Here is a 53,129-nt window from a genome sequence, read left to right on the forward strand (position 1 = left end):
GCCAACACCGTCCTCAAGCGCGACACGCCATGGCAACCAAACCCGCCGTCCTGAGACGGTTGCTTGATTCCGCGCGGGGGGATAAACTGCGAATGTCCCCTCCAGGTCAGAACCGTCCCCAGTGCAGCATCGGGCACGTTTAATCAAATATCGATCATCAGCCGTTCTCGAAACTCACCGGCATATCCATGCCATGCTCGCGCAAGAGCGCGTGGCGCCGTGCGGTGCGCAGGTCTTCGGCGACCATCTCGGCGCACATTTCCTGCGCGGTGATCTCGGGCTCCCAGCCGAGCCGCGCCTTGGCCTTGGACGGATCGCCGAGCAGTGTTTCTACCTCGGCGGGGCGGAAATAGCGCGGGTCGATGCGCAGCACCACGTCGCCGGGCCGGACCGCCGGGGCGCGATCCCCCTCGATCCCGGCGACACGGGCCACCTCGTTCACGCCCTCGCCGGAAAATTCCAGCGTGATGCCAAGCTCCGCCGCCGTCCAGCGGATGAAGTCGCGCACCGAATATTGCTTGCCGGTGGCGATCACGAAATCCTCGGGCGCGTCCTGTTGCAGCATCATCCACTGCATCCGCACGTAATCGCGGGCATGGCCCCAGTCGCGCAGGCTGTCGATATTGCCCATGTAGAGGCAGTCCTCCAGCCCCTGCGCGATATTGGCCAGACCGCGGGTGATCTTGCGGGTGACAAAGGTCTCGCCCCGACGCGGGCTCTCATGGTTGAAAAGGATGCCGTTGCAGGCATAGATACCATAGGCCTCGCGGTAATTGACGCAGATCCAGTAGGCGTAGAGCTTGGCCACGCCATAGGGCGAGCGCGGGTGAAACGGCGTCGTCTCGGTCTGCGGGGTTTCCTGCACCTGCCCGAAAAGCTCGGATGTCGAGGCCTGGTAGAAGCGAGTGGTCTTTTCCAGCCCGAGAAACCGGATCGCCTCCAAAAGGCGCAGCGTGCCGATGGCGTCCACGTCGGCGGTGTATTCCGGGGCCTCGAAGCTGACCGCGACATGGCTTTGCGCGCCGAGGTTATACACCTCGTCAGGCCGCACCTCCGAGAGGATGCGGGTGAGATTGGAGCTGTCGGTCAGATCGCCGTAATGCAGCCGGAGCCGCTGATGGTTGGAATGCGGATCCTGATAGATGTGGTCGATCCGACCGGTGTTGAAGAGCGAGGCACGCCGCTTGATGCCATGCACCTCATAGCCCTTTTCCAGCAGGAACTCCGCCAGATACGATCCGTCCTGCCCGGTGATCCCGGTAATCAGAGCCTTTTTCATGCCGCCGTCTTTTTCGCTGCCGCCATCCCCTTCGCGGGTTAAGCCAGTGCGCCACGATCCGCAAGCGTGGAGGCAAGGCGACCTTTCTTGAAAGGGCTGAGATTTCCGCGTCACTTCATGACACTCTCACGCCGTGGCACAAGGCACATGCAGGCAGAGGCAAGGAGGCCGAAAATGCCCGATCCGGCGATCATCTGGGACGCGCTGGGATTCGCGGTGCGGTGGCTTCATGTTGTCACCGCCATCGCGTGGATCGGCGCGTCGTTCTATTTCGTGGCGCTCGACCTTGGCCTGCGCCGGGCGGATGATCTGCCGCCGCGCGCGCACCGGGCGGGCGGCGTTTCTGCACCTCGGAGCCTTTACCGCCCCGATCATGACGGCAAACGTGTTTTTCATCATCATGCCGAACCAGCGGATCGTGGTGGCCGATCTGCGCGCGGGCCGGGTGCCGGATGCGAAATACGGGCGCATCGCCAAGCTGCGCTCGACGCATAACAACGATCTCACGCTGCCGGTGGTGTTCCTGATGCTGTCGAACCACTATCCGCTGGCATTTGCCACCCAGTGGAACTGGCTCATCGCGGCGCTGGTGTTCCTGATGGGGGTCTTGATCCGGCATTTCTTCAACACCATGCACGCGGGCGGGGGGATGAAATGGTGGACATGGGCGGTGACGGCGATCCTGTTCGCGGGCATCATGTGGCTCTCTAACCTGCCCTTGCAGCATGATACCTACGAGGCATCAGAGGCGCGCCCCCTGAGCGCCGCCGAGCAGGTCTTTGCCGAGGCCGACGGATTCGAGGAGGTGGCGGCGATCATCCCCGGCCGCTGCGCCATGTGCCACGCCAGCGCGGCGCGGGCGATCTATCTCCAGGTGGGCGTGACCCACGCCATGCCCCCCGCCAATGTAAGCTTCATGGAAGAAGAGGAGCGGCGGGCGGTGGCACGGTGGTATCGGGCGGCGACGCGATAAGGGCGCGGCACGCTCAGAGCCGGATCGCCGAGATGAGGCGGCCATAATCCGCCGCCCCCTCATGGGTGGCGCGGCGATAGGAATAAAACCGATCCGGGTCGGCATAGGTGCAATGGCGGGTCCAGTCCGCGTGCCCCACGCCCGCGCGCAGCAGCCGCCACAGCCCATAGCCCGGCAGGTCGAACTGATAGCGGTCACCCGTGCCATTGGCAAAAAACCGCGCGCTCTCGGGATCGTCGGCGAGGAAATCTTCGAGCAGTTCTGGACCGACCTCGTAATTGCGCTGGCTGATCGACGGGCCGATCACCGCCGTGATGCGCGCGCGCGCGGCCCCGATCGCCTCCATCGCCTCAATCGTCGCTTCGAGCACCCCATCGCGCGCCCCGCGCCAGCCGGCATGGGCAGCCCCGATCACGCCTGCCTCCGGGTCGGCGAACAGCACCGGCTGGCAATCGGCGGTGAGGATCGCGAGGGCAAGGCCGGGCGTTGCGGTCACAAGGGCATCGGCGCGCGGGCGCGCGTCAAGCGGCGCGGCAACCTGCACGACATCGGCGGAATGCACCTGATGCACGGTGACAAGGTGATCGGCGGCGACCTGCATCGCCTCGGCCACGCGGGCGCGGTTGATGGTCACGATCTCGGCCTGATCGGATGAGCCCGGTCCGCAATTCAGCCCCGCGAACACGCCCGAAGACGCCCCGCCCCGCCGGGTAAAGAACCCGTGGCGCAGGGGGGTGAGCGCGTCTGCGGTGATGATTTCCAGCGTCATGGCTCCAATCCCGGTGGCGGGGCGGCACCGGGCGGGTAGAGGCCCAGCACCTTGAAGAGCGTCCCCATTTCCTCCGCCCCGGTCAAGCGGTGAGTTGCGGCAACATGCGCCTCCAGCGCCGCGCCCGAGATGCCACGGCCCAGCGCCTCGGCGCGCGCCGCGATCCCGAGCCGCGCGAGGAACACGCCCTGCGGGCAAAGGCGGGTATGCGCGGCGGGGCCGGCGGCGCGGGCCAGCGCCTCGAAATCCACATGCGCGGTGAGGTCGGCCATGCCCGGCGCAGCGAACGGATCGGTCGGCGCGTGATCTGCGACCGCCTGGAACGTATCGCCCAGCGAGCGCCAGCCGCCATAATCGACGATAAGCGCGGCACCGCCATATTCGGCGATGCGCGCGCCGATCTCGGCGGCGATGGCGGTGGCGGGCGCGCAGGTCTCGACAATATCGCCGGGGCGCGTATCGCCCAAGCGGTGATCCAGATCGAGGCGCGCGCCCTCGGGGCCAAGGCCGGGCACAAGGCCCGCGGGGCCTGTTGCCACCATGCGCTCGCGCCAGCCGGTCTCGCCGCGCTGGAATTGCCGGATCGGCAGCGCGTCGAAGAACTCGTTGGCGATGAGGTAGAGCGGGCCGGGGGGCAGCGTCTCGATGGTATCGTGCCAGATGATGTCATCGCGTCCGATGGTCTGCGCCTGCACCTTGCGCAGGGCGGGCGAGGCCTCGACAAGGTGGAGCCGCAGCGCGTCGTGAAACCCCGGCACGCCCCTTGTCGCGCGCAGCAGATCGGCCATGAGCGTGCCGCGACCGGGGCCGGGCTCTGCCAGCACAAACGGCGCGGGTGCGCCCTGGTCGAGCCAGCATTGCGCGAGGGCGAGGCCGGTCAGCTCTCCAAACATCTGGCTGATTTCCGGGGCGGTCACGAAATCACCCCCCACCCCGAACGGATCGCGGGTGGCGTAATATCCATGCTCGGGATGCATCAGGCAGGCGGCCATGTAATCCGCGAGGCTCATCGGCCCGGTGGCCACGATCTGGCGGGCAAGCTTTGCGCCCAGCGGCGTCATGCGGTTTGCGCCTGCGCGCGCCGCCGCGCCCAGAGGATCATCCCCAGCCCGAAGGCGATCATCGGCAGCGACAGCGTCTGCCCCATCGTCAGCCCGTAGCCGTTGATGTGAAAGGCCAGCCCCAGCGGATTGCCCGGCGCGACGAATTGCGCATCGGGCTGGCGCACGAATTCCACCATAAATCGCGCCACCCCGTAGCCTGCAAAAAACACGCCGGTGAGCGTGCCGGGCAGGCGCAGCGCCCCGCGCCGCCAGCCCAGCCACAACAGGATCGCGCCGAGAATCAGCCCCTCAAGCGCCGCCTCGTAGAGCTGCGAGGGGTGGCGCGCGCACAGCCCCGCCACAGCCCCCGCGCAATCATGCGCCGCGCGCCCCGGAAAGATCACGCCCCAGGGCAGATCGGTTGGCCGCCCCCACAGTTCGGCATTGATGAAATTGGCGATCCGCCCCAGCAAAAGCCCCACCGGCGTCACCATGCAGAGCGCATCGGCCACCGAGACCCAGTTGATGCCGCGCGCGCGCGCGAACAGGATCACCGCCAGGATGACGCCCAGAAGGCCGCCGTGAAACGCCATGCCGCCCTGCCAGACCTGTAGAATCTCGCCCGGATGGGAAAGATAATATCCCGGCTGGTAGAACAGCACATAGCCCAGCCGCCCGCCGAGGATCACCCCGAGGATCACCCAGGTGAGCAGGTCCTCCACGTCCCTTGGTTCCATCGGGGCGCGCTCGCCGGGCCAGAGCGCGGGGCGCCTGACCGTGGCAACCACGATCCGCCAGCCGATCACGATCCCCGCGATATAGGCCAGCGCATACCAGCGCAGCGCGAATTCCATGCCGAAGAGCGTGATCGACACGATTTCGGGCGCGATATCGGGAAAGGGGAGGACGGCGTTCATGTGCATCTCTGTGCCTCTCGGGTGTGGGGAAAGTCAACCTTGTGATCGGCGGTCCGAGGGCCATATAACAGGTAAAGGTAACGCCGGAGACAAGCGATGCAGACGCGAAACAAGGTGCTCGACGATCTGAGCCAGTTGATGACCAACGCGATGGGCGTGGCGCAGGGCGCGCGGACCGAGGCCGAGACGGCGATGAAATCGCTGATCGACCGCTGGCTGGCGGATCGCGATTTCGTGACCCGCGAGGAATTCGACGCCGTGCGCGCAATGGCGCAGAAGGCGCGCGAGGAAAACGAGGCGCTCAAGGCCCGGATCGAGGCGCTGGAGCAGCGCGGCGCGTAAGCGTGGCACGCTTGTGATCACATGATTGATTGAGCAAAGCGGCGCGGTTGTGCCTGCGCGTCGCAAAATGGGCCGTGCTGCGGGGTGAGTCGCCCGGTGACTCCCCGGTCATTGTGATCACACGAGATTTTACGTGATCACAAACACGCATTTTTTGCGGCGAATTGTCCGTATGGGCCTGAATACCGTTTGTAACAGGTGACAGGCGCGGCAAAACGCGGCAAAACGGGGGTAACCCCGCGCAGGCCCCGTGCCGCCGCCGATCATCAAGGAGGTCCCTCATGGCCGAAACCACAGAGGTTGAACGCCCGCTTTCGCCGCACCTGCAAATCTATCGCCCGCAATTGACATCGATCACCTCGATCCTGACGCGGATCACCGGCAACGCACTTGTCGTCGCGGCGCTGCTGATCGTGTGGTGGCTGCTCGCGGCCTCGACATCGGACGCCTATTTCGCGACCGCCAACGCGGTGCTCACCTCTTGGTTCGGCGATCTGGTGCTGACATTGTCGCTCTGGGCAGTGTGGTATCATTACCTCGCCGGTCTGCGGCACCTCTATTTCGACGCGGGCAAGGGGATGGACATCCCGACCGCCGAGAAACTGGGCTGGGGCGTCATCATCGGCTCGGTCGTCCTCACCGCCATCACGCTCATCCTGGTCTGAGGAGGATCACATGCGCTATCTGACCGCACGCAAACGCGCCGAGGGCAAGGGTGCCTCGGGCACAGGCACCGAACATTTCTGGTATATGAAACTGTCGGGCGTGGGCCTCGCGCTCATCATCCCGGTATTTCTCGTGGTCTTCGGGCGCACGCTTGGCGGTGACCGGGCTGCGGTGCTGGATGCGCTTGCCCATCCTGCGATGGCGATTCTGACCGCGCTGGTGCTCTTCTTCGGGCTGCGCCATTTCGCGGCGGGCGCACAGACCATGATCGAGGATTACAGCCACGGCAGCACCCGCCGCGCGCTTGTCATCTTCGTCACAATCCTAAGTTACGGGCTGATCGCCACCGGGCTTTTCGCCCTTGCCAAGATCGCGCTGTGAGGACCTGAACAAATGGCTGCATACGAATACGAGACGCATGATTATGACGTCGTGGTTGTGGGCGCAGGCGGCGCGGGGCTGCGCGCGACGCTCGGCATGGCCGAACAGGGGCTGCGCACGGCCTGCGTGACCAAGGTATTCCCGACGCGGAGCCACACCGTGGCGGCGCAAGGCGGCATCGCGGCAAGCCTTGGCAACATGGGCCCCGATAGCTGGCAATGGCATATGTATGACACGGTCAAGGGGTCCGACTGGCTTGGCGACACGGACGCGATGGAATATCTCGCGCGCGAGGCCCCGAAGGCGGTTTACGAGCTGGAGCATTACGGCGTGCCGTTCTCGCGCACCGAGGAGGGCAAGATCTATCAGCGCCCCTTTGGCGGCCACACCACCGAATTCGGCGAAGGCCCCCCGGTGCAGCGCACCTGTGCTGCCGCCGACCGCACCGGTCACGCGATCCTGCACACGCTTTATGGTCAGAGCCTCAAGGAAAAGGCCGAGTTCTATATCGAGTATTTCGCCATTGATCTGGTGATGACCGATGGTGCCTGCACCGGCGTTGTCTGCTGGAAGCTCGACGATGGCACGATCCACGTATTCAACGCCAAGATGGTGGTGCTGGCCACCGGCGGTTATGGCCGCGCCTATTTCTCGGCGACCTCGGCGCATACCTGCACCGGTGACGGCAACGGGATGGTGGCGCGCGCCGGCCTGCCCTTGCAAGACATGGAATTCGTGCAGTTCCACCCCACCGGCATTTTCGGTGCCGGGTGCCTGATTACCGAGGGCGCGCGCGGCGAGGGAGGATATCTGACCAATTCGGAGGGCGAGCGCTTCATGGAGCGCTATGCCCCCAATTATAAGGATCTCGCCCCGCGAGACTATGTCAGCCGCTGCATGACCATGGAAATCCGCGAGGGGCGCGGTGTGGGGCCGGGGGGCGATCACATCCACCTCAATCTCAGCCACCTGCCGCCCGAGGCCCTGCACCTGCGCCTGCCGGGCATTTCCGAGAGCGCGCGCATCTTTGCCGGGGTCGATGTGACCAAGGAGCCGATCCCGGTTCTGCCCACCGTTCATTACAACATGGGCGGCATCCCGGCGAATTACTGGGGCGAGGTCATCAACCCTACCAAAGATGACCCGCACGCCGTGGTGCCCGGCCTGATGGCCGTGGGCGAGGCCGCCTGTGCGAGCGTGCATGGCGCGAACCGGCTCGGCTCCAACTCGCTGATCGATCTCGTGGTGTTCGGCCGTGCGGCGGCGATTCGTGCCGGTAAAGTGGTGGATGCCGAAAGCCCGGTGCCCGCGACCAACACCGCCGAAGTGGACAAGGCGCTCGATCGCTTCGACACGCTGCGCCACGCCAAGGGCGCGGTGCCCACCGCCGATCTGCGGCTTGAGATGCAAAAGACCATGCAGGCCGATGCCGCCGTCTTCCGCACATCCAAGACGCTGGCCGAAGGCGTGGACAAGATGAAGGGCGTTGCCGCCAAGATGGCCGATATCAAGGTCACCGACCGCAGCCTCGTGTGGAACAGCGACCTGATGGAAACGCTGGAACTCACGAACCTGATGCCCTGCGCGCTGGCCACGATCTTTGGCGCCGAGGCACGCCATGAAAGCCGCGGCGCCCACGCGCATGAGGATTTCAGCACCCGCGACGACGAGAACTGGCGCGTCCACACCATCGCGCGGATTGGCGCGACCGATGTCGATCTCAGCTATCGCCCGATCATCGAAGACCCGATCACCCCCGAGGATCAGGGCGGTATCAGCCTCAAGAAAATCGCGCCGAAGGAAAGGACGTTTTGATGTTCCTGTCTCGAAGGGCGGTTTTCTTTCCCGCCCTTGTCGCCTGTCTGAGCGTCACCGCCCCCGCTCTCGCTGTGGCCGATCCCGACCGGTATATCCCGGTGCAGGAACAGCGCGCCGCCATCCTCGATTGCCGATACGAGATGGGGCTGCGCGGGGCCGCGCGTTTTGGTGCAGAATGGCCGGAATTGCCGCCCGGCGGGCAAACGATCACCTGGATTCTTCCCGGTGCAAACCTGTCGCCCGCGCAAACCGACCGGGTCAACCAATGTGCCGATGAAAGACTGGGCCGGGCAGCAACGCCCCGATTCGCGGCGGGGGCACAGAAGACACAACAGAAAACCTATCGCGCCTGCCCGCGACATGCCCCGGTTATCTTCGGCGGCTCGACATATTGTATCAAGCGGGACTGAGGCCATGTGCAAAGCTGTCCACCCCGTGCCCGCCTTCGGCTTGTCCCGGATCACCATCGCCCACATGAGGGAGTGTTAAGTCATGGTTCAACTCACCCTGCCCAAGAATTCGCGTATGACCACGGGCAAGACATGGCCCAAGCCCGAAGGGGCCAAGACCACGCGCAAGTTCCAGATTTACCGCTGGAACCCCGATGACGGCCAGAACCCGCGCGTCGATACCTATTTCGTCGATCTCGACGATTGCGGCCCGATGGTTCTGGATGCGCTCATCTATATCAAGAACAAGATCGACCCGACGCTGACCTTTCGCCGCTCCTGCCGCGAGGGGATTTGCGGCTCTTGCGCGATGAATATCGACGGGATCAACACGCTCGCCTGCATCTACGGCATGGACGAGATCAAGGGCGATGTGAAGATCTACCCGCTGCCGCATATGCCGGTGGTCAAGGATCTCATCCCCGACCTCACTCATTTCTACGCGCAGCACGCCTCGATCATGCCGTGGCTGGAAACCAAGACCAACCGCCCCGCGAAAGAGTGGCGGCAGTCGATCGAGGACCGAGAGAAGCTTGACGGGCTTTATGAATGCGTGATGTGCGCGTCGTGCTCGACCTCCTGCCCGTCCTATTGGTGGAACGGCGACAAATATCTCGGCCCCGCCGCGCTCCTGCACGCCTATCGCTGGATCATCGATAGCCGCGACGAGGCCACCGGCGAGCGGCTCGACGAGTTGGAAGACCCGTTCAAGCTCTACCGCTGCCACACCATCATGAACTGCACGAAAACCTGCCCCAAGGGCCTCAACCCCGCCAAGGCGATTGCAGAGATCAAGAAGATGATGGTCGACCGGCACGTTTAAGGCACCGCGAGGATTGCATCCAGACCACCGGGCACCGATCTGGCGGGCTCTTGTCCGTCGATCATCGCGATTGTCGCGTGCCGGTATTTCTGAAATGCTGCGCGTATCGGCAAGCCGTGCGATGGAACAGGCATGAAGATCGAACAAATCCCGCTGCCCGGATACCGGGTGTGCCCATGACCGCCGCGATATCCATGCGCGCGACGGGACCCGCCCGGCATGACTGATCCGCGCATCTTCCTGCATCGGCTGTTCGAGCGCGCCGTGGCGGTGGCAGACCCGATGCGCAGCCTTGCCGCGCATCTGCCGCCCCGCCCCGAGGGGCGATGCGTGGTGATCGGGGCCGGCAAAGCCAGCGCGCGCATGGCCGAGGCGGTGGAGGCGGCGTGGGGGCCGTGCGAGGGGCTGATCATCACGCGCTACGGCTATGCGCGGCCCTGCCAGGGTATCGAGATCGTCGAGGCGGCGCATCCGGTCCCCGACGAGGCCGGACGCGCCGCGACCGACCGGATGCTGCGGCTGGTCGGGGGGCTCGGCGCGGGCGACACGGTGCTGGCGCTCATTTCGGGCGGGGCGTCGTCGCTGCTGGTGGCACCGGCGGGCGGCATGACTCTGGAGGACAAGCGCGCGGTCAACGCCGCCCTGCTGGCCTCGGGCGCGCCCATCGGGCACATGAATGCCATCCGCAAGCATCTGAGCCGGGTCAAGGGCGGGCAGCTAGCCGCCGCCGCCCACCCCGCGCGGATGCTGGCGCTGCTGATATCGGACGTGCCGGGGGACGATCCGGGGATGATCGGCTCTGGCCCGACCGTGGGCGAGGCGGGGACAGGGACGCAGGCGCGCGCACTGGTGGCGCGCTACGGGATTGACCTGCCCGGTGCCGCGCGCGCGGCGCTGGAGCGCGACACCGGTGCCATCGCGCCCGGCGATCCGCGCCTCTCGCGGGTCGAGAACGTGATCTTCGCAGCCCCGTCCCAATCGCTGGAGGCTGCCGCCGATCTGGCACGCGCAGAGGGCATCCGCGTCGAGATGCTGGGCGATGCGATAGAGGGCGAGGCGCGCGACGTGGCCCGAGAGCACGCAAGCCTTGCCCGCGACGTGCAGGCGGCGATGCCCCCCGGCGCGGCCCCCGTCCTGCTCTTGTCGGGCGGGGAATTGACCGTCACCCGGCGCGGCGACGGCACGGGCGGCCCGAACGCGGAATATGCCCTCGCGCTGGCCGTGGCGCTGGCGGGGGCCGGGGGCATTCAAGCCATCGCCTGCGATACCGACGGGGTGGACGGGGCCGCCGAGGTGGCCGGGGCCACCATCGCGCCCGACACGCTGGCGCGCGCCCGCGCGGCCGGGGTTGATCCGGCGCGGGCGCTGGCGCGCAACGATGCGCATGGGTTTTTCGCCGCGATCGGCGATCAGGTCGTCACCGGCCCGACGCTGACCAATGTCAACGATTTCCGCGCAATCCTGATTGCCCCGGCCTGACGCGGCGTCCCAAGGCGGAAACCGGTCGCGTCACACCGGCTTTTCTGCGATACTGCCCCTGTAGTAAGGGAGGGTTCATCATGGAACGCCGTGTTTTCATGGGGCTTGTGCTGGTTGCCTCGTTGATTGGCGGGGGGGTGGCAATGGCGGCCTCGGTCAAGCTCTCGGGTCCCGAGATCGAGGCGCTCTTGTCGGGCAACACGATCACCGGCACCTGGTCGGGCACTGCCTATCGGCAATATTACGCCCCCGACGGCACCACAATCTATGTGCCCGAGGGCGGGCGCGCGGATGAGGGGCGGTGGCGCACCAACCCCGACACCAACGATTACGAGAGCTGGTGGCGCAGCACCGGATGGACGCCCTATGCGCTGGTGCGCGTCGGCGAGGATGCGTATGCGTGGATCAACGGAGACCGGCAGGAGCCGTTTCGCGTGCTCCCCGGACGGCAGATCGAGTAGCGCGCGCGCCGCAGACTCACGCCCCTCGGTGCCGCGGGTCATCACCGATATGCCAAAACGCCGGGGGGCGATTCCGACGGCGGCCGCATCGCCTATATCATCCACCCCGCACTCTTCCAGAAGCGTTGAAAGCCATCGCCACGCTGAAGAGAGCCTCGCCATGACATCCGTATCGGTTGATTTCCTGTTGCTGCGGACCACCGCGTTCTCAATTATCTAAAGCGTCCGCTCAGCCGCGTCGCGTTCGAAGCTTGGCGAAATAATCGAGCCGCTTTTTCAACTCGCGCTCGAACCCGCGTTCGGGCGGCAGATAGTAGGTCGGGCGCTTCATCCCCTCGGGGAAATAGTCCTGCCCCGAAAATCCATCCTCGGCATCGTGGTCATATTGATAGCCCGCGCCATAGCCCTGCTCCTTCATAAGCGAGGTGGGCGCGTTCAGGATATGCTTGGGCGGTGGTTCGCTGCCGGTCTTCCTGGCATCGCGCAGCGCCGCCTTGAACGCGCCGTAACCCGCGTTCGATTTCGGCGCGAGCGCCAGGTAAATCACCGCCTGCCCCAGCGCCAGATCGCCCTCGGGGCTGCCCAGCCGCTCGTATATCTCCCAGGCGTGCAGGCAGACGGTTTGCGCGTGGCTGTCGGCAAGGCCAATATCCTCGATCGCCATGCGGGTGATGCGCCGCGCGAGATATCGCGGGTCTTCGCCCCCCGTCAGCATCCTCGCCAGCCAGTAAAGCGCGGCATCCGGGTCCGAGCCGCGCACCGATTTGTGCAGCGCGGAAATGAGGTTGTAATGCGCGTCGCCCGATTTGTCATAGTGCGCCGCCCGCCGCATCAGCCGCGCGGCCAGCGCCGCGCTATCGAGCCGCCCCTCGACCGTCCACGCTGCCACCTGCTCGATCAGATTCAAGAGCGCGCGGCCATCACCATCGGCCATCTCCAACAGCGCCTCGCGCGCCAGCCCGTCAAGCGGCAGGGCGCGGCCCAACTCCCTCTCGGCACGCTGCGCCAAAAGCTCCAGATCGGCCAGCGACAGCCGCTCCAGCACCATCACCTGCGCCCGGCTCAGAAGCGCGGCATTCAACTCGAAAGACGGATTTTCCGTGGTCGCCCCCACCAGAAGGATCGTGCCATCCTCCATATGCGGCAGGAACGCATCCTGCTGCGCGCGGTTGAAGCGGTGAATCTCATCGACAAATAGCAGCGTACCCTGCCCGTTGCCGCGCCGGTGCCGTGCCTCTTCGAACACGCGGCGCAACTCCGGCACGCCGGTGAAAATGGCGCTGATCTGCACGAAATGCAGGTCGGTCTCATGCGCCAGAAGCCGCGCGATGGTCGTCTTGCCCACCCCCGGCGGCCCCCACAGGATGAGCGAGCCAAGACTGCCCGCCGCCAGCATCACGCCAAGCGCACCCTCGGAGCCAAGCACCGCCTGCTGCCCGATCACCTCTGAGAGCGCACGCGGGCGCAACCGGTCAGCCAGCGGGCGCGGCGCCGCAGAGGGTGCCCCCTCGGGCGAGCTGTCAAAAAGATCAGCCATCGCGCCGCTCCACAATGCGGCACCGCACACAGGCCAGACACCTTGCGCTCGCGGGCGGGGCTATGACAACGGGCAATGCGTGCATCAGGCTCGGGATCACGGCGTGCGGCCTCTTGCGGAAAGCATCGCCAAGATATGCCGACAGGATCACGGCAATACAAGCCCGCGCTGCCTCTTTCACGCGCCACTACCCCTCCCTCGCAAACGCAAAACCCCCGCCGGGTGTGGCGGGGGTCTGGGTCAAACCGGGTGGCTTGGCGCGTATCAGTCTTCGGCGGCCTCTTCGGCCTCGACGCGGGCACGGTCGGCGGCACCCTTGGCGGAAACGTCACGCTCGACGAATTCGATGATCGCCATCGGTGCCATGTCGCCGTAGCGGAACCCGGCCTTGAGCACGCGGACATAGCCGCCCTGGCGATCCTTGTAGCGCGGGCCGATCACATCAAAGAGCCGGGCGACGTGGATATCCTGCTTGAGCTGCGCAGCCGCCTGGCGGCGGGCGTGCAGATCGCCGCGCTTGGCCAATGTGACCAGCTTTTCGATGATCCGGCGCAGTTCCTTGGCCTTGGGCAGGGTGGTCTTGATCTGCTCATGTTCGATGAGCGAGCCGGCCATGTTCGCCCACAGCGCCTTGCGGTGCTCGTGGGTGCGGTTCAGGCGGCGGTATCCTCTTGCGTGACGCATTTTCTATCTCCTAAGCGTTTTGCTTTGTCCGGCGGTCTGATGCGTGTCAGCCGCTCTCCTTGGGGCGGGATTGCCCGGATCGTCAGAGGACGCCTTAAAAGGCGTCCTCGAATTTCTTGGCGAGGTCCTCGATATCATCGGGCGGCCAGTCTTCGACATCCATGCCGAGGTGAAGGCCCATGCCAGACAGCACTTCCTTGATCTCGTTGAGGGACTTGCGGCCAAAGTTCGGCGTGCGCAGCATCTCGGCCTCGGTCTTCTGGATGAGATCGCCGATATAGACGATATTGTCGTTCTTGAGGCAGTTGGCAGAGCGCACCGACAGTTCCAGCTCGTCCACCTTCTTGAGCAGGAGCGGGTTGAATTCCAGCCCGTCCTCGTCATCCTGGCGGCCCGCCGCTTCCGGCTCGTCAAAGTTGACGAAGATCGAAAGTTGATCCTGAAGGATACGCGCGGCATAGGCCACGGCATCGTCGGGGGTGATGGAGCCGTCGGTCTCGAGCTTGAGGGTCAGCTTGTCGTAATCGAGCACCTGCCCCTCGCGGGTCGGCTGCACCTCATAGCTCACGCGCGTGATCGGCGAATAGATCGCGTCGATCGGAATGAGGCCGATGGGCGCATCCTCGGGCTTGTTCTTGTCGGCGGCGACATAGCCCTTGCCGGTATTCACGGTCAGTTCCATGTAGAATTCCGCACCCTCGTCGAGGTGGCAGATGACATGGTCCTTGTTGAGGATCTCGATACCCGCGCTGTCGGAGATATCACCGGCGGTGACAACCCCCGGCCCCTTGGCGTTCACGGTCAGCCGCTTGGGCCCTTCGACCTCCATGCGGATCGCGACGCCCTTGAGGTTGAGCACGATATCGGTCACATCCTCGCGCACGCCCGGCACGCTGGAAAACTCGTGCAGCACGTTGTCCATCTGCACGGCGGTGATGGCCGCACCCTGAAGCGACGACAAAAGCACGCGCCGCAGCGCATTGCCGAGCGTGAGGCCAAAACCGCGCTCGAGCGGCTCTGCCACAACCGTGGCCTGCCGCAGCGGGTCGTTGCCCGGCTTGATATCGAGCTGTGTCGGCTTGACCAGCTCTGCCCAGTTCTTGTGGATCATGCATCCCTCCATTCCTGTCGCCGCCCCATGTCCGATAGGCCGCGACGCCCGAGGTTTTCAAATGACGCAACGGACCGCGCACAGACGCGCGGCCCGCCTCTTAAACGCTTCGGTCAGACGCGGCGGCGCTTCGGCGGACGGCAGCCGTTATGGGCCATCGGCGTCACGTCGCGGATCGAGGTGATGTTGAACCCCACCGCCGCGAGCGCGCGCAGCGCCGATTCGCGGCCCGAACCGGGGCCCTGCACCTCGACATCGAGGGTGCGCATCCCGTGTTCCTGAGCCTTCTTGCCAGCATCCTCGGCAGCAAGCTGCGCGGCATAGGGGGTCGATTTACGCGACCCCTTGAAGCCCATCGTGCCCGCCGACGACCAAGCAATGGCATTGCCCTGCACATCGGAAATCAGGATCTTGGTGTTGTTGAAGGACGAGTTCACATGCGCCACCCCGGTGGCGATGTTCTTGGAGGCCTTCTTCTTCGTGCGCTTGGTATCGCGTGCCATATCTCGTGCCCTCCCTTATTTCTTCTTGCCGGCAATGGCTTTTGCCGGGCCCTTGCGGGTGCGGGCATTTGTATGCGTGCGCTGACCGCGAACCGGCAGGTTGCGGCGGTGGCGCAGGCCACGGTAGCAGCCAAGGTCCATCAGGCGCTTGATGTTCATCTGCGTCTCGCGGCGCAGGTCGCCCTCGACGGTATAATTGGCGTCGATATGCTCGCGTAGCGCCAGCGCTTCGGCATCCGAGAGCTCGTTGACGCGGCGGGTCTGATCGATGCCCGTGGCCTCGCAAATCGCGCGGGCCGAGGAGGGGCCGATTCCGGTGATATAGGTCAGGGCGACGGGCACCCTTTTCGATGTCGGGATGTTTACGCCGGCAATACGTGCCAAGTGTCTTGTCCTTTTCGTTGCGGTTCCGTAACGCCAGAACCTTTTTTCACAACGTTGGCCCGACGCGCTGATCGCTCCGGGCCGCGGCTGAATTCGGGATGTCGATACCACCGGGAACCCCAGCGGGAATCACTCTCGCGCGAGAGATAGCGTTGGGTATGGGGAAATGAGGGGGGCGTCAAGCCCCGCTTTACCTCACTTGTCAAGCACCGCCGCGATCGCCGCCTTGACCTCGTCCATGCTGCCCATGCCATCGACCGAGGCCAGTTGCCCCTTGGCATGGTAATAGCCGATGAGCGGCGCGGTCTTCTTGTAATATTCCATCAGGCGGTGGCGCACGCTCTGCTCGTTGTCATCGGCGCGCACCGGCTGTCCGGCGGCGGCGGCCTCGGCGGCGCGGTTCACGATGCGCTTCACAAGCACGTCGTCCTCGACGCGCATTTCCACCACGGCATCGAGCGTCTCGCCCTGCTCGTCGAGCAGATCGGCCAGCGCGTCGGCCTGCGCCAGCGTGCGCGGAAAGCCGTCGAAGATAAAGCCGCCGCGCTTTTCGCCCTGCAATTTCTCGCGGATGAGGCCGATCACGATCTCGTCGGTCACCAGATCGCCGCGTGCCATCACATCGGCCACGATACGGCCCATCTCGGTACCGCTCTCCTTGGCAGCGCGCAGCATGTCCCCGGTCGAAAGCTGGATCATGTCGCGACCCTCGACCAGCATCTGCGCCTGCGTTCCCTTGCCCGCACCCGGCGGTCCCAGAAGAATGATGTTCATCGGCGTGCCCCTCCCTTTGCCTTGCGGCGGCCCTTCTTGCGCCCTCTGCCGCTCAGTTGCGATTTCTCGATCAACCCCTCGTATTGATGCGCCAGAAGATGCGATTGCACCTGCTGGATCGTATCCATCGTCACCGAGACCACGATCAGCACCGAGGTGCCGCCGAAATAGAACGGGATCGCGAACTGGTTGCGCAGGATTTCCGGCAACAGCATCACCGCCACGAGATAGGCCGAGCCGAGCACGAGGACGCGGTTGAGCACGTATTCAAGAAATTCCGCCGTCCGCTTGCCGGGGCGGATGCCGGGAACGAACCCGTTCTGATTCTTGAGGTTCTCGGCCACCTCGTCGGGCTTGAACGCCACGTTGAAGGTATAGAAATAGGTGAAGAACACGATCATCACGGTGAAAAACAGCAGGTAAAGCGGCTGTCCGGGGCCGAAATAGGCCAGGATCGTGGACATGACCGGGCCGGTCGAACTGCCCGAGAACGTGCCCACCGTGGCAGGCAGCAAGAGCAGCGACGAGGCAAAGATCGCCGGGATCACCCCCGCCGGGTTGACCTTGACCGGCAGGTGCGACGAGCCGCCATCATAGACCTTCATCCCCACCTGGCGGCGCGGATACTGGATGTGGATCTTGCGCAGGCTGCGCTCCATGAACACCACGAAGGCAATGACCGCCACCACCATCAGCATCACTCCGATGATCACCGCAGGACTGATCGCGCCCGAGCGACCCGAGGCAAAGAACTGCGCCAGCGCGGCGGGCACCTCGGCGATGATGCCGACAAAGATGATGAGCGAAATGCCGTTGCCGACGCCGCGCGCGGTGATCTGCTCGCCCAGCCACATCAGGAACATGGTGCCGCCGACCAGCGTGATCATGCAGCTTGCGATGAAGAACAGGCCCGGATCGGTGACCATGTCGCCCGATTGCAGGCTCATCGCGAGGCCGTAACTTTGCAACGTGGCAAGGCCAACGGTGCCGAACCGGGTATACTGATTGATCTTCTTGCGGCCCTGCTCGCCCTCTTTCTTGAGCTGTTCGAGCTTGGGCACCATCGCCGTCAGAAGCTGCACGATGATCGAGGCCGAGATATAGGGCATGATGCCAAGCGCAAAAATACCCATCCGCCCCAGCGCGCCGCCGGTGAACATCGACAGCATCCCGCCGATCGTGGCCTGCGCGCCCTCCATGAACTCGCGAAGCGCCGCGCCGTCGATGCCCGGCACCGGAATGAAGGTGCCAAGCCGATAGACGATCAGCAGCCCCAGCGTGAACAGGATGCGATTGCGGAGATCGGTGGCCTTGCCAAGCGCGGACCAGCTTGTGTTGGCGGCCATTTGCTCTGCTGCAGATACCATGCGCGGGTCTCTTTCATATGCGAGCGCCGCCGGAACCGGTTTTCGGCTCTGGCGGCGTCATCGGAAAACCTGAGAGCTATGTAAGCGGCACAAGGGCCGCTCACAACCTCTTATTCGGCGGCCTTCGTTGCCGCGAGGGTGATCGAGCCGCCCGCCTTCTCCACTGCCTCAACAGCGGATTTGGAGGCACCGGTCACCGCAAGGTCAAGCTTGGCGGTCACGTCGCCCTTGGCCAGAACGCGAATCCCGTCGAGCTTGCGCCGCACGAGACCCGAGGTCACGAGCACATCCTCGGTGATGGGCGCGCCCGCGTCGATCTTGCCGGCCTCGATGAATTTCTGGATCAGGCCAAGATTGACAACCGCGTATTCCTTGCGGTTCGGCTTGGTAAAGCCGCGCTTGGGCAGGCGTTGATAGAGCGGCATCTGCCCGCCCTCATAGCCCTTGATCGCCACGCCAGAGCGCGATTTCTGGCCCTTGATACCGCGCCCGGCGGTTTTGCCCATGCCAGAGCCGGGGCCACGGCCCACGCGCTTGCGCGATTTGGTCGCGCCGGGATTGTCGCGAAGTTCATGCAGTTTCATTGTCGCTTCTCCTTGCCGGATGCGGCCCCCAGCGACGGGAGCGGCCGAACGCGGCTTGCTGGTTGATACGCGGCCCTCGGGCCACCGGGGGCGTATAGACGCCTTGCGCGGCACGATCAATAGCAATGCGCGCCATCAGGCCACGATCCTCCTACAATTCCGGCGCGCCCGATGCTAGCATGGGGGTATGCGAATGCCGGTCTCACACCCTTGCCGCCCTCTGCGCCGGATGCCCCTTGTGGGGGCCATACTCGGGGTTATGCTCGGCGCGCTGCTCCCTGCGCTCGCCGGTGCCGGGGGTCGAGACATCCCGCCGCAAACCGGCCTGCTGTGGCTGCGCAGCACCTTGCCGGCGGTGTTTCCGCTCCAGATCAAGACTGTCGCGGGACATGATTATCATGTCACGCTGGTGCATGGCGACACGCGTGGCGAGACGCTGTCCGCCTTTATCGAGGGGGGCGATTTCTTTCGCGTTCTCGTCCCGCCCGGCAGCTATGATCTGCATGTGGCCTATGGCGCGCACTGGCAGGATGAACAGGCCCTCTTTGGCGCGCAGACGCGGTTTTTCCGGTTGGGCGCGCCGTTGCGTTTCGAGACACGCGGGATCGGCACCAAGGCTGGTCATATCGTCGATCTGCGCACCCTGATCGAGACCAACGGCGCAAGCTCCGTCTCGCCCATGGCCATTTGCCAGCGCTTTGGCGCGGACTTGACCGGCTCACCCCTGTCGCCACCCGCATTCGTTCCAATGCTCGACGACCTCCACGCCCCACGGCCAAGGCTGCGCTTTACCGTCACAAGCCGGATTTGCGGCTGAGACCTCCACGCAGTTGCGCCGCTCCAGCGACTCATGCAGACGGGCATCCCACCGGCGGGTTTCGCCAGTTGTGACCCGTGAATGGCCGCTCAAGCGCGCGCTCCACCAGATCCAGCCGGTCCTGCCCGTAAAACGGATCGCCCGCCACCACATAGGTGGGAGAGCCAAAGACATGGCGCGCGATGGCCTCTGCCGTGTTGGCGCGGTAAAGCGCCTGAACGGGGGCAGAGCGCGCGGCGTCGAGAATCGCATCCGCCTCCATCCCACAGCCGACGATCAGCGGTGCCAGCACCGCCGGATCGGAAATATCGGCATCCTCGCGCCAATGCGCCCCGAGGATGGCATGGGCGAGCGCATCCGCGCCCTGCCCTTCGGCCTGCGCCGCGATGATCGCGCCGCTTGCCAGCGCCAGCGGCGCATCGTGATGGGTGGGGCGATGGGCGATCACCTCGACGCCGCGATACTCGGCCCAGCGCTCGATCTCGCGCCCGAAGAAATAATCGACATGGGCCTGACTGCGCGCCGCAAAAGACTGCCCGCCCACGGCCTCGATCACCGGCGACAGATCAATGGGTTTGTGCAAGAGCCGCGCACCGTGGCGCGCGCATATCTCCGATAGCCGCGCCGAGCCGAGCCAGGCAAAGGCGGAATGGGCGGAATAGATGTATTCGATGGTCTGCATGGGGCGCAGTCTACAACGTTTCGGCGTGCCGTCGCCATCAAAACCGTTTGTCTGGACAAGGCGGCCTTTCGCGTTACCCTCTCGACATCCGTTTTGCAACGAAAGCCGCGCATGCGTGCCCTGCCCCTCTACCTCGTCCTCGCCCTGACTGCCTTGCCGGGCCCCTCGCCGCAGGCGGCTCCGGGCTGCGCGCAGGACGCAATGCTGGTCTTTGACGGGTCGGGCTCTATGGGCGAGCTGGGCCATGATCCGACCACCTCCACTCGCATCATGGAGGCACGCCGCGCTGTGCGCGAGGCGATGCCCGATATCGCGCCCTATCGCCGGGTGGGGTTGCTGAGCTACGGGCCGGGCGGCACCTCTGCCTGCGACGGGATCACGCTGCATTTCGCGCCGCGCGTCGATGCCGGAGCGGCGGTTGTGGCGGGGCTCGACGCGCTGGCCCCCGGCGGGCTGACCCCGCTGGCAGACTCGGTGGCGGCAGCAGCGCAAACACTACGCGGGGCTGGCATCGTGGTGCTGGTCACCGATGGCAACGAGACCTGCGGCGGCACTCCTTGCGCGCTGGGCGCGCGGCTGGCGGCAGAGCGTCCGGGCCTTACCGTGCATGTGATCGGATTTCGCGTAGTCTATGACCCGTTTTCGTGGAACAGCCCCGAGGCAGACGCCTATGACGGGCAGACGGTGGCGAAATGCCTCGCCGACGCCACCGGCGGGCTGTTCGTGACCACCGAAACGGTGGACGAGCTGGCCGACGCACTGCGGATCACGCTGGGCTGCGTGGTGGTGGGGCACGCAAACGAAAACCGCCCCGGCCATCTCTGACCGGGGCGGTTTGCTGCAATGGCCCGGAAACTTCAAAAGTTTCCGGACCGTTTTCTTTTCAAGAAAACGGCTCTCAGCCCTTTTCCTCGATGATCTCGACCATATGCGGGATCTTGGCGACCATGCCGCGCACGGCGGGGGTGTCTTCAAGCTCGCGGGTCTTGTGCATCTTGTTCAGCCCCAGCCCGATCAGGGTCTGGCGCTGCTTTTCGGGGCGGCGGATCGGAGAGCCGATCTGCTTGACAACGATGGTCTTAGCCATGTCTCAGGTCTCCTTACGCTTCAACGGCTTCGGGCGCGGCGGCCGGGGCCTCGTCACCCTTGCGCAGGATGTCGGCGACCTTCTTGCCGCGACGCTGTGCCACCATGCGCGGGCTGGTCTGCTTGCGCAGGCCGTCGAGCGTGGCGCGGATCATGTTATAGGGGTTCTGCGAGCCGTTCGACTTGGCGACCACATCCTGAAGCCCCAGCATCTCGAACACGGCGCGCATCGGCCCGCCCGCGATGATCCCGGTGCCGTGCGGGGCGGTGCGCATCACCACCTTGCCGGCGCCGTGACGGCCCTCGATGTCATGGTGCAGGGTGCGGCCCTCGCGCAGCGGCACACGCATCATGCCCCGCTTGGCGGCCTCGGTGGCCTTGCGGATCGCCTCGGGGACCTCCTTGGCCTTGCCCTTGCCAAAGCCGACGCGGCCTTTCTGGTCGCCCACGACGACGAGCGCCGCGAACCCGAAGCGCTTGCCGCCCTTCACCGTCTTGCTGACGCGGTTGATCGCGACGAGGCGGTCGGCGAATTCCGGCGTTTCATCGCGGTCGCGACGGTCGCGGCGGTTGTCTTCTCTTGCCATCTCTCTCGTCTCCTCAGATCTTCAGACCGGCGTCACGCGCGGCATCTGCCAACGCCTTGACACGGCCATGATAGATGAAGCCGCCCCGGTCGAAATAGGCCTCGGTCACCCCGGCCTGTTTCGCCCGTTCGGCAACCGTTTCGCCCACCTTGGCCGCCGCTGCGACGGTGCATTTGCCGACGAAACCCAGATCCTTTTCCAAGGTCGAGGCCGCCGCCAGCGTGATGCCGCGCACATCGTCGATGAGCTGCACGCTGATATTCTTGTTGGACCGGTGAACGCTCAGGCGCACGCGCCCGGCATTGACCTTCCGAAGTTTGCTCCGAACGCGCAGGCGGCGTTTGAGGAACAGTTTTCTCTTGCTGTTTGCCATCTGTCGCGTCCCTTACTTCTTCTTGCCTTCCTTTTGGAAGATATACTCGCCCTTGTAGCGGATGCCCTTGCCCTTGTAGGGCTCGGGCCGACGCCAGTCACGGATATTGGCCGCGACCTGTCCGACGAGCTGCTTATCGGTACCCTCGATGACCAGTTCGGTCTGCTTGGGAGCCGTCACGGTCACACCATCGGGGATCGCGAAATCCACGTCATGGCTGTAGCCGAGATTGAGCCTGAGCACGTTGCCCTGCACCGCGGCACGATAACCAACGCCGCGGATTTCCAGCTCCTGGCGGAAATTGTCCTTGGCCCCGTGCACCATGTTGGCGATGACCGTGCGGGTCATGCCCCATTGCTGGCGCGCGCGCTTGGATTTGCCGCGCGGCGTGACCTTGATGATGCCATCCTCGATGGTGATGGTCACATCGTCGGTCGCGGTAAAGCTCTTGGCGTCCTTGGGGCCCTTGATTTCGATGGTCTGGCCCGAGAGCGTCGCAGAGACGCCATCGGGCAGGGCCACGGGTTGTTTTCCGATACGTGACATGTCCGGGCCTCCCTCAGAATACCGTGCAGAGCACTTCGCCACCGACATTGGCGGCGCGTGCAGCTGCATCCGACATCACACCCTTGGGGGTGGAGACAATCGACACGCCGAGGCCCTGACGGACCTGCGGAATGTCACTCACGCCCATATAGACGCGACGACCGGGCTTGGAGACCCGCTTCATCTCGCGAATGACGGGGATGCCCTCGTAATACTTGAGGCTGATTTCAAGCTCGGGGTGGCCGGTGGCACCGGTCGCGGCCTCGTAGCCGCGGATATAGCCCTCCGAGGCCAGCACATCGAGAACGCGCACGCGCATCTTGGACGCGGGAGAGCGCACGACGGTCTTGCCGCGCATCTGTGCGTTGCGGATACGGGTGAGCATATCGCCGATAGGATCGTTCATATCTGCGCCCTCCTCACCAGCTCGATTTCACGACACCGGGCAACTGCCCGGCAGAGCCGAGATCGCGCAGGGCGATCCGGCTGATTTTCAGCTTGCGGTAATAGGCGTGCGGACGCCCCGTAAGCTGGCAGCGATTGTGCAGGCGCGTGGCAGAGCTGTTGCGCGGCAGTTGCGCGAGCTTGAGAGAGGCGCGGAAGCGCTCTTCCATCGGCTTTGCTTCGTCCTTGATGATCGCCTTGAGCGCGGCGCGCCGGGTGGCGTATTGATCCACCAGCTTCTGGCGCTTCTTCTCGCGCTCGATCATTGATTTCTTGGCCATGTCTTGATCCTCCCCCGGCTCAGCTGTTGAAGGGCATGTTGAAATGCTTCAACAGCGCCTTGGCTTCAGCGTCGGTCTTCGCCGTGGTTGTGATGATGATGTCCATCCCCCAGACTTCGTCGACCTTGTCGAAGTTGATTTCGGGAAAGACGATGTGTTCCTTGAGGCCCATCGCGTAATTGCCATTGCCGTCGAACGACTTGCCCGAGACGCCGCGGAAGTCGCGGATACGGGGCATGGCCACGGTGATCAGGCGGTCGAGGAAATCATACATCCGGTCGCCGCGCAGCGTGACCTTGGCACCGACAGGCATCCCCTCGCGCAGGCGAAAGCCAGCGATGGAGTTGCGCGCCTTGGTGGTCACGGCCTTCTGGCCTGCGATGGCGGTCAGGTCTTCCTGCGCCGATTTGGCCTTCTTGGAATCGCGCACCGCCTCGGCACCACAGCCGATGTTGAGCACGATCTTTTCCAGCCGCGGGATCATCATGTCATTGGTATAGCCGAACTCTTCCTTCAGAGCGGGCTTGATGACATCGCGGAACTGCGTGCGCAGGCGCGGGGTATAGGTTGCGGTATCAAGCATCGATCGCGTCCCCCGTGGTCTTGGCGAAACGCACCTTCTTGTCGCCTTCGATCTTGAAGCCGACGCGCGTGGGTTTGCCGTTCTTGTCGAGCATGGCAAGGTTGCTCAGGTCGATCGGCATCGCCTTGGGGATGCGGCCGCCCTGGGTAGACTGGCTCTGGCGGGTGTGGCGAATGGCCATGTTCACGCCCTCGACCACGGCCTTGCCGGCCTTGGGGTCAACGCTGAGGATGGTGCCCTTCTGGCCCTTGTCCTTGCCGGCGAGCACCACGACGGTGTCACCTTTTTTCAGTTTCGCGGCCATCTTACAGCACCTCCGGGGCGAGCGAGATGATCTTCATGAAGTTCTTGGAACGCAACTCGCGCACCACCGGCCCGAAAATACGGGTGCCGATCGGTTCGCCGGAGTTGTTGAGGATCACCGCGGCGTTGCGGTCAAAGCGGATGGCGGTGCCATCCTCGCGACGGACCTCCTTGGCGGTGCGCACGACGACGGCCTTGCGCACGTCGCCCTTTTTCACGCGGCCGCGCGGAATGGCCTCTTTCACGGAGACGACGATGATGTCGCCTACCGATGCGTAGCGGCGATGCGAGCCACCAAGCACCTTGATGCACTGCACCCGGCGTGCGCCGGAGTTGTCAGCGACATCCAGATTGGTCTGCATCTGGATCATAGGGTTTCTCCCGACCTGTGGGGGCTGTTCTGGTTAATTCCCCCAGGGTTTCGATCAAACCGGATGGTGCGAAGGATCAGGCCTCCAGCACCTCCCAGCGTTTCGTCTTGGATCTCGGGGCGCATTCGATGATACGCACCGCGTCACCTTTCTTGAAGGTGTTGTTCTCGTCATGCGCCCGGTATTTCTTGGACTTGCGGATCGTCTTCTGGAGCACGGGGTGCTTGAAGCGGCGCTCGACCGAGACGGTCACGGTCTGGGCGTTGGCGTCCGAGGTGACGGTGCCTTGCAGGATACGTTTGGGCATGGTCTCAGGCTCCCGCTTCGGCGGCCGCACCACGGGCCTTTTCGTTGAGGATCGTCTTGACGCGCGCGGCATCGCGACGGGCGCGGCGCATCTGCGCGGAGTTTTCAAGCTGGCTGGTCGCCGCCTGGAAGCGCAGGTTGAACTGTTCTTTCTTGAGCCGGACAAGCTCTTCCCGGAGCTGGTCCGGGGTCTTGTCGCGCAATTCCGTGGCTTTCATCGCCATATCTTCCTTTGTCATGACACCGGCCGGCCCCTGACATCTGCTTCAGGGTCACCCGTCACCCGGTGGATGGATTTCAATACGCGAATCCCCGGCACAGGCCGGGGGCGCGGATTGGCGTTCTATAGGGGAGGGCGTCGTGGAGGGCAAGCGCTGAATCGCCGCCCCGCCACAAGGGGGGCGCGTGGCCCCGTCAGGGCCGCCCGGCACCGGACGGCCCGCCGCGACGGCTCAGCCGTTCACGCTATCCTTGAGCGCCTTGGCCACGGTCACCTTGACCTGCTTGTCGGCGGCCTTCTTCATCTGCTCGCCGGTTGCGGGGTTGCGCACCATGCGCTCGGGCCGCTCACGGCAATAGAACTTGCCCACGCCGGGCAGCGTCACCGCCCCGCCTGCCGCCACTTCGCGGTTGATGATCGCCACCACGGCATCAAGCGCGCCGCCGGCAGTTTTCTTGTCGCTGCCCATCTCCTCGGCCAGAGCGGCCACAAGCTGGGTCTTGGTCATCGGTTTCGCCATTTTTCGGTCTCCTTCGTATCACTGCCCGTTCTCTGGGGCCTCGGTGGCGAGATTAAACGCCATGATGTGGTCGAACACAACGACTAGGGGCCAAAAGCCAAGCGTTTTCCCCTATTTTGTGCGGATTTTCGCGCGCTCAAAGGAACGCTGTCTCTTCAAAGCTGCGCAATTTGCGGCTGTGGATACGTTCAAGCGGCATTTTGCGCAGCGATTCCATCGCGCGAATCCCGATCATCAGGTGCCGCGCGACCTGGGATTTGTAGAAATCCGAGGCCATGCCCGGTAGTTTCAGCTCGCCCTGAAGCGGCTTGTCGGACACACACAAGAGCGTGCCATAGGGCACGCGAAAGCGGAATCCGTTGGCGGCGATGGTGGCGCTTTCCATGTCGAGCGCGATAGCGCGCGACTGGCTCAGCCGCTGGATCGGCCCCGATTGGTCGCGCAATTCCCAGTTGCGGTTGTCAACGCTCGCCACCGTGCCGGTGCGCATCACGCGCTTGAGGTCAAAGCCATCAAGCTCGGTCTCCGCCGCCACCGCCTCTTGCAACGCGATCTGGATTTCCGCCAGTGCCGGGATCGGCACCCATGCAGGCAGATCGGCATCGAGCACGCGATCCTCGCGCAAATAGGCATGCGCCAGCACGAAATCGCCCAAGGATTGCGAATTGCGCAGCCCCGCGCAATGGCCCACCATGATCCAGGCATGGGGCCGCAGCACCGCGATATGATCGGTCGCCGTCTTGGCGTTGGACGGCCCGACGCCGATATTCACGAGGGTAATGCCCGACCCATCGGCGCGCTTGAGGTGATAGGCGGGCATCTGCGGCAGGCTGTCGGGGGCCTTCAACACCCCGCCCGCCCCGGTGATCGCGGCATTTCCCGGCACCACGAATTCGCAATAGCCGCTATCGGGTTCCGCGAGCGCGCGGCGCGCGAAGGCCTCGAACTCGGCGACGTAGAACTGATAGTTGGTGAACAGCACGTGGTTCTGGAAATGCCCCGGATCGGTGGCGGTATAATGCGCCAGCCGCGCCAGCGAGTAATCCACCCGCTGCGCGGTAAAAGGTGCCAGCGGGCGCGCCCCCGGCCCTGCCCATGTGCCGTTGACGATATCATCGTTGATCGCCGCCAGATCGGGCACGTCGAACACATCGCGCAGGGTGAACGCCGCCGCCCCCTCCTGCGGCACGGTAAGGCCCGCCTCGCCCGCCACGGCGAAATGCACCGGCATGGGCGTCTGCGACAGGCCGATGGTGACCGGCACGCCGTGATTGTGCAGCAAAAGGCCAAGCTGCTGTTCGAGATAGCCGCGGAACAGGTCGGGCCGGGTGATGGTCGCGGCATAGGTGCCGGGATTGGAAACATGGCCGAAACTCAACCGGCTGTCGATGGTGGCATAGGTTGTCGTGCTCAGCCGGATTTCGGGGTAGAAGGCGCGCACGCGCCGGGACGGGATATTGCCGCCCATCGCGCGCGCGAAGGCCTCGCACAGAAACCGTGTGCCGCCCTCGTAAAGCTGGCACAGCCGGTCCACCGCGGCGCGGGCCTCGGTAAACGCCTTCGGCCCCGGCAGGCCGGGGGGCAGGGTCGCGGGGTCAGACGCGGGCATGGCGGCATCCTGTGTTTGGATCATGCGCGCCACGTTGACACGCGGCGACGGCACGATCAAGCTGCGGCGAAAAGGAGCGCGCAGATGGAGTACGACACCGTCAGCCCCGAGGCATTCGGGGCAAGCCTGCGGGGCTTTGGCCTCAACATCCTCGTGCGCGACGTGAAAACCCAGGCTGCGTTCCTGCGCGATGTCTTCGGCATGACGGCACACCGGGTGAGCGAGGATTTCGCGATCATGGCCTATCACGGCCACCTGATCCAGCTTCACGCCGACCACACCTATGGCACGCACCCGCTGCTTGGCCTCGTCCCTGAGACCCCGCCGCGCGGCGCGGGCGCATCGCTGCACCTTTTTGACTCCGACCCCGACGCCGCCGCCGCGCGCGCCAAAGCCGCGGGCGGCCATATCCTGCAAACCCCCACCAACAAGCCGCATGGCCTGCGCGAGACCTGCATCCTGTGCGAAAACGGCTATGCCTGGGTGGCCTCGCGCCCCCTCACCGATGACGAAAGGAACGACATATGACCGTAACCAACCTGCGCCCCAACATGGACCACTGGCAAGAGCGCGTGGACCTCGCCGCCGCCTTTCGCTGGACCGCGCGGCTGGGGATGCACGAGGCGGTGGCCAACCATTTCAGCCTCGCCATCAACGAGGACGGCACGCGTTTTCTGATGAACCCCAACCAGCGGCATTTCGCCCGCATCAAGGCCAGCGACCTGATCGAGGTGGATGCCGAAGACCCGGCCACCATGGACGGCCCCGACGCCCCTGACCCGACCGCCTGGGGCCTGCATGGCGGGCTGCACCGGCACTGCCCCCACGCGCGCTGCGCCATGCATGTGCATTCGATCCACGCCACCGTGCTCGCCTGCCTCGCCGACAGCCGCCTGCCCCCCATCGACCAGAACTGCGCCACCTTCTTCAACCGATATGTGATCGACGAAGGCTATGGCGGGCTGGCCTTCGAGGATGAGGGCGCGCGCTGCGCCCAGCTTTTCCATGACCCGAAACAAAAGGTCATGATCATGGGCAATCATGGGGTCATGGTGATCGGCGATACGGTGGCCGACACCTTCAACCGGCTCTATTATTTCGAGCGCGCCGCCGAGACCTATATCCGCGCGCTCCAGACCGGGCGGCCCCTGCGCGTGCTCTCGGATGCGGTGGCCGAGAAAACCGCGCGCGAACTCGAAGACTACCCCGAACAGGCCGAGCGCCACCTTGACGAACTCAAGGCGATTCTCGACGCCGAAGATGCCGATTACGCGGCCTGAGCATCATGGCGAGGGCGCGCTCAGACCCAAAAGCCGCAGCGCGCCTCAGCGGCTATACTTGATGAACGGCGTCAGCGTGCCGATACGGTCATAAAGCTGCCGCGCGCAGCTATTGAAATCCTTCGTCAGCCAATAGACCGAGGGACAGCCCTCAGCATCGGCGCGGGCATAGACCGCCTCGATCAGCGCGCGCCCTACGCCGCGCCCGCGCGCCTCGGGGGCGGTATAGAGGTCTTGCAGGTAGGTGACCTTTTCCACCCGCCAGTTATGCGGATGGGTAATGACATGCACCAGCCCCACCGGCACGCCCGCCATCTCGGCCAGAAGCCCGCCCTGATCGGGGTGATCCGGCGAGGTGAGCCGCGCAAAGGTGATATCATAGACCGCCTCGGGCAGGGTCGTCTCGTAAAACGCCAGATAGGCCCGCCAGAGCGCGGCCCAGGCGCGCTTGTCGCCGGTCTCGATGGGGCGGATGGTCAGCGTCATGGCGGCTCCTCGGGCAACCGCCCCTATCCTGCACCGCCCTCCCCCGCCACACCAGCCGGAAACCGCCGCGCCGCTCGGCATTTTTTTGCCGACCGGGTTGCCACACGTGGCGCGAGCGTCCACCTCAAGCGCAGACGCGCGCCGCGAGGCGCGCGGCAAGACCATGAGACAGGAGACAGACTTGACCTTCAAAACCCGCCTTGCCGCCCTCCTGAGCGCCACCGCGCTCGCCCTTGCCACGCCGCTAGCGGCCCAACAGGTGCCACCGCCGCAGATCGCCGCCAAGGACGTGACCGATGCGCAGGTCGCGGCCTTTGTCACTGCGATCCTCGCGGTCGAAGAGGTGCGCAAGGATTACGGCCCGCGGATCGACGGGGCCAACGACGAGGCGGCGCAACAGGCGCTTGCCAAAGAGGCCAACGACGCCGCCGCCGCCGCCGTGGCAGAGGTCGAGAACATCGACGTGAAGAGCTATGTTGCCATCGCCAACGCAGCAAGCGAGAACGAGGCGCTCAACCGGCGGATCGTCACACGCATCGCAGAGCTGCGCGAGCAGTAACCCCGGTGCGGCGCGCGGCGGGGGATCACTCCGCCGCCACCGCCTCCGGGTCGGCCAGCGTGACGATATCCGTCATGATGGTGTTGAGTTCGAAATCCTTGGGCGTATAGACCCGCGCCACCCCCATCGCGCGCAGGCGCGCGGCGTCGTCGTCTGGGATGATCCCGCCGACCACCACCGGCACATGGCCCAGACCGGCGGCGCGCATCCGATCCATCAGTTCTTCGACCAACGGCATGTGTGATCCTGACAGGATCGACAAGCCCACCACATGCGCGACGTCATCCTGCGCGGCGGCAACGATCTGCTCGGGCGTGAGGCGGATACCCTCATAGCGGATATCCATGCCGCAATCGCGGGCGCGGCAGGCGATCTGCTCGGCCCCGTTGGAATGGCCGTCCAGCCCCGGCTTGCCCATCAGAAACCGCAGCCGCCGCCCCAGCCGCCCCGACACCGCATCCACCGCCGCGCGCAGATCGTCCAGCCCCTCGGTGCGGTTCGACGGGTTCGACGATACCCCCGTCGGGCCCCGATATTCGCCATGCACGGCGCGCATCTCGGCGGCCCATTCGCCGGTGGTCACGCCCGCACGCGCGCAGACAATCGAGGCGGGCATGATGTTGCGCCCGTCGCGCGCCGACGCGCGCAGATCCGCGAGCGCCGCCTGCACCGCCGCGCCGTCGCGCCCCGCGCGCCATTCCGCAAGCTGCGCGATCTGCTCGGCTTCCACCGCCGGGTCAACCACTATGATCCCGCCATCCTCGGTTTGCAGCGGCGAGGGCTCGCCCTCCTGCCAGCGGTTGACGCCCACCACCACCGTCTCGCCTGCCTCGATCCGGGCCAGCCGCTCGGCATTGCTCTCCACCAGCCGCGATTTCATATGCTCGATCGCCGCAACCGCGCCGCCCATGCCGTCAATATTGGCCAGTTCATGCCGCGCGCCGTCTTTCAGCGCCTCGACCTTGGCATCCACCGCCGGGTTGCCGTCAAAGAGGTCGTCGAATTCGAGCAAATCCGTCTCATAGGCCAATATCTGCTGCATCCGCATCGACCATTGCTGATCCCAGGGGCGCGGCAGTCCCAGCGCCTCGTTCCACGCCGGAAGCTGCACGGCGCGGGCACGCGCCTTTTTGCTGAGCGTCACCGCCAGCATTTCGATCAGGATGCGGTAGACGTTGTTTTCCGGCTGCTGCTCGGTCAGGCCCAGCGAGTTGACCTGCACGCCATAGCGGAACCGGCGGTGCTTGGGGTCGCTGACGCCATAACGCTCCTGCAATATCTCGTCCCACAGATCGACAAAGGCGCGCATCTTGCACATCTCGGTGACAAACCGGATGCCTGCGTTGACGAAGAACGAAATCCGCGCCGCCAGCGCCGGGAAATCCGCCTCCGGCACGCGCGGGCGCAACTCGTCCAGCACGGCAACGGCGGTGGCCAGCGCAAAGGCAAGCTCTTGCTCGGGCGTGGCACCGGCCTCTTGCAGGTGGTAGGAACACACGTTCATCGGGTTCCATTTCGGCACATTGCGATAGCAATATTCGGCCACGTCGCCGATCATCTTGAGGCTCGGCGCGGGCGGACAGATATAGGTGCCGCGCGAGAGGTATTCCTTTATCAGGTCATTCTGCACCGTGCCTTGCAACGCCGAGACATCCGCGCCCTGTTCCTCGGCCACGGCGATATAGAGCGCCAGAAGCCAGGGCGCGGTGGCGTTGATGGTCATCGAGGTGTTCATCTGATCGAGCGGGATCTCGGCAAACAGCGTGCGCATGTCGCCCAGATGGCTGACCGGCACGCCGACCTTTCCCACCTCGCCGCGCGCCAACACATGATCGCTGTCATAGCCCGTTTGCGTTGGCAGATCGAAGGCCACGGAAAGCCCGGTCTGACCGCGCGCAAGGTTGGCGCGGTAAAGCGCGTTCGAGGCGCGCGCGGTGGAATGGCCGGCATAGGTGCGGATAAGCCAGGGCTTGTCGCGGGGTTGCTCGGCGGGGCGGTCTTGCTGCGTCTGCGACATGGGCGGCCTCGTGAATCTGCTGCGCAATTTTCTTACGTTATGCGCAGGGATACGGCAACAAACTGGCCCTGTCAATTCGCTGCATTGCGGCAAGAGCGCGCCGCGCATTGGTGTCATTCACCACCCGCCCCCGCGCGAAATGATGGGGCCGCAGACACCGCCGCGCGAGACACGAAAAGGGCAGGCAGGCACCGCGCCCCGCCTGCCCCGCCCCGCCCCGCTCAGGGAGCGTCGTTGATTTCGCCGGTGAGGGTGAACATCCGCCTGGGGCCGCCTGCAGGCTCGATCTTGAGATGGCCCACGCCGCGCAGCCCGGCGAATTTCCCGGTGCCGTTGACCAGTTCCCAGAACCCGTCATCATGCAGCGCGGGCTTGTCCGCGCCCTTCATGAACACCGCGCGCACGGTGAATTTCACGATCGCCACATCGCCGTTTTCGGCGGTAAAGCGCAGATAGCCGCGCGGGTCGCCCGCGTAGGGCGGGTTAATGTCGTGCCAGCCGAATTCTGTCACGTCGGTATCGGCCAGCACCCCCTCGCCCTCGGCGACCCCCTCGCGGCGCACGGCGAGAACGAAATGCGGCGTGCCGTCGCCCATCTCGAAACGCATCTGCTCCTTGGGGTCGAGAACGGTGCTGACGCTGACCGGCGCGGCAAGCGCGGCGCTGCTCACCAGCATGAAACCAGCGGCGCCGAGAAACTTGGCAAAAGACATTTTGGGTCACTCCCTGAAAACGATATCCGCCCAAGATGGGCAAAGATAGAAAGCCGTTCCGGGGATGCGATTGCAACCGGGAAAATCGCCTCGCCTCATCACATATGCGTGTGTGAATGTATTGCCGCGCCTATCGCCTCAATCCGGGGCCAGCATATAACCCTCGCCGCGCACCGTCTGCAAATAGCGCGGCTGCTTGGGGTCGGCCTCGATCTTGCGGCGCAGGCGGGTGATCTGCACATCCACCGCGCGCTCCTGCGCCTGCCCGTCATCGCGCCCCAGTTCCTCGACCAGCCGCGCACGGCTCACGGCCTGCCGCAGGTTGCTGGTGAAAATGCGCATGAGTTGCACCTCGGTCGCGGTCAATTTGACGACCGTGCCGCCCCGGCTCAACTCGCCGCGCTCCATGTCATAGCGCACAAGGCCCATCTGCACGAGCCGCGACTGTTTTTCCTCGGGTTCCGGCTCGGGCATCCGCCGCAGGATCGCGTTGATCCGCAGCAAAAGCTCGCGCGGCTCGAACGGCTTGGGCAAATAGTCATCGCCCCCCGCCTCCAGCCCCTCGATGCGGTCGGTGGTCTCGCCCTTGGCCGTGAGCAGCAGAATGGGCGTGCTGTGGGTCTCGCGCAAGGCGCGGGTCAGTTCCAGCCCGCTTTCGCCGGGCATCATCACATCCATCACGATCAGGTCGAAATCGAGCCCCGCCAGCACCCGCCGCGCATGGGCGGCGTCGCGCGCGACAGAGACAAGAAACCCGTGCCGTATCAAGAATTTGCGCAGCAGGTCGCGGATCCGCTCGTCATCATCCACGATGAGCAGGTGCGGGGCGGGCTCGGTCATGTGTCGGACTCCCTGATCGCGTGGTAGCGGCGGCGCAGATCGGGCTCCATCATCGCTTCGAGTACCTGCCGGAACCCCGCCACCGCCTGCGGCCCGGCGGCGCGATAGGCGGCGCGCATCCGGGCGCGCTGTGCATCCGACAGCTTGCGTTCCAGCGTGGCCCCCGCCTCGGTCAGCGTCAAGTGCCGTTCGCGCCGGTCGGTGGTGCCGACGCGGCTTTGCACAAGGCCATCCTCGATCAGCGTGCGCAACACCCGGTTGAGCGATTGCTTGGTCACGCCGAGGATCGCCAGCAGGTTGTTGACCGTGGTGCCGGGGATGCGCGCGATGAAATGCAGCGCCCGGTGATGCGCGCGACCATAGGCCATCGTCGCAAGGATACGGTCGGGATCGGCGGTAAAGCCGCGATAGGCGAAGAACATCGCCTCGATGCCCTGCCGCAACTGCTCATCGGTGAGAAACAACAGGTTTTCGCCGCCCTGCATCTCGCCCATACCTACACCCCGTTCACAATTCATGGTTTCCTGCCTCAGTATTACGTCAGCTTTATTGACATTCCAAGACCGAATTGGTAGCGAATCGTGGAAACTGCGTAATTTTATGTCCGCTTCGGGCGAATTATGCGCAATAAATGCAAATTTTTGAGGGACAGGCTCATGACAAGCTATGACGACCGCGACGGCAAGATATGGATGGATGGGGCGCTTATCGACTGGCGCGACGCCAATGTGCATATCCTCAGCCATGCGCTGCATTACGCAAGCTCGGTTTTCGAGGGCGAGCGGTGCTATGGCGGCAAGGTCTTCAAGAGCCGCGCCCATTCCGAACGCCTGCTCAAATCGGGCGAGATGATGGACATGCCGATCCCTTACACGGTTGATCAGATCGAGGCGGCCAAGCGCGCCGTGCTCGACGCCAACGGGCTGACCAATGCCTATATCCGCGTGCTGGCGTTTCGCGGCGCGGGCGAGGACATGGGCGTCGCCGCCGCGCGCAACCCGATCCGCATGGCGGTCACCGCTTGGGAATGGGGCAGCTATTACGGCGATGCCAAGACCAAGGGCGCCAAGCTCGATATCGCAAAGTGGAAGCGCCCCAGCCCCGAGACCATCCCGACAGCGGCCAAGGCGGCGGGGCTTTACATGATCTGCACCATGTCCAAACACGCAGCCGAGGCCAAGGGCTGTTCGGATGCGATGTTCCTCGATTATCGAGGCTACGTGGCCGAGGCGACGGGGGCCAATATCTTTTTCGTCAAGGATGGCGAGGTGCACACGCCCCTGCCCGATGCGATCCTTAACGGGTTGACGCGGCAAACGGTGATCGGGCTTCTGAAGGATCGCCAGATCAAGGTGCACGAGCGCCACATTATGCCAGAGGAGTTGGAAGGGTTCGAGCAATGCTGGCTCACCGGCTCGGCGGCGGAGGTGACGCCGGTGGGGCAGATCGGCGATTACCGCTTCGAGGTGGGCGCGCTGACCCGCGAGATCGCGGAAGCCTACGAGGCGCTGGTGCGCGCCTGATCGCCGATCCTGCCGGGTGATTCGGGCCCTGCGCGCGGGTCAGGCCTCTCAAGGGCCGGCAACGGGCGCGCGGCGCACTCGGCTTAGGATTGTCGGAAATGTGGCATTGAAGAGATGACCGCCGGGGCGCGCACACCGCCCCGGCCTTTTTTGGGCACTGTTTCGCGTTTGACTGCATTCCCCCCGCTATTATCGCGGATCGGGGGAGAAAAGACGGCCATTTCCCCCATTTCTGGAAACAATATGCCTGATAGGTGAATACTGGCTCGGTAACGTCGATTGCCGTCGCGTTGCTGTGCGGGGCCTGAGGCTGATTGCGTCAACAATTCGCATGGAATTTACGGCAAGAATGTGGCACCGCGCGAAACAGTCTCGCCGATCCCGCGCGACTGATTGCGGCAAGATCGGGGCAAGCCGGGGCCAAAGAATATCAGTCAGGCCAGGCGTGAAAGTGCCCGCAATCTACTTAAAGTTGCAAAATCTCCATCCCCTTGACTTTGAGTAACGCAAAAGTCATTTTCCGTAAGTGTCTAGCACGGCTTGAAAAACTCCGGACATTGCAGCGTGGGGGCGCTGTCTTGACCAAAGGGAGGCGGGCTGTGGCAGGGACGATGCCATATGCGGCCCGGTTCGTGATGCGTGTGTTTAGGGCCCAATCCCTCGGGCACATTCTCGCCACATTACAGACCGGTCAATGCCAGGGTTTCGCCGGGTTTGCGGCGGGGCGCTGATTTGGGGTCTTTCCGTCGCGAAAAGCGCGTGACGGGGTTTATGCCGGGGAGTGCAGCCATGCCTTTCGATATCACTGCCGTATCAGGGCGGTTCGACAGCTCGAATTTTAATCAAACCGTCGGCAACCGGCGGCGCGTCGGCCCATCCTATGCAGATCATGCCAAGCGGGGCCTGGATATCGTGCTGGTGCTGCTGGCCGCACCGCTGGCGCTGATGATCGTGGCGCTGCTCTGCCCGTTCATCATGCGCGACGGCGGATCGCCGTTCTTTTTCCAAGAGCGCGTGGGCCGCAACGGTCGCATGTTCCGCATGTGGAAACTGCGCAGCATGGTCACCGATGCCGAGGCGCGGCTCGATGCCTATCTCGACGCCTGCCCCGAGCGCCGCCGCGAATGGGACACCCACCAAAAGCTGCGCCACGATCCGCGCATCACCCGTATCGGGCGCTTTATCCGCAAATCCTCGCTCGACGAAGTGCCGCAACTGTGGAACGTGCTGCGCGGCGACATGTCGGTGGTCGGCCCGCGCCCGATGATGCCCTCGCAACGGGCCCTCTATCCCGGCACTGCCTATTACGCGCTGCGTCCCGGCATCACCGGCTTCTGGCAGATTTCCGTGCGCAACGAGAGCAGCTTTTCCCAGCGCGCGGAATTCGACACCCGTTATTTCCGCGACCTGTCGCTCATGACCGATCTTTCGGTGATACTGCGCACAGTGCGGGTGGTGCTCTGCGGCACCGGCTGCTGAGCGCGTAGCGCCAAGAGCCGCGCACGCACCGCCTCGCCCCAGACCCGCCAGTTGAGCCGCGTCTCGTATTCCGAGCGGGCGCTGGCGCGTAACGCCCGATAGCGTGCAGGATCGCCGATGTAATCCACGATGATCCCCATGAAATCGTCCGCGCCAGAGCCGGGCGGCAGGGCATAGCCGTTGACACCATCGCGCACCGGCACGCCGCCGACATCAAGGCAAAGCGATGGCAGACCATAGGCCGAGGCCTCGCAGAACGCGAAACCAAAGGATTCGAACGACGGCATCACCATGAAATGCGCCCGCGCCAGCGCCTCGCAAAGCTGCGCGCACTCCGCCGGGATCGACTTGTCGAGATGCGGGCAAACCGTGACATGCGGGCCGCGATCGGCCTCGGGCGGGGTGCAGCCGATCACGGTCAGCCGCGCGTCATGCCCCGCAGCGCGCAGGCCGCTCAGCACCGCAACCGCGAGCGGGCCGCCCTTGCCCTCCCAGTCGCGGCCAAGCAGCAACAGGCGGATATCGCCCCCCCGCACCAGCGGCACATCGGCGGGCGGCCCCGGATCGCCGATCCCCGCCCCCCAGGGCACAAGATGCGCGCGCGCCGGATCAAGACCATAGCGCCGGATGGCCGCATCCCGCAGCCATTTGCTCGGCCAGAACAACGCGTCACAGCCCTGAAACACCCGGCGCTCCGCGCGCTCGATCAGCGGATCGAGCAGCCGCGACGCCGACAGATAAGAGCCATAGGCCGCCCCCACCCGCGAGCGGCGATAGATGCTCGGCGTGGCATCGGATGTGTAGGCGCAGATCATCCCGCGGGGCAGGCGCAGCGCGTGCAGCGCGTGAAAACCATAGGCGCAGAACAGCACGTCATGCTTTCCCGCCGCCAGTTCCCGCGCCACGCCGCGCGCGATCATCGGCGCCAGCGCAAGCTGCGCCCGCCAGCGCGTGCGCATGGCGATGGCGGGTGGCGCGGCCTCGATCAGCCGCCGCGCGGGCTCGGCACCGTGCCAGCGGTGGTCCAGCACCGTCACCGCGCCGACATGCGCGCGCAACGCCGCGAGGATGCGGGCATTGCCGCCGGAATAGCTGTGCCGGTCGCGCGGGTCTTCGTCACACAGGTAGGCGATGCGCAGCGGGCTTGCCGCGTCAAAGGATGCCGTCATCGCCATGCCAACCCGAATGAGATAGGGGCGCAATGCCCCGAAATTGTTGTATTCGTGCCATGTTGAGGCGTAAAAAGAAAGCCAGACTTGTCGCGCGGGCAGGTCTTTGGCCCGCATCCCCGCGGCCTGCAAAGCGAGGTGCCCGGCGCATCATGCCCAACGCGTTCGCATATCTGGTGCTGGCGGCCTGGCCGCTGGTGGTGCTGGCGATGTTCTCGCGCTGGCCGCTCAGGCGCGCGCTGGTGTGGTCGCTGCTCGGGGCCTACCTGTTCCTGCCACCGCCGCCCACCGGGTTCGATTTCCCGATGATGCCGCCGCTCACCAAGGAATCGCTGCCCTCGCTTGCCACCTTCGCGATCTGCCTGTGGCACGCGCGCCGCGCGGGCGCGGCCGTGCCCTTGCTGCCCGAGGGCGGGCTGGCACGGGTGCTGGTGGTGGTCTTCGTGCTCAGCCCGGTGGCCACGATCCTCACCAATCCCGAGCCGGTATTCTACGGGCAGATCGGCCTGCCGGGGCTTGGGCTCAAAGACATGGTGGCGCAGGTGATCCTGCAATTCGTGCTGTTGATCCCGTTCCTGCTGGCGCGCGCCCATCTCGCCACGCCCGAGGGGTTACGCGAACTGGTCCTTGCCATCGCACTGGGCGGTCTGATCTATTCGCTGCCGATGCTGGTCGAGATACGCCTCTCGCCGCAGATCAACACCTGGGTCTACGGCTATTTCCAGCACAGTTTCGAACAGATGATGCGGCAAGGCGGGTTCCGGCCCATCGTATTCCTGTATCACGGGCTGTGGGTGGCGTTCTATACCGTCATGGCGATTGTCTGCGCGCTGGCGCTGGCGCGCGAGGCCGATGCCCGGCGGCGCGTGCTCTGGACCGGCGCGGCGCTTTATCTCGGCGTGGTGCTGGTGCTGAGCAAATCGCTGGGATCGCTGCTTTTCGGCGTGGCGCTCGCACCGATGGCGCTGTTCCTGCCCGCTTATCTGCAAATCCGCATCGCGGGGCTGATCGCACTCGCGGCCCTCGCCTACCCGGTGCTCAAGGGCGCGGGGCTGGTCCCGGTAGACTGGATGCTGGAACAGGCCGCCCGCGTCAGCCCCGACCGCGCCGGATCGCTGAAATTCCGCTTTGACAACGAGGATACGCTGATGGAGCGCGCGTTGGAAAAACCGTTCTTCGGCTGGGGAAGCTGGGGGCGCAACCATATCCTCGACCCGGTGTCGGGCGCGCTTCTGACGGTGACCGATGGCCGCTGGATCATCCTCATCGGCGTGTTCGGCTGGGTGGGCTACATCGCAGAATTCGGGCTCATCGCGCTGCCCGTGCTGTTGCTGTGGGTTCATGGCCGTCATTTGCCGCAGGCGGGGTGGGTCTGCCTTGTTGGGCCGGTGGCGCTCATTCTCGCGGTGAACCTCGTGGACATGATCCCCAACGCCACGCTGACGCCGCTGACATGGCTCTTTGCCGGGGCGGTTCTGGGTCTGGCGGAGCGGGCGCGGGCCGGGCTGATCGAGACGGGCACCCCCGCGCAGGCATGCGCGGCGCGGCGCGGCCTTGGCTGGCAGCCGTTGATGTGAGGCCGCAACGATGACGCCCCCCCGCGTTCTGGCCATCGCCGAGGCCGCCAATCCCGAATGGGTCTCGGTCCCGCTTGTCGGCTGGTCGTTGGCCACCGCCCTGCGCGAGGTGGCGGATGTGCATATCGTCACGCAAGTGCGCAACCGCGAGGCGGTGCTGCGCGCCGGACTGGTCGAGGGGCGCGATTTCACCGCTATCGATTCCGAGGCATTGGCGCGCCCCATGTGGCGGCTCGGAGAGCGGCTCCGGCTGGGGCAGGGCAAGGGCTGGACCACGCTTCAGGCGCTGGCGGCGCTGAGCTATCCGTGGTTCGAGCACCTCGTGTGGCGGCGCTTCGGCCCCGATATCCGCGCCGGGCGCTATGACATCGTGCACCGCATCACCCCGCTCAGCCCGACGATTTCTTCGCCGCTGGCGGGCAAATGCGCGCGCGCGGGCGTGCCCTTCGTGCTCGGGCCGCTCAATGGCGGGGTGCCCTGGCCCAAGGGCTTTGACGCCGAGCGGCGGCGCGAGCGCGAATTCCTCAGCTACCTGCGCACGGCCTACAAAGCGCTGCCGGGGCGGCGCGCCACGCTGCGCCATGCCAGCGCGATCCTCGCCGGATCGCGGCACACGCTGGGCGAAATGCCGCCCTGGGCGCAGGCCAAATCCGTCTACCTGCCGGAAAACGCGATTGATCCGGCGCGGTTCTCGCAGCGCGCGGCGCCTGCGCCGGATGGCCCCTTGCGCGCCGGGTTCGTCGGTCGTCTCGTGCCCTACAAGGGGCCGGACATGCTGATCGAGGCTGCGGCGGCGATGCTGCGCGACGGGCGGCTGGCGCTCGACATCGTGGGCGACGGGCCGATGATGGGGCAATTGCGCGCGCAGGCCGAAGGGTTGGGCCTGTCGCACCGCATCACCTTTCACGGCTGGCTGGAACACGCCCGCGTGCAGGATATCCTCGCGCGCTGCCACCTCTTCGCCTTTCCCTCGATCCGCGAATTCGGCGGCGGCGTGGTGCTCGAGGCGATGGCGCTGGGCGTGCCGCCGCTCATTGTCGATTACGCGGGGCCGGGAGAACTGGTGGCCGAGGGGCGCGGGTTCAAGGTGCCGCTCGGGACGCGGGCCGAGATCGTGGCGGGCTTTGCCGCAGCCCTCGATCGGCTCGGGGCCGACCGCGCGGCGCTGGCCGCCACCGGGCAGGCGGGGCGCGATTGGGTGCAGGCGCAGGCCACATGGCCTGCCAAGGCGCGACAGGTGCGCGCGATCTATGACGCGGTGCAGGCGGGCGCGGCGCTGCCGCAGGTCTTTGCACCATGAGCGCCGCCGCCCCCTACCGCCCCGAGATCGACGGGCTGCGCGCAATCGCGGTGCTGTCGGTGCTGCTCTATCATGGAGCCCTGTTCCATCCCGGCCTGCCCCGGCTGGGCGGCGGCTTTACCGGCGTCGATATCTTCTTCGTCATCTCGGGCTTTCTCATCGGCGGCATCCTGTGGCGCGACATCCGCGAGACCGGGCGCATCCGGCTGGCGCGGTTCTACCTGCGCCGCATAAGGCGGCTCGCCCCGGCCTATTTCGCGATGGTGGCGGCGGTGCTGGTGGTGGGCTGGCTGATCCTCTTGCCGTTCGAGTTCCGCGAATTCGGCAAGTCGCTGATCGCCGCCACGGTCTACCTGTCCAACATCCATTTCCACCGCGAAGCGGGCTATTTCGACGGCTTGTCGGAGGAAAAGCCGCTCTTGCACACATGGTCGCTGGCGGTGGAGGAACAGTTCTACATCGTGCTGCCGTTCCTGATGCTGGCGCTCTTGCGGTGGCGGGCCTCGCTGCCGGTGATCCTCGGCGCGCTGGCGCTGGTGTCGCTCGCCGCCTGTCTGTGGCTGACGCGGGCGATGCCCTCGGCCACGTTCTACCTGTTCCCGTTCCGCGCGTGGGAATTGCTGGCGGGCGTATTGCTGGCCATCGCCGGGCAGGAGCGCGGCTGGCGGTTTGCCATTCATCCGGCGCTGTCATGGGCGGGGCTGGCGTTGATCGCGGCCTCGGTGACGCTCATCCGGCCCGATGGCTTTCCCGGCTGGCAGGCGCTCGGGCCGGTGCTTGGCACGGCGCTCATCCTCGCCAATGGCCGCGACGCCAACCCGGTCAACCGCGCGCTGGCGCATCCCTTGCCGGTCTTTGTCGGCCTCATCTCCTATTCGCTCTATCTCTGGCACTGGCCGGTGCTGGTGCTGTCCACCTATTGGCGCGGCGGTGGCGGCGGGGTGGCAGAGGCGGCGGGGTGGCTGACGCTGGCCTTTGTGCTCGCCACGCTGTCTTGGCGCTATGTCGAGCGGCCCGTGCGGCAGATGCCGGGCGGGGCGCGCGCGCTGCTGGCCGGCACGGTGCTGGCCTCCGGCGCGCTGCTGGCGCTGGGCGCGGTGCTCTGGCGCGGCGACGGGCTGCCCGCGCGGTTTGCGCCCGAGTTCCGCACCCATATCGCCGCCTCGGGTGATTTCAATCAGGACTGGTCGCGCTGCACATGGCCCGCGACCGGCCCGTTTGCGGGCGTCGAGACCTGCCCCATCGGCCCCGACGGTGCGCCCCGCGTGCTGATCTGGGGCGACAGCCACCTGCGCGCGATGAAAGAGGGGCTGGAGGCGGCAGCGCGGCACGCCAACACCCCGGCGCTGATCCTCTGGCACGCGGGCTGCCCGCCGCTCTTCGGGCTGTCCAAGACCGAAAGCGCCGCAACCCCCGCGCAGGACGCCGCCTGCACCAGGGCCAACCGGGTGATCCGCGACGCGATGGCACGGGTCGAGGGGATCGAGGCGCTGCTTCTGGTGGGGCGCTGGCGCTATTATGCCCAAGGGCACGGCCTGGGCCGCGATGCCCATAACCGCATCACCCTCGCCCCCCTGCCCGCAAGCGGCCTGCCCGAAGGGCCGCAGCAGGCGCTTTATGCCGAGGCGTTGCGGCAGACGGTGGCGGAACTCGCAGCCCACATCCCGCGCATCCACATCCTGCGCCAGCCGCCCGAGATGCCGGAGTATGACTCGCGCCACATCGCGCGCGCGCTGGTGCATGGCCGCGATCCTGGGGCGGGCGTGCTTACCGTTCCCCGCGCCGAGGCAGAGGCGCGCGCCGCGCCGGCAGAGGCCCCGATCCGGGCACTGGCACAGGCAGGCAGGATCGCGGTGATCGACCCCTGGCCGCGCCTGTGTGACGCGGCGCGCTGTTCGGTGATGCAGGGCGGCGAGGCGCTCTATTTCGACAACAACCACCTGACCAACCGGGGCGCGCGGTCGCTGGCCGACCTGTTCGCCCCGGTCTTCGGGGGGGCACCATGACCGCGATGACCGACGACATCCGCAACACGCTCTGGGACGTGATCGTGATCGGCGCGGGAATGGGCGGCGGGATCGCCGGGCGCAGGATGGCCGAGCGCGGCCTCAGCGTGCTCTTCGTCGAAAAAGGGCCACGCGGCCACCGCGCCGAGCGGCAGGGCCTCAACCCCGAGATGGGCGACCCGGTGGCGCGGCAGGTGCGCGGCTATTGGCCGGGGCCTCTCCGGGCGCGGATCGACGGGCGCACGTCCACGTTCTTTGGCCCCCTCGGCGCGGGCGTGGGCGGCTCGTCGGTGTTCTATGCCGCCACGCTGGAGCGGCCCGAGCGCCACGATCTGGAGCCCACCGAGGGCCGCCCCCACCCCACCGGCGGCTGGCCGGTGGGATATGACGCGATGCGCGGCTGGTATGACGAGGCCGAACGCCTGCTGCATGTCTGCGGGCAGCCCGATCCGCTCTCGCCCGAGCCGTGCGCGTTACGCCCCCCGCCGCCGCTCTCGGCGGTGGACAGCGCCTTGATAGCGGCGCTGCGCGCCTCGGGGCTTCACCCCTACCGCGCGCATTCGGCAATCCGCTATCTTGACGGGTGCCACGACTGCCTCGGCACCAAATGCCCCCGGCCCTGCAAGATGGATGGCCGCTCCGCCGGGGTGGAGCCTGCGCTTGCCACCGGGCGGGCCGCCCTGCTCGATGGCTGCACGGTGCGGCGGCTTTGCGGTACCGCCGGCCATATCAGCCATATCGAGGTCGCGCGCGGCGGCGCGGCATTCGATTTGCGCGCACGCCACATCGTGCTGGCAGGCGGCGCGCTTGGCTCGCCGCGCCTGCTGCTGGCCTCGGCATCCGAGGCCTGGCCCGAGGGCTGCGCCAATCGCAGCGGGCTGGTGGGGCGCAACCTGATGTTCCACCTCAACGAGATATTCGCCCTCTGGCCACCGCGCGGCACCAAGGATGACGGCCCCTCCAAGGCGATCTCCCTGCGCGATTTCTACCACCTGAACGGGCAACGTTTCGGCACGGTGCAGGCAATGGGCATCGCCGCAGGCTATGGCGAGATCGTGCATGTCCTGAACGGCATGTTCGACCGCTCGGCGCTGCGCAACCTGCGCGCCTTGCGGCACCTCACGCGGCTGCCCGCCGCTCTGGCGGCGAAGGCGCTGGGGCGGGCGCAGGTCTTTGTCGGGCTGCTCGAAGACCTCGGATATCCCGAGAACCGCGTGACATGGGATGCCGTAGCGCCCGACAGTATCGACATCGAATACCGGCTGCACCCCGAATTGCTGGCCCGCCGCCGCGCCTTTCGCCGGGCCATTCGCACAGGGCTGCGCGGGCATCGCAGGCTATTCCTGAGCCATGCGCCGGAGTTGAATTTCGGCCATCCCTGCGGCACGCTGCGCATGGGCCATGATCCGGCGACAAGCGTTCTCGATGCCGCCTGCCGGGCGCATGGGTTTGACAACCTCTCTGTGGCGGATGCCTCAGTCATGCCCAGCTCGATGGGGGTCAATCCCAGCCTGACCATCGCCGCCAACGCGCTGCGGGTGGCCGAAGGGATCGCGCGGCAAATGAAGGAGCAGGGATGAGCATGACAGACGGGATCGCCGTGGTGACGGGGGCGGGCGGCGGGCTTGGCCGCGCGCTGGCGCTGGAACTGGCGGCGCGGGGCTGCTGCGTGGCGGCGCTTGGGCGCGGGGAAGCAGGCGTCGAAGAGACCGCCGCGATGGCCGCCTCGGGAGGGATCATGCCGGTGGTGGCGGATGTGGCCGATGCAGGCGCGGTGCGCGCGGCCTTTGCCCGCATCGCCCAAGAGGGCGAGTTGCGCCTGCTCATCAACAACGCCGCCGTCTACCCGCGCCGCGATTTCCTCGACGAGGCCGGCGAGAGCTTTGCCGAAACGGTGGCGATCAACCTTGGCGGCGTGGTGGCCTGCACCCGCGCCGCGCTCGACACCATGACGCAGACGGGGCGGGGGCGCATCCTCAACGTCTCGACCTTCGCCGACATGGCCCCGCTGCCCGCCTCCTCGGCCTATTCGGTGAGCAAGGGGGCGGGCCGCATCCTCACCCACGCGCTTGTCGCCGATCTGGGCGACCGGTTTCCGGGCATCACCATCATCGACTGGATGCCGGGAATGCTGGCCACGCGGATGGGAATCAAGGACGGGCTGCCGCCCGAGGTCTCGGCGCGCTGGGGGGCGGCGCTGGCGCTGTGGGATGCGCCCATGCTGGGCGGCGCGGTGTTCGAGATGGATCGCGAGGTGCTGCCGCCACGCGGGCTGAAGGCACGGCTGCGCGACGCGCTGCTGCTGCGCCGCCGCCACGCGCGTGTGATACCGGGCGCGTAGGGTACCGCGCTCGACGGGCCGCGGTGCGGCGATCTCACCTTGGTTTAGGAGCACTTTATCGCGCCAAATCCGAAAAACCTTTGACACTTTCGCAGGTTGCAGCCAAATCGCCGTGCCGGGAGGCGGCGCGCCACGGCGCGCCTCGATTCCGCGCAGGGAGAGGTCACACCCCCAGATACCGATCAGCCACGCTGCGATCGGCCCGCAGCGCCTCTGCCGCCATCACCGGACCCATGCGCCCGGTCTCGATGAAGGCCACCCGGTCGGCCACCGGCAGCACCGCATCAAGCCGCTGCTCCACCAGCAGCACCGCCACACCCTCGGCGCGCTTGGCCGCCACTACCTCGCGGATCGCGGCGATCATCGAGGGCTGCAAGCCCTCGGTCGGCTCGTCGAGCAACAGCACGCGCGGCCGCAGGCACAGCGCGCGCGCCAGCGCCAGCATCTGCTGCTCGCCGCCCGACAGCGTCTCGGCCCGCTGACCGAGCCGCGCGGCAAGGCGCGGGAACAGCCCCAGCACCTCGTCGCGCAGCGCCTCATCGCCGCCCCCGGCCATCAGCCCGATCCCGAGGTTTTCCGCCACGCTCAGCCCGGCAAAAAGCCGCCGCCCCTGCGGCACATAGCCAAGCCCCGCCGCCGCCATCCCATGTGCGGGCAGCCGGTCGAGCCGCGAGCCCCTCAGCGTGATCGCCCCCGCACCCACCGGCACCAGCCCCATGATCGCACGCAAGAGCGTCGTCTTGCCGGCACCGTTGCGCCCCATCAGGCACAGGATTTCGCCCGCCTCCAGCACCAGCGACACCCCGTGCAGAACCGTCACCCGGCCATATCCCGCCTGCACCTCATCCAGCCGCAGCATCGCCCGCGCCTCCCAGATAGGCCGCCTGCACCGCCCGATTGGCGTGGATCTCGGCAGGCGTGCCCTCGGCCAGAACGCGGCCCGCCTCCATCACCGTGATCCGCTCTGCCAGCGCCATCACCACATCCATGTTGTGCTCGATGAGCAGGATCGTCACCTCGCCTGCCAGATCGCGCACCAGCCGGGCAAAGCCCTCGATCTCCCCCTCGGCAAGGCCCTGCGTCGGCTCGTCGAGGATCAAAAGGCGCGGGCGCTGCGCGATGCCCATCGCGATCTCCAGCAGGCGCTGATGCCCATAGGCCAAATCGCCCGCCACCTGCCCGGCACGATCACCCAGCCCGACCCGGCCAAGCGCAGCCGCCACCGCCTCTGCCAGCGCCGCGCCGCGCACCCGCCGCCGCGCCGCCAGCGCCACGTTCTCGGCCACCGAAAGCCTCGCGAAAACGGATGTGATCTGGAACGTATAGGCCATCCCGAGCCGCATCCGCCGATGCGCTGGCAGGCGGGTGATGTCGTGCCCCTCGAAGATCACCCGCCCGCGCGAGGGCGCGATGCGCCCGGCGATCATGCCCACCAGCGTGGTCTTGCCCGCGCCATTGGGGCCGATCAGGGCGCGCACCTCGCCCTCGGCAAGATCGAGATCGACGGCATCGACGGCGCGCAGCCCGTCAAAATCGCGGCCCAGCCCGCGAAGCTGCAACAGCGCCGTCATGGCAGCCCCCGCCAGAGCCTGCGCCGCACCTCGCCCATGATCCCCTGCGGCGCGTAAAGCGTGAGCACCACCAGCGCCACACCGGCGATCAGCATATAGGCGCTGGTCACCCCCGAGGCGAGGTCGATCAGGTAGAACATGAAGAGCGCGCCGATGAACGGCCCCAGCACCGTGCCCGCGCCGCCCAGCAGAACCCACAAAAGCGGCAGGATCGAATATTGCACCTCGGCAAAACTCGCGCCGACATAGCCGAAGAGGATCGCATATCCCGCCCCCGCCGCGCCCGAGATCGCCCCCGACAGCACCATCGCCACCCGCTTCGTTGCCTGCGTGTCATAGCCCAGCATCCGCACCCGCTCCTCGTTCTCGCGGATCGCCACCAGCACCCGGCCAAAGGGCGCGCGCACCAGCGCGAGGCTTGAGAGAAGGCAGGCGGAAAACAGCGCCAGCGCCGCGAGATAGCGCGCATCCGGCGCGCGCAGGTCCACGCCGCCCAGCATCCGCCCCGCCTGCGGCAGCACGAAGCCCTCGTCGCCCCCGGTGATCTCGCTGAAATAGAGAATGCCGAGATAGCCCGCCTGCGCGAACATCAGCGTCACGATCATGAAGCCCACGCCAACGGTGCGCAGCGCCAGAAGCGCCAGCGCCGCCGCCACGCCTGCCGCCACAACCACGCCGACGACAAACGCCGCCCCCGCGCCCAGCCCGCCATGCTGCACCATGAGCCCCGCGCCATACATGCCTGCGGCAAAAAACAGCGCATGGCCAAGGCTCAGCAACCCGGTATAGCCGAACATGAGGTTATAGCCGATGGCATAGCTTGCCAGCACCATCACCCGCGCGAGATTGCCGTGGTGATAGGCGGGCAGCACGAAATGCAGCGCCAACAGCCCCGCCAAGAGGGCCAGATGCAGCGCCAGCGCCCTCATGCCGGCCGCGACCCAAAGAGGCCCTGCGGGCGAAACACCAGCACCAGCGCCACCATCAGCGTGGCAACGATCTTGGCCAGCGTCGGCGAGAAGAAGACCGAGATGATCCCGTCCGACAGCCCGATCAGCACGGCGGCCAGAAGCGTGCCGGGCAAGCTGCCAAGCCCGCCGATGATGACCACCACGAAGGACAGCAGCAACGGATCGCCCCCCATCAGGTAATGCGCCTGCCGGATCGGCACGATCAGCACCGCCGCCAGCGCCGCCAGCCCCGCGCCCAGCCCGAAGGTGAGCGCATAAACACGGGCCACCGGGATGCCGAAGGCGGTGGCCATCTCGCGGTCGGCCTGCGTCGCGCGCAGCACCAGCCCCGCCCGCGTGCGCGCCAGAAACAGCCACAGCCCCGCCACCATCGCCATCGCCGCGCCGATCACGGCGAGCTTGTAGGTGGTGGTGCCGAACCCCCAGGGCCAGATCACCGCCCAGCCCTCGGTCCCCCGCTCAAGCCACGGCAGCGCGATGCGCGCATTGAACGGCGCGACCACGGGCCTCGCCTCGGGGCCATAGGTCATCAGCGTGACCTGCTCGATGATGTAAAGCAGCCCGATCGTGGCCACGATGGTGCGCTCGGGATCATGCGCCAGCCGCCGCAGCACCGCCGCATCCGCTGCGGCCGCCAGCGCCCCCACCATCAGCGGCGCGGCGATCAGCGCCGCGCCAAAGCCCCAGGCCGGATGCCCGCCGACGGCCTGCGCGATCCACCAGGCCAGCACCGCGCCCAGCATGAAAAACGCCCCATGCGCGATGTTGACCACCCGCATCACGCCAAAGACAAGGCTCAGCCCCGACGCGGTCAGCGCCAGCACCGCCGCCGTCACCGCCCCTTCGATGAGCGCGAGCATCAGGTGGGGGCCGAACTCCATCAGCGCCGCGCCCCGGTCATGCGGGCGCGGCTCATTCCGGCACGAACTCCACCCCGCCCATGAGGATGCGCTGATCCGCGGTCAGCGTCACGATCTGCCCGTGCTTGCGCTCCAGCGCGCGCGCCACCACCTCGTTGCGCGGCTCCCAGTTATAGGCTTTGTCCTCGCGCACCGGCACCCATGTCAGCCGCCCGCCCTTGCGCCACGGATCGAGCGCGATGCCGTCCTCATAGCTTGCGCCGCGCGCGCTTATCACGGCGGTGGAATGCTCCAGCCGAAAGGCGTTGTCGGCATTGGCCACGGCGCGGTGCAGATCAAGCGTCTTGAACCGCTCTTCTTTGAGCCGGTCCTCCATGTCGCGCGCCCAGTGCCAGCACAGGCCGCGCGGCTTCAGCCCCATATTGACCTTGGTGTTGTGGAGGATCGGCGGATCGGTGATCTGGTATTGCAGCGCCAGCCGGTGCGTGTGCGCGTAGCTGATGCGCGCCGCGCGCTGCGCCTCCTCGCGGTCCACCTCTGGCCCGAGCGCCGCGATGGCAGAGGCCAGCCGCGACACCTCGTCCGGCTGGCCGGGCGGCGGCGGCGCACCGCAGCCCGCCAGCGCCAGAAGCGCCAGCCCCTGCACCATCTGCCTGCGCGTCAGCGTCACGGCTGGCCCTCCTCAGAACGGCTGTTGGGTATAATCCACCATATCGGGGTAGAGTGTATCCTCGATCGAGGTGCGATGCACGCGTTTGAGCTGCCCGCCCTCCACCCGGCTGATATTCTGGTGGCCGAACACCTGGTGCGTGCGCCCGTTGAAGCGCTTGGCACCCTGCGGATGCCCGGCGCTTTCGGGAATGTCCTCCATCGCCTCCACCGCCTCGATCAGGGAGGCACGGTGCTGCGGCCCGGCATAGCCCGCCGCCTCCATCCCCGCCTTGATGATATGCAGCGTCTCCCAGCAGCCGAACATATGGCCATAGGTCGCCACATCCGCCGGATCATTCACCGATGCGCCGCGCGCATCCACGCCCACCGCCGCGCGATAGGCGGTCTCATGCGCGCTTTGATCGGGTTGCGCGTGGCGGCACATGCCCTCCCAGAAATGGCTCCCTTCGAGGAATTCAAGGCCGGGGCTGTCCATCGCCACCGCCTCCAGACTGTCGATGAAGCCGAAAAGCTGCGGCCCCTGCCCGCCAAAGAACTCGCCCAGCTCCTTGACAAAGGTCAGCACGCCGGGGCCGACCATGACGTGATAGAGCACCTCGGTGTCGCGCGGGATCTGCGGGAAATAGCGGGTAAAGGATGTCTCGGTCGGCGGAATCGCGATCTTTGCCAGAATCTCGCCGCCCTGCGCCTCGATCGCGGGGCCAAGCGCGTCGCGGTGATCGTAGCCGAACCCGTAATCGGGAAAGATCATCGTGACCTTCTTTCCAAGGGTTTCGGTCATGAACGGGGCCATCGAGATGACCTGGCTCTTCACATCGGTAATGCCGGGCTGCAATGTATAGCGGTTGAGCTTGCCCGAGGAGACATGCGTGCCCTCCGAGACCACGAAATAGGGCAGCTTCAATTCGCCCGCGCGCGGGGCAGAGCCCATCACCACATGGCTGAAGAGCGTGCCAAACCCAACATCCACCCCGTGCTGGTTGGCGAATTTCTCGACCACCTCGGCCCCGCGCTTGGGATCGGTGCCATCATCCTCGGCCACGATCTCAACGGGCCGCCCGTTGATGCCGCCACCCTCGTTGATGAGCCGCACCGCCGCCTCGGTCGCCCGCCCGTACCAGCGCCCATAGGCGGCACCGATGCCGGTGCGGTGCTGCTGAAACCCGATACGGATCGGCGCGGCACTCTGCGCATGACTGTAGCGCGCCCACATCGGCAGGCTCGCGGCGGCGGCCCCGGCGGCCAGCGTGCGCAGCGCACCGCGCCGCGTGGGGGTGAGGGGGGTCTTGACGGTCATGGGCGGAACTCCGCTCTGGGGATTATGCACACGCGGCATGGTTGCCGCGCGCGCAACATGCGCAAACACCCCCCCTTTGTCTACCCTCTTGGCCCTCACACCCCGCGTGGCGTGGCCAGAAGCCACAGGCCAAACACCGTATAGGCCAGCATGAACGCCGCCAGCGGGGCCTGTGCCAGCGTTGCGCGCCACGCCCCGGCCCCGCCGCGCAGGGCGATGGCATGGGCCAGCATCAGCGCGATCACATGCCCCGCCACCACCGCCCCCGCCTGCGCAAGCCAGATCGCACGCACCGGGCCGGGGCTATTGAGAAAGCCCGCGGTGACATGCACCTCGCCCAGATGCAGCGCGCGGGCGATCCCGGCCCAGACATATTGCCCGTCCATAAGCAGCGAGGGCAGGTAATGCGCGATATGATAGCCGAGCGCGATGGGCAGCAGCGTCGGCGCAAACCGGCAGAGCAGCCCCCGCAGCGCCGCCCGTTCCCCGGCCAGCCGCGCGCCCAGCCACAGCGCGCCGCAAAACACCGCCAGCAGCATGGCATTCACCGCCACCAGCCCCACAAGATTGGGCCCGATCACCGCCGAGCGGCCGGGAAATTCCAGCGGGTTGATCGCCAGCAGATCGAGCCAAAGAAAGGTCTCGTTCAGCCCGTCGAAACTGCCGCTGCCCAGCAGGATGAGCACGAACACCGCCTGCCCCGTCGCGGCCGGCCCGTCTTGCGTGATCCGCCATCCCGGCAGGCCCAGCACGCGCCGCCCGCCCTTGTGCCCCAAGGGTGCCATCCGCGCATAGGCCCGCATCAGCAGCGTCAGCACCTCGCCCCGCAGCAGCCATCGCGCCCCGAAAAGCGCCACGCCGCCCAGCATCACGAGCGCATAGCCCGCCACCACCAGCGCCAGCCGCGCCGGATCGGCGGGGGCGGGATCGGCCAGCAGGAACCCGGCAAAGGCCAGCAGCCCCGCCACCCCCGGCCAATGCCCCAGCCACACGGGATAATGCAGCAGCGCCCGCCGCAGGCGCGCCAGCACCAGCGCCGCCCCCGCAAACGGGTTGATCCGCGCCCAGATATCGCCCACGATCCCCTGCGCGCTCACCAGCGCCATCCACATCACCACCCAAAGGCCCAGCGACAGCGGATTGCCCAACGGATCGCGCGACCCTGCCCAGCCCTGCCAGATCAGCCAGCCAAGCACCGGCACCGCCAGCAGGCGGCCCGCCACCCCGCGCCGCGCCGTGCCGCGCCAGAGCGACACCGGGCGAAACGCCGCCAGCGCCACCCGCCCCGGCAGCACCGCCAGCATCAGCACCGTCAGCGCCACCGTGGCCCCGCCCGCCGCGATATAGGCATCGGTCGGCAACAGCAGCACGAACCCCTGCTCGCTGGCATGGGCCTGCGCGCGCCCGGCCCATGCGACCCAAAGCGCGCCCGCCGTCAGAAAAGGGTGCCTCACCCGCTCAGACCGCCCAATAACCGGCATCGAGCGCGGCAAGGATCACGTCGATTTCCGCCTCGCCGGGATGGCCCATCGCCTGCCACAGGTGGCGTCCATTCATCTCGCGCAGGAAAGTGTCGTCTTTCATCGGGCACTCCGGCAGATATTTCGGCTTGGACCGGATCAAACCACCGCCGCCGGGGCCTGTCCAGAGCGCGCGCGCCGCGCGCTCATCCCGCGAACAGGTGCCCCAATGCCAGCGCGCGGCCCGTGCGCCAGATCAGCCCCGCGATGATCGCCACCAGCACCGCCAGCAGGCCAAAGCCGATCACCGCGTGCCCCGCCGACCCAAGGGCCGCAGCATGGGCGAAACTCGCCACCGTCACCGCCGCCAGCGGAAAGCTCAGCGCCCAATGCGACAGCGAAAACGGCAGCGCCGCAAGGCGCGGCACCTGCACCGCCACGATCAGCACGAACAGATAGGCGATGTTGAGCAGCACCCGCGCAAAGGCATCGACATCGCCGACCAGCGCCACCCAGGCGAGGTATCCCACCGACGGGGGCGCAACCAGGATCACCAGCGTCGGCTGCAACCGCTCGGGCAGCGGGTCGTGGAAAATCAGCCGGTTCATCACCAGCGCCAGCAACACCACCCAGAAGATCAGCCCCACCGAGGCAAAGAACCAGCCCAGCTCGACAAATCCCAGCGGCACCCCCGCAATGGCCACGATCACGTTGCCCACGGCAGGGATGAACCAGGCCGGCGTCAGGTGGCCATGCTCGAACGCGCGGCTGCCGATCCAGCCCGAGACCACCGCCAGCGTCAGCACAAGCTGCATCGGCACCGCCACCATGAACAGCCCCCGCGCGACCCCCGGCATCACCTCCAGCATCACCAGCGAGAACAGCACAAGCGAGATCGAGATCGCCGGAAAGAAGGCAAGGCTCACCGGGTGCCGCCATTCCTCGGCCACCGCCTGCGGATGGCGCAGCACCTTGGCCAGATAGGCCAGCGCCACGCCCGCAAACACCGCCAGCGTGAGCACATGCGCAGCCCCCGAGGCCAGATGCGCCAGCCCCGCCGCCGCCTCGCCCGCGCGCAACGCCAGCGTGAAGCCACACAGCCCCATCACCACCGTGAAAAGCGTCACCGGCACCTGCGCCAGCACCATGTCGTCAGGCCCCCGCGCCGATGGTCACGCGCAGCGGTGACAGCCCGTCAACCTCGCCCTCCAGCACATTGCCCGGTGCCACCGGCCCCACCCCCGCAGGCGTGCCAGTATAAATGAGGTCGCCCGCGCCGAGGTGATAGAACCGCGACAGATGCGCGATGATCTCGGGCACCGACCAGACCATCTCCGACAGCCGCGCCGCCTGCGCCGCGCGCCCGTCCACCGCCAGCCGGATCGCCTGATCGCCAATCTCGCCAAAGGCCGCCCTGGGCGTCAGCGCGCCGATAATGGCCGAATCTTCGAAATCCTTGCCGAGATCCCAGGGCCGCCGCTTGTCCTTGGCCTGGCCCTGCAGGTCGCGGCGCGTGAGATCAATGCCGCAGCCATAGCCCCAGACCGCCGCCATCGCCTCGGCCTCGCGCACCCGGAAGGCGGGCGCGCCCAGCGCCACCACGAATTCCATCTCGTGATGACAGTCCTCGGTGCCCGGCGGGTAGGGGATCGTCGCCCCCGACAGGCACAGCGCATGGGCCGATTTGGTGAAATAGAACGGCGCCTCGCGGTCCACCTCGTTGCCCATCTCGGCGGCGTGCGCGGCATAGTTGCGCCCGACGCAAAAGATGCGCCGAACCGGATAGCCGCGCGCCGTGCCCTCGACGGGCACAAGCGGCGGGGCGGGAATGTCGAACAGCGGCGTGGTCATGGGGGACTCCGGGGCAAATGTGGTCATTGGCCCTCCTTATGCGCCCGTCGTCTGCGGCTGTCAAAAGGGGCACGGGCAAGGCAGG

Annotated in this window: 62 protein-coding genes and 1 pseudogene; 21 read left to right on the top strand and 42 right to left on the bottom strand. The window is 66.2% G+C overall.

The window, feature by feature from the left end; all coding sequences use genetic code 11:
* Positions 1-157 precede the first annotated feature (157 nt).
* The gene (gene gmd, locus ABIE58_RS16135) at positions 158-1,279 is read right to left on the bottom strand and encodes a GDP-mannose 4,6-dehydratase (RefSeq protein ID WP_354545734.1); all 1,122 of its coding nucleotides are present in this window, start codon (positions 1,277-1,279) and stop codon (positions 158-160) included.
* A gap of 174 nt (positions 1,280-1,453) precedes the next feature.
* Here gmd and ABIE58_RS16140 point away from each other — a divergent pair.
* Positions 1,454-2,252, top strand: a pseudogene (locus tag ABIE58_RS16140) (urate hydroxylase PuuD).
* 13 nt (positions 2,253-2,265) lie between these two features.
* Here ABIE58_RS16140 and pgeF read toward each other — a convergent pair.
* From pgeF to lgt, 3 genes are read right to left on the bottom strand one after another with little or no spacing between them, the layout of a single operon-like run.
* Positions 2,266-3,021 (bottom strand): peptidoglycan editing factor PgeF, encoded by a 756-nt coding sequence (gene pgeF / locus ABIE58_RS16145; RefSeq protein WP_354545735.1) that lies wholly within the window; start codon positions 3,019-3,021, stop codon positions 2,266-2,268.
* The gene (locus tag ABIE58_RS16150; RefSeq protein ID WP_354545736.1) at positions 3,018-4,082 is read right to left on the bottom strand and encodes a class I SAM-dependent methyltransferase; all 1,065 of its coding nucleotides are present in this window, start codon (positions 4,080-4,082) and stop codon (positions 3,018-3,020) included. The genes pgeF and ABIE58_RS16150 overlap by 4 nt, the downstream gene beginning before the upstream one ends.
* The gene (lgt, locus tag ABIE58_RS16155; RefSeq protein ID WP_354545737.1) at positions 4,079-4,981 is read right to left on the bottom strand and encodes a prolipoprotein diacylglyceryl transferase; all 903 of its coding nucleotides are present in this window, start codon (positions 4,979-4,981) and stop codon (positions 4,079-4,081) included. Before lgt ends, ABIE58_RS16150 begins: the two co-directional genes overlap by 4 nt.
* Before the next feature lie 96 nt (positions 4,982-5,077).
* Here lgt and ABIE58_RS16160 point away from each other — a divergent pair, with 96 nt between their 5' ends.
* The 8 genes from ABIE58_RS16160 (at position 5,078) to ABIE58_RS16195 (ending at position 11,400) form a co-directional block, all read left to right on the top strand.
* Positions 5,078-5,323, top strand: a complete 246-nt coding sequence (locus ABIE58_RS16160; RefSeq protein ID WP_354545738.1) for an accessory factor UbiK family protein — start codon at positions 5,078-5,080, stop codon at positions 5,321-5,323.
* 281 nt (positions 5,324-5,604) lie between these two features.
* Positions 5,605-5,988, top strand: coding sequence for a succinate dehydrogenase, cytochrome b556 subunit (gene sdhC / locus ABIE58_RS16165; RefSeq protein ID WP_354545739.1), 384 nt, complete (start codon positions 5,605-5,607; stop codon positions 5,986-5,988).
* Positions 5,989-5,998: 10 nt separating this feature from the next.
* Complete coding sequence (gene sdhD, locus ABIE58_RS16170) at positions 5,999-6,370, top strand: succinate dehydrogenase, hydrophobic membrane anchor protein (RefSeq protein ID WP_354545740.1); 372 nt, start codon at positions 5,999-6,001, stop codon at positions 6,368-6,370.
* Between the two features lie 12 nt (positions 6,371-6,382).
* Positions 6,383-8,185 (top strand): succinate dehydrogenase flavoprotein subunit, encoded by a 1,803-nt coding sequence (gene sdhA / locus ABIE58_RS16175; protein WP_354545741.1) that lies wholly within the window; start codon positions 6,383-6,385, stop codon positions 8,183-8,185.
* Positions 8,185-8,598, top strand: coding sequence for a hypothetical protein (locus ABIE58_RS16180; RefSeq protein ID WP_354545742.1), 414 nt, complete (start codon positions 8,185-8,187; stop codon positions 8,596-8,598). The genes sdhA and ABIE58_RS16180 overlap by 1 nt, the downstream gene beginning before the upstream one ends.
* A gap of 82 nt (positions 8,599-8,680) precedes the next feature.
* Complete coding sequence (locus tag ABIE58_RS16185) at positions 8,681-9,460, top strand: succinate dehydrogenase iron-sulfur subunit (protein WP_354545743.1); 780 nt, start codon at positions 8,681-8,683, stop codon at positions 9,458-9,460.
* A 219-nt stretch (positions 9,461-9,679) separates the two neighbouring features.
* Entirely contained in the window at positions 9,680-10,939 is a 1,260-nt protein-coding gene (locus ABIE58_RS16190; protein ID WP_354545744.1) for a glycerate kinase type-2 family protein, read from the top strand.
* Positions 10,940-11,019: 80 nt separating this feature from the next.
* Entirely contained in the window at positions 11,020-11,400 is a 381-nt protein-coding gene (locus ABIE58_RS16195) for a hypothetical protein (RefSeq protein WP_354545745.1), read from the top strand.
* A 229-nt stretch (positions 11,401-11,629) separates the two neighbouring features.
* Here the strand turns inward: ABIE58_RS16195 and ABIE58_RS16200 are convergent, their stop codons facing one another.
* The 8 genes from ABIE58_RS16200 to rplO form a co-directional block, all read right to left on the bottom strand.
* Positions 11,630-12,937, bottom strand: a complete 1,308-nt coding sequence (locus ABIE58_RS16200) for a replication-associated recombination protein A (protein ID WP_354545746.1) — start codon at positions 12,935-12,937, stop codon at positions 11,630-11,632.
* A 264-nt stretch (positions 12,938-13,201) separates the two neighbouring features.
* A complete protein-coding gene (gene rplQ / locus ABIE58_RS16205; RefSeq protein ID WP_354545747.1) occupies positions 13,202-13,621 on the bottom strand; it encodes a 50S ribosomal protein L17 in 420 nt (139 codons plus the stop codon).
* Positions 13,622-13,715: 94 nt separating this feature from the next.
* Positions 13,716-14,732 carry a DNA-directed RNA polymerase subunit alpha gene (locus tag ABIE58_RS16210; protein WP_354545748.1) on the bottom strand — a complete coding sequence of 339 codons (1,017 nt, stop codon included), beginning with the start codon at positions 14,730-14,732 and terminating at the stop codon, positions 13,716-13,718.
* Between the two features lie 113 nt (positions 14,733-14,845).
* Positions 14,846-15,235: a 30S ribosomal protein S11 gene (rpsK, locus tag ABIE58_RS16215; protein WP_354545749.1), complete on the bottom strand. Its 390-nt coding sequence runs from the start codon at positions 15,233-15,235 to the stop codon at positions 14,846-14,848.
* Positions 15,236-15,250: 15 nt separating this feature from the next.
* On the bottom strand, positions 15,251-15,619 hold the full coding sequence (gene rpsM, locus ABIE58_RS16220; RefSeq protein ID WP_354545750.1) for a 30S ribosomal protein S13: 369 nt from the start codon (positions 15,617-15,619) through the stop codon (positions 15,251-15,253).
* 195 nt (positions 15,620-15,814) lie between these two features.
* Positions 15,815-16,393 (bottom strand): adenylate kinase, encoded by a 579-nt coding sequence (locus ABIE58_RS16225; RefSeq protein WP_354545751.1) that lies wholly within the window; start codon positions 16,391-16,393, stop codon positions 15,815-15,817.
* Positions 16,390-17,760, bottom strand: a complete 1,371-nt coding sequence (secY, locus tag ABIE58_RS16230) for a preprotein translocase subunit SecY (protein ID WP_354545752.1) — start codon at positions 17,758-17,760, stop codon at positions 16,390-16,392. Before secY ends, ABIE58_RS16225 begins: the two co-directional genes overlap by 4 nt.
* A gap of 110 nt (positions 17,761-17,870) precedes the next feature.
* A complete protein-coding gene (rplO, locus tag ABIE58_RS16235) occupies positions 17,871-18,344 on the bottom strand; it encodes a 50S ribosomal protein L15 (RefSeq protein WP_354545753.1) in 474 nt (157 codons plus the stop codon).
* A 229-nt stretch (positions 18,345-18,573) separates the two neighbouring features.
* Here rplO and ABIE58_RS16240 point away from each other — a divergent pair, with 229 nt between their 5' ends.
* Positions 18,574-19,161, top strand: coding sequence for a hypothetical protein (locus ABIE58_RS16240; RefSeq protein WP_354545754.1), 588 nt, complete (start codon positions 18,574-18,576; stop codon positions 19,159-19,161).
* A 31-nt stretch (positions 19,162-19,192) separates the two neighbouring features.
* Here ABIE58_RS16240 and ABIE58_RS16245 read toward each other — a convergent pair whose 3' ends face one another.
* Complete coding sequence (locus tag ABIE58_RS16245) at positions 19,193-19,843, bottom strand: 2-hydroxychromene-2-carboxylate isomerase (RefSeq protein WP_354545755.1); 651 nt, start codon at positions 19,841-19,843, stop codon at positions 19,193-19,195.
* Positions 19,844-19,954: 111 nt separating this feature from the next.
* On the opposite strand from ABIE58_RS16245, the gene ABIE58_RS16250 reads away from it, so the two are divergent.
* Positions 19,955-20,668 (top strand): vWA domain-containing protein, encoded by a 714-nt coding sequence (locus ABIE58_RS16250; RefSeq protein ID WP_354545756.1) that lies wholly within the window; start codon positions 19,955-19,957, stop codon positions 20,666-20,668.
* A 73-nt stretch (positions 20,669-20,741) separates the two neighbouring features.
* Here ABIE58_RS16250 and rpmD read toward each other — a convergent pair whose 3' ends face one another.
* From rpmD to ABIE58_RS16315, 13 genes are all read right to left on the bottom strand, one after another.
* The gene (gene rpmD, locus ABIE58_RS16255) at positions 20,742-20,930 is read right to left on the bottom strand and encodes a 50S ribosomal protein L30 (protein WP_354545757.1); all 189 of its coding nucleotides are present in this window, start codon (positions 20,928-20,930) and stop codon (positions 20,742-20,744) included.
* Between the two features lie 13 nt (positions 20,931-20,943).
* On the bottom strand, positions 20,944-21,516 hold the full coding sequence (gene rpsE, locus ABIE58_RS16260) for a 30S ribosomal protein S5 (protein ID WP_354545758.1): 573 nt from the start codon (positions 21,514-21,516) through the stop codon (positions 20,944-20,946).
* A 13-nt stretch (positions 21,517-21,529) separates the two neighbouring features.
* Positions 21,530-21,889, bottom strand: coding sequence for a 50S ribosomal protein L18 (gene rplR, locus ABIE58_RS16265; RefSeq protein WP_354545759.1), 360 nt, complete (start codon positions 21,887-21,889; stop codon positions 21,530-21,532).
* A 12-nt stretch (positions 21,890-21,901) separates the two neighbouring features.
* Positions 21,902-22,435: a 50S ribosomal protein L6 gene (gene rplF, locus ABIE58_RS16270; protein ID WP_354545760.1), complete on the bottom strand. Its 534-nt coding sequence runs from the start codon at positions 22,433-22,435 to the stop codon at positions 21,902-21,904.
* A 13-nt stretch (positions 22,436-22,448) separates the two neighbouring features.
* The gene (gene rpsH, locus ABIE58_RS16275; protein ID WP_354545761.1) at positions 22,449-22,841 is read right to left on the bottom strand and encodes a 30S ribosomal protein S8; all 393 of its coding nucleotides are present in this window, start codon (positions 22,839-22,841) and stop codon (positions 22,449-22,451) included.
* A 13-nt stretch (positions 22,842-22,854) separates the two neighbouring features.
* Entirely contained in the window at positions 22,855-23,160 is a 306-nt protein-coding gene (gene rpsN, locus ABIE58_RS16280) for a 30S ribosomal protein S14 (protein ID WP_354545762.1), read from the bottom strand.
* A 19-nt stretch (positions 23,161-23,179) separates the two neighbouring features.
* A complete protein-coding gene (gene rplE / locus ABIE58_RS16285; protein ID WP_354545763.1) occupies positions 23,180-23,743 on the bottom strand; it encodes a 50S ribosomal protein L5 in 564 nt (187 codons plus the stop codon).
* Complete coding sequence (rplX, locus tag ABIE58_RS16290) at positions 23,736-24,047, bottom strand: 50S ribosomal protein L24 (protein ID WP_354545764.1); 312 nt, start codon at positions 24,045-24,047, stop codon at positions 23,736-23,738. Before rplX ends, rplE begins: the two co-directional genes overlap by 8 nt.
* Before the next feature lies 1 nt (position 24,048).
* On the bottom strand, positions 24,049-24,417 hold the full coding sequence (rplN, locus tag ABIE58_RS16295) for a 50S ribosomal protein L14 (RefSeq protein WP_354545765.1): 369 nt from the start codon (positions 24,415-24,417) through the stop codon (positions 24,049-24,051).
* Between the two features lie 76 nt (positions 24,418-24,493).
* Positions 24,494-24,724: a 30S ribosomal protein S17 gene (rpsQ, locus tag ABIE58_RS16300; RefSeq protein WP_354545766.1), complete on the bottom strand. Its 231-nt coding sequence runs from the start codon at positions 24,722-24,724 to the stop codon at positions 24,494-24,496.
* 4 nt (positions 24,725-24,728) lie between these two features.
* On the bottom strand, positions 24,729-24,941 hold the full coding sequence (gene rpmC, locus ABIE58_RS16305) for a 50S ribosomal protein L29 (RefSeq protein WP_354545798.1): 213 nt from the start codon (positions 24,939-24,941) through the stop codon (positions 24,729-24,731).
* A 234-nt stretch (positions 24,942-25,175) separates the two neighbouring features.
* A complete protein-coding gene (locus ABIE58_RS16310) occupies positions 25,176-25,463 on the bottom strand; it encodes an HU family DNA-binding protein (protein ID WP_354545767.1) in 288 nt (95 codons plus the stop codon).
* A 136-nt stretch (positions 25,464-25,599) separates the two neighbouring features.
* Positions 25,600-27,072: an AMP nucleosidase gene (locus ABIE58_RS16315; RefSeq protein WP_354545768.1), complete on the bottom strand. Its 1,473-nt coding sequence runs from the start codon at positions 27,070-27,072 to the stop codon at positions 25,600-25,602.
* A gap of 84 nt (positions 27,073-27,156) precedes the next feature.
* On the opposite strand from ABIE58_RS16315, the gene ABIE58_RS16320 reads away from it, so the two are divergent.
* Both ABIE58_RS16320 and ABIE58_RS16325 read left to right on the top strand, forming a co-directional pair.
* Complete coding sequence (locus tag ABIE58_RS16320) at positions 27,157-27,600, top strand: VOC family protein (RefSeq protein ID WP_354545769.1); 444 nt, start codon at positions 27,157-27,159, stop codon at positions 27,598-27,600.
* The gene (locus ABIE58_RS16325) at positions 27,597-28,352 is read left to right on the top strand and encodes a class II aldolase and adducin N-terminal domain-containing protein (protein WP_354545770.1); all 756 of its coding nucleotides are present in this window, start codon (positions 27,597-27,599) and stop codon (positions 28,350-28,352) included. The genes ABIE58_RS16320 and ABIE58_RS16325 overlap by 4 nt, the downstream gene beginning before the upstream one ends.
* A 45-nt stretch (positions 28,353-28,397) precedes the next feature.
* On the opposite strand, the gene ABIE58_RS16330 is transcribed toward ABIE58_RS16325, so the two are convergent.
* Positions 28,398-28,838, bottom strand: coding sequence for a GNAT family N-acetyltransferase (locus ABIE58_RS16330; RefSeq protein WP_354545771.1), 441 nt, complete (start codon positions 28,836-28,838; stop codon positions 28,398-28,400).
* A gap of 181 nt (positions 28,839-29,019) precedes the next feature.
* Here ABIE58_RS16330 and ABIE58_RS16335 point away from each other — a divergent pair, with 181 nt between their 5' ends.
* Positions 29,020-29,397, top strand: coding sequence for a DUF4168 domain-containing protein (locus ABIE58_RS16335; protein ID WP_354545772.1), 378 nt, complete (start codon positions 29,020-29,022; stop codon positions 29,395-29,397).
* A 25-nt stretch (positions 29,398-29,422) separates the two neighbouring features.
* On the opposite strand, the gene ABIE58_RS16340 is transcribed toward ABIE58_RS16335, so the two are convergent.
* The 4 genes from ABIE58_RS16340 to ABIE58_RS16355 form a co-directional block, all read right to left on the bottom strand.
* The gene (locus ABIE58_RS16340; RefSeq protein WP_354545773.1) at positions 29,423-31,414 is read right to left on the bottom strand and encodes a methylmalonyl-CoA mutase family protein; all 1,992 of its coding nucleotides are present in this window, start codon (positions 31,412-31,414) and stop codon (positions 29,423-29,425) included.
* Between the two features lie 221 nt (positions 31,415-31,635).
* Entirely contained in the window at positions 31,636-32,127 is a 492-nt protein-coding gene (locus ABIE58_RS16345) for a hypothetical protein (RefSeq protein WP_354545774.1), read from the bottom strand.
* Between the two features lie 138 nt (positions 32,128-32,265).
* On the bottom strand, positions 32,266-32,967 hold the full coding sequence (locus ABIE58_RS16350) for a response regulator (RefSeq protein WP_354545775.1): 702 nt from the start codon (positions 32,965-32,967) through the stop codon (positions 32,266-32,268).
* On the bottom strand, positions 32,964-33,461 hold the full coding sequence (locus ABIE58_RS16355; RefSeq protein ID WP_354545776.1) for a MarR family winged helix-turn-helix transcriptional regulator: 498 nt from the start codon (positions 33,459-33,461) through the stop codon (positions 32,964-32,966). The genes ABIE58_RS16350 and ABIE58_RS16355 overlap by 4 nt, the downstream gene beginning before the upstream one ends.
* A gap of 162 nt (positions 33,462-33,623) precedes the next feature.
* Here ABIE58_RS16355 and ABIE58_RS16360 point away from each other — a divergent pair, with 162 nt between their 5' ends.
* Both ABIE58_RS16360 and ABIE58_RS16365 read left to right on the top strand, forming a co-directional pair.
* Positions 33,624-34,490 carry a branched-chain amino acid aminotransferase gene (locus tag ABIE58_RS16360; RefSeq protein ID WP_354545777.1) on the top strand — a complete coding sequence of 289 codons (867 nt, stop codon included), beginning with the start codon at positions 33,624-33,626 and terminating at the stop codon, positions 34,488-34,490.
* A 789-nt stretch (positions 34,491-35,279) separates the two neighbouring features.
* Positions 35,280-35,969, top strand: a complete 690-nt coding sequence (locus ABIE58_RS16365; protein ID WP_354545778.1) for a sugar transferase — start codon at positions 35,280-35,282, stop codon at positions 35,967-35,969.
* On the opposite strand, the gene ABIE58_RS16370 is transcribed toward ABIE58_RS16365, so the two are convergent.
* A complete protein-coding gene (locus ABIE58_RS16370; protein ID WP_354545779.1) occupies positions 35,885-37,255 on the bottom strand; it encodes a glycosyltransferase family 4 protein in 1,371 nt (456 codons plus the stop codon). The genes ABIE58_RS16365 and ABIE58_RS16370 overlap by 85 nt on opposite strands.
* A gap of 35 nt (positions 37,256-37,290) precedes the next feature.
* Here ABIE58_RS16370 and ABIE58_RS16375 point away from each other — a divergent pair, with 35 nt between their 5' ends.
* The 5 genes from ABIE58_RS16375 to ABIE58_RS16395 are packed head-to-tail and all read left to right on the top strand — an operon-like array spanning position 37,291 to position 44,362.
* On the top strand, positions 37,291-38,715 hold the full coding sequence (locus tag ABIE58_RS16375; protein ID WP_354545780.1) for a hypothetical protein: 1,425 nt from the start codon (positions 37,291-37,293) through the stop codon (positions 38,713-38,715).
* A 10-nt stretch (positions 38,716-38,725) separates the two neighbouring features.
* Entirely contained in the window at positions 38,726-40,015 is a 1,290-nt protein-coding gene (locus ABIE58_RS16380; RefSeq protein ID WP_354545781.1) for a glycosyltransferase family 4 protein, read from the top strand.
* Complete coding sequence (locus tag ABIE58_RS16385; RefSeq protein ID WP_354545782.1) at positions 40,012-42,021, top strand: acyltransferase family protein; 2,010 nt, start codon at positions 40,012-40,014, stop codon at positions 42,019-42,021. The genes ABIE58_RS16380 and ABIE58_RS16385 overlap by 4 nt, the downstream gene beginning before the upstream one ends.
* A 5-nt stretch (positions 42,022-42,026) precedes the next feature.
* A complete protein-coding gene (locus ABIE58_RS16390; RefSeq protein WP_354545799.1) occupies positions 42,027-43,601 on the top strand; it encodes a GMC oxidoreductase in 1,575 nt (524 codons plus the stop codon).
* On the top strand, positions 43,598-44,362 hold the full coding sequence (locus ABIE58_RS16395) for an SDR family NAD(P)-dependent oxidoreductase (RefSeq protein WP_354545783.1): 765 nt from the start codon (positions 43,598-43,600) through the stop codon (positions 44,360-44,362). Before ABIE58_RS16390 ends, ABIE58_RS16395 begins: the two co-directional genes overlap by 4 nt.
* Before the next feature lie 163 nt (positions 44,363-44,525).
* On the opposite strand, the gene ABIE58_RS16400 is transcribed toward ABIE58_RS16395, so the two are convergent.
* The 10 genes from ABIE58_RS16400 to ABIE58_RS16445 form a co-directional block, all read right to left on the bottom strand.
* Positions 44,526-45,221 (bottom strand): ABC transporter ATP-binding protein, encoded by a 696-nt coding sequence (locus ABIE58_RS16400; protein ID WP_354545784.1) that lies wholly within the window; start codon positions 45,219-45,221, stop codon positions 44,526-44,528.
* Complete coding sequence (locus ABIE58_RS16405) at positions 45,205-45,933, bottom strand: ABC transporter ATP-binding protein (protein WP_354545785.1); 729 nt, start codon at positions 45,931-45,933, stop codon at positions 45,205-45,207. Before ABIE58_RS16405 ends, ABIE58_RS16400 begins: the two co-directional genes overlap by 17 nt.
* Positions 45,930-46,862, bottom strand: coding sequence for a branched-chain amino acid ABC transporter permease (locus ABIE58_RS16410; protein ID WP_354545786.1), 933 nt, complete (start codon positions 46,860-46,862; stop codon positions 45,930-45,932). The genes ABIE58_RS16405 and ABIE58_RS16410 overlap by 4 nt, the downstream gene beginning before the upstream one ends.
* Positions 46,859-47,785: a branched-chain amino acid ABC transporter permease gene (locus ABIE58_RS16415; RefSeq protein ID WP_354545787.1), complete on the bottom strand. Its 927-nt coding sequence runs from the start codon at positions 47,783-47,785 to the stop codon at positions 46,859-46,861. The genes ABIE58_RS16410 and ABIE58_RS16415 overlap by 4 nt, the downstream gene beginning before the upstream one ends.
* Positions 47,786-47,816: 31 nt before the next feature.
* Positions 47,817-48,413, bottom strand: coding sequence for a hypothetical protein (locus ABIE58_RS16420; protein WP_502950111.1), 597 nt, complete (start codon positions 48,411-48,413; stop codon positions 47,817-47,819).
* Between the two features lie 33 nt (positions 48,414-48,446).
* Positions 48,447-49,733, bottom strand: coding sequence for an ABC transporter substrate-binding protein (locus ABIE58_RS16425; RefSeq protein WP_354545788.1), 1,287 nt, complete (start codon positions 49,731-49,733; stop codon positions 48,447-48,449).
* A 95-nt stretch (positions 49,734-49,828) separates the two neighbouring features.
* Positions 49,829-51,187 carry a hypothetical protein gene (locus ABIE58_RS16430; protein ID WP_354545789.1) on the bottom strand — a complete coding sequence of 453 codons (1,359 nt, stop codon included), beginning with the start codon at positions 51,185-51,187 and terminating at the stop codon, positions 49,829-49,831.
* Positions 51,188-51,191: 4 nt separating this feature from the next.
* Positions 51,192-51,317 (bottom strand): hypothetical protein, encoded by a 126-nt coding sequence (locus tag ABIE58_RS16435; RefSeq protein ID WP_354545790.1) that lies wholly within the window; start codon positions 51,315-51,317, stop codon positions 51,192-51,194.
* An 82-nt stretch (positions 51,318-51,399) separates the two neighbouring features.
* Complete coding sequence (locus ABIE58_RS16440) at positions 51,400-52,341, bottom strand: SLAC1 anion channel family protein (RefSeq protein ID WP_354545791.1); 942 nt, start codon at positions 52,339-52,341, stop codon at positions 51,400-51,402.
* A 4-nt stretch (positions 52,342-52,345) separates the two neighbouring features.
* Positions 52,346-53,044 carry a fumarylacetoacetate hydrolase family protein gene (locus tag ABIE58_RS16445; protein WP_354545801.1) on the bottom strand — a complete coding sequence of 233 codons (699 nt, stop codon included), beginning with the start codon at positions 53,042-53,044 and terminating at the stop codon, positions 52,346-52,348.
* Positions 53,045-53,129 lie beyond the last annotated feature (85 nt).

The organism is Roseovarius sp. MBR-78, assembly GCF_040547535.1.
Classification (GTDB): domain Bacteria; phylum Pseudomonadota; class Alphaproteobacteria; order Rhodobacterales; family Rhodobacteraceae; genus Roseovarius.

Excerpts from the sequence above, each read along its gene's own strand:
- gmd (WP_354545734.1), bottom strand. The coding sequence starts at position 1,279 with ATGAAAAAGGCTCTGATTACCGGGATCACCGGGCAGGACGGATCGTAT.
- pgeF (WP_354545735.1), bottom strand. The coding sequence starts at position 3,021 with ATGACGCTGGAAATCATCACCGCAGACGCGCTCACCCCCCTGCGCCAC.
- ABIE58_RS16150 (WP_354545736.1), bottom strand. The coding sequence starts at position 4,082 with ATGACGCCGCTGGGCGCAAAGCTTGCCCGCCAGATCGTGGCCACCGGG.
- lgt (WP_354545737.1), bottom strand. The coding sequence starts at position 4,981 with ATGAACGCCGTCCTCCCCTTTCCCGATATCGCGCCCGAAATCGTGTCG.
- ABIE58_RS16160 (WP_354545738.1), top strand. The coding sequence starts at position 5,078 with ATGCAGACGCGAAACAAGGTGCTCGACGATCTGAGCCAGTTGATGACC.
- sdhC (WP_354545739.1), top strand. The coding sequence starts at position 5,605 with ATGGCCGAAACCACAGAGGTTGAACGCCCGCTTTCGCCGCACCTGCAA.
- sdhD (WP_354545740.1), top strand. The coding sequence starts at position 5,999 with ATGCGCTATCTGACCGCACGCAAACGCGCCGAGGGCAAGGGTGCCTCG.
- sdhA (WP_354545741.1), top strand. The coding sequence starts at position 6,383 with ATGGCTGCATACGAATACGAGACGCATGATTATGACGTCGTGGTTGTG.
- ABIE58_RS16180 (WP_354545742.1), top strand. The coding sequence starts at position 8,185 with ATGTTCCTGTCTCGAAGGGCGGTTTTCTTTCCCGCCCTTGTCGCCTGT.
- ABIE58_RS16185 (WP_354545743.1), top strand. The coding sequence starts at position 8,681 with ATGGTTCAACTCACCCTGCCCAAGAATTCGCGTATGACCACGGGCAAG.
- ABIE58_RS16190 (WP_354545744.1), top strand. The coding sequence starts at position 9,680 with ATGACTGATCCGCGCATCTTCCTGCATCGGCTGTTCGAGCGCGCCGTG.
- ABIE58_RS16195 (WP_354545745.1), top strand. The coding sequence starts at position 11,020 with ATGGAACGCCGTGTTTTCATGGGGCTTGTGCTGGTTGCCTCGTTGATT.
- ABIE58_RS16200 (WP_354545746.1), bottom strand. The coding sequence starts at position 12,937 with ATGGCTGATCTTTTTGACAGCTCGCCCGAGGGGGCACCCTCTGCGGCG.
- rplQ (WP_354545747.1), bottom strand. The coding sequence starts at position 13,621 with ATGCGTCACGCAAGAGGATACCGCCGCCTGAACCGCACCCACGAGCAC.
- ABIE58_RS16210 (WP_354545748.1), bottom strand. The coding sequence starts at position 14,732 with ATGATCCACAAGAACTGGGCAGAGCTGGTCAAGCCGACACAGCTCGAT.
- rpsK (WP_354545749.1), bottom strand. The coding sequence starts at position 15,235 with ATGGCACGCGATACCAAGCGCACGAAGAAGAAGGCCTCCAAGAACATC.
- ABIE58_RS16225 (WP_354545751.1), bottom strand. The coding sequence starts at position 16,393 with ATGAACATCATTCTTCTGGGACCGCCGGGTGCGGGCAAGGGAACGCAG.
- secY (WP_354545752.1), bottom strand. The coding sequence starts at position 17,760 with ATGGTATCTGCAGCAGAGCAAATGGCCGCCAACACAAGCTGGTCCGCG.
- rplO (WP_354545753.1), bottom strand. The coding sequence starts at position 18,344 with ATGAAACTGCATGAACTTCGCGACAATCCCGGCGCGACCAAATCGCGC.
- ABIE58_RS16240 (WP_354545754.1), top strand. The coding sequence starts at position 18,574 with ATGCCCCTTGTGGGGGCCATACTCGGGGTTATGCTCGGCGCGCTGCTC.
- ABIE58_RS16245 (WP_354545755.1), bottom strand. The coding sequence starts at position 19,843 with ATGCAGACCATCGAATACATCTATTCCGCCCATTCCGCCTTTGCCTGG.
- ABIE58_RS16250 (WP_354545756.1), top strand. The coding sequence starts at position 19,955 with ATGCGTGCCCTGCCCCTCTACCTCGTCCTCGCCCTGACTGCCTTGCCG.
- rpmD (WP_354545757.1), bottom strand. The coding sequence starts at position 20,930 with ATGGCTAAGACCATCGTTGTCAAGCAGATCGGCTCTCCGATCCGCCGC.
- rpsE (WP_354545758.1), bottom strand. The coding sequence starts at position 21,516 with ATGGCAAGAGAAGACAACCGCCGCGACCGTCGCGACCGCGATGAAACG.
- rplR (WP_354545759.1), bottom strand. The coding sequence starts at position 21,889 with ATGGCAAACAGCAAGAGAAAACTGTTCCTCAAACGCCGCCTGCGCGTT.
- rplF (WP_354545760.1), bottom strand. The coding sequence starts at position 22,435 with ATGTCACGTATCGGAAAACAACCCGTGGCCCTGCCCGATGGCGTCTCT.
- rpsH (WP_354545761.1), bottom strand. The coding sequence starts at position 22,841 with ATGAACGATCCTATCGGCGATATGCTCACCCGTATCCGCAACGCACAG.
- rpsN (WP_354545762.1), bottom strand. The coding sequence starts at position 23,160 with ATGGCCAAGAAATCAATGATCGAGCGCGAGAAGAAGCGCCAGAAGCTG.
- rplE (WP_354545763.1), bottom strand. The coding sequence starts at position 23,743 with ATGCTTGATACCGCAACCTATACCCCGCGCCTGCGCACGCAGTTCCGC.
- rplX (WP_354545764.1), bottom strand. The coding sequence starts at position 24,047 with ATGGCCGCGAAACTGAAAAAAGGTGACACCGTCGTGGTGCTCGCCGGC.
- rplN (WP_354545765.1), bottom strand. The coding sequence starts at position 24,417 with ATGATCCAGATGCAGACCAATCTGGATGTCGCTGACAACTCCGGCGCA.
- rpsQ (WP_354545766.1), bottom strand. The coding sequence starts at position 24,724 with ATGCCCAAACGTATCCTGCAAGGCACCGTCACCTCGGACGCCAACGCC.
- rpmC (WP_354545798.1), bottom strand. The coding sequence starts at position 24,941 with ATGAAAGCCACGGAATTGCGCGACAAGACCCCGGACCAGCTCCGGGAA.
- ABIE58_RS16310 (WP_354545767.1), bottom strand. The coding sequence starts at position 25,463 with ATGGCGAAACCGATGACCAAGACCCAGCTTGTGGCCGCTCTGGCCGAG.
- ABIE58_RS16315 (WP_354545768.1), bottom strand. The coding sequence starts at position 27,072 with ATGCCCGCGTCTGACCCCGCGACCCTGCCCCCCGGCCTGCCGGGGCCG.
- ABIE58_RS16320 (WP_354545769.1), top strand. The coding sequence starts at position 27,157 with ATGGAGTACGACACCGTCAGCCCCGAGGCATTCGGGGCAAGCCTGCGG.
- ABIE58_RS16325 (WP_354545770.1), top strand. The coding sequence starts at position 27,597 with ATGACCGTAACCAACCTGCGCCCCAACATGGACCACTGGCAAGAGCGC.
- ABIE58_RS16330 (WP_354545771.1), bottom strand. The coding sequence starts at position 28,838 with ATGACGCTGACCATCCGCCCCATCGAGACCGGCGACAAGCGCGCCTGG.
- ABIE58_RS16340 (WP_354545773.1), bottom strand. The coding sequence starts at position 31,414 with ATGTCGCAGACGCAGCAAGACCGCCCCGCCGAGCAACCCCGCGACAAG.
- ABIE58_RS16345 (WP_354545774.1), bottom strand. The coding sequence starts at position 32,127 with ATGTCTTTTGCCAAGTTTCTCGGCGCCGCTGGTTTCATGCTGGTGAGC.
- ABIE58_RS16350 (WP_354545775.1), bottom strand. The coding sequence starts at position 32,967 with ATGACCGAGCCCGCCCCGCACCTGCTCATCGTGGATGATGACGAGCGG.
- ABIE58_RS16355 (WP_354545776.1), bottom strand. The coding sequence starts at position 33,461 with ATGGGCGAGATGCAGGGCGGCGAAAACCTGTTGTTTCTCACCGATGAG.
- ABIE58_RS16360 (WP_354545777.1), top strand. The coding sequence starts at position 33,624 with ATGACAAGCTATGACGACCGCGACGGCAAGATATGGATGGATGGGGCG.
- ABIE58_RS16365 (WP_354545778.1), top strand. The coding sequence starts at position 35,280 with ATGCCTTTCGATATCACTGCCGTATCAGGGCGGTTCGACAGCTCGAAT.
- ABIE58_RS16370 (WP_354545779.1), bottom strand. The coding sequence starts at position 37,255 with ATGCGGGCCAAAGACCTGCCCGCGCGACAAGTCTGGCTTTCTTTTTAC.
- ABIE58_RS16375 (WP_354545780.1), top strand. The coding sequence starts at position 37,291 with ATGCCCAACGCGTTCGCATATCTGGTGCTGGCGGCCTGGCCGCTGGTG.
- ABIE58_RS16380 (WP_354545781.1), top strand. The coding sequence starts at position 38,726 with ATGACGCCCCCCCGCGTTCTGGCCATCGCCGAGGCCGCCAATCCCGAA.
- ABIE58_RS16385 (WP_354545782.1), top strand. The coding sequence starts at position 40,012 with ATGAGCGCCGCCGCCCCCTACCGCCCCGAGATCGACGGGCTGCGCGCA.
- ABIE58_RS16390 (WP_354545799.1), top strand. The coding sequence starts at position 42,027 with ATGACCGACGACATCCGCAACACGCTCTGGGACGTGATCGTGATCGGC.
- ABIE58_RS16395 (WP_354545783.1), top strand. The coding sequence starts at position 43,598 with ATGAGCATGACAGACGGGATCGCCGTGGTGACGGGGGCGGGCGGCGGG.
- ABIE58_RS16400 (WP_354545784.1), bottom strand. The coding sequence starts at position 45,221 with ATGCTGCGGCTGGATGAGGTGCAGGCGGGATATGGCCGGGTGACGGTT.
- ABIE58_RS16405 (WP_354545785.1), bottom strand. The coding sequence starts at position 45,933 with ATGACGGCGCTGTTGCAGCTTCGCGGGCTGGGCCGCGATTTTGACGGG.
- ABIE58_RS16410 (WP_354545786.1), bottom strand. The coding sequence starts at position 46,862 with ATGAGGGCGCTGGCGCTGCATCTGGCCCTCTTGGCGGGGCTGTTGGCG.
- ABIE58_RS16415 (WP_354545787.1), bottom strand. The coding sequence starts at position 47,785 with ATGGAGTTCGGCCCCCACCTGATGCTCGCGCTCATCGAAGGGGCGGTG.
- ABIE58_RS16420 (WP_502950111.1), bottom strand. The coding sequence starts at position 48,413 with ATGGTGCAGGGGCTGGCGCTTCTGGCGCTGGCGGGCTGCGGTGCGCCG.
- ABIE58_RS16425 (WP_354545788.1), bottom strand. The coding sequence starts at position 49,733 with ATGACCGTCAAGACCCCCCTCACCCCCACGCGGCGCGGTGCGCTGCGC.
- ABIE58_RS16435 (WP_354545790.1), bottom strand. The coding sequence starts at position 51,317 with ATGAAAGACGACACTTTCCTGCGCGAGATGAATGGACGCCACCTGTGG.
- ABIE58_RS16440 (WP_354545791.1), bottom strand. The coding sequence starts at position 52,341 with ATGGTGCTGGCGCAGGTGCCGGTGACGCTTTTCACGGTGGTGATGGGG.
- ABIE58_RS16445 (WP_354545801.1), bottom strand. The coding sequence starts at position 53,044 with ATGACCACGCCGCTGTTCGACATTCCCGCCCCGCCGCTTGTGCCCGTC.